This window comes from Streptomyces hyaluromycini, assembly GCF_002217755.1.
GTDB classification, from domain to species: domain Bacteria; phylum Actinomycetota; class Actinomycetes; order Streptomycetales; family Streptomycetaceae; genus Streptomyces; species Streptomyces hyaluromycini.
The window spans coordinates 285,247-342,182 of the sequence record NZ_BCFL01000023.1 but is presented as its reverse complement, the minus strand read 5'-3'; the positions used below and the strand labels follow the sequence as shown (position 1 = coordinate 342,182).

The following is a 56,936-nucleotide window of genomic DNA, read 5'->3' as shown; positions in this document are numbered from 1 at the left end:
GTGCGGACCACCATCCCGGGCTCGGCCTTCCGGGAGCAGGCGGGCACGAGGGTCCGGGCCCCCTCCACCTCCACCACGCACACCCGGCAGGCGTTCTTCGGGCGCAGGGTGTCGCCCTCGCACAGGGTCGGCACGTCCTTCCCGGCCGCCCGGCAGGAGTCCAGGATCGTCGAGCCCTCCGGGACCCGGGCCTCCTGGCCGTCGATCGTGAACTCCAGCAGCCGGCGCGGGATCCCCAGCGGTGTCACGGTCATTCGTACGCCCCCAGACGGTCGATGGCGGACTCCACGGCGTTCCACGCGGTCTGGCCGAGACCGCAGATCGAGGCGTCCCGCATCGCCCGCCCGACCTCGCGCAGCAGCGCGACGTCCCCGGCCGCGTCGGCGCCGGTGCGCGCGACGATCCGGTGCAGCGCCTCCTCCTGCCGGACCGTCCCGACCCGGCAGGGCACGCACTGCCCGCAGGACTCGTCCCTGAAGAACTGAGCGATCCGGAGCAGGAGTCGCGGGAGCGGCACGGTGTCGTCGAAGGCCATCACCACACCCGAGCCGAGCGTGGTGCCCGCCTCCCGGGTGCCCTCGAAGGTGAGCGGGATACCGAGTTCGTCCGGCCGTACGAAGCCGCCCGCGGCGCCGCCGAGCAGGACCGCCCGCAAGTTCTCGCGCACTCCGGCCAGTTGGAGCAGCTCGCCGAGCGTGGCGCCGAAGGGGAGTTCGTAGACGCCGGGGCGGGCCACGCTCCCCGACACACAGAACAGCTTCGGGCCGGTGGACCTCTCCGTCCCGGTCGCCGCGTACGCCGGGGCGCCCATGGTCAGGATCGGCAGGACGTTGACCAGAGTCTCCACGTTGTTCTCGACCGTCGGCTTCCCGAACAGCCCCTCTTCCACAGGGAACGGCGGCTTCGAGCGCGGTTCGCCCCGGTACCCCTCGATGGAGTTGAACAGGGCGGTCTCCTCGCCGCAGATGTACGCCCCGGCGCCGCGCCGGATCTCGACGTCGAAGGCGAAGCCCTGCCCGAGGACGTCGTCGCCGAGGAAGCCCCGGGCACGGGCCTGGTCGACCGCGTGCTGCAGACGGCGGGCCGCCCGCGGATACTCGCCGCGGAGGTAGACGAAACCCCGGTGCGCGCCGATCGCGTACGCCGCGATCGTCATCGCCTCCACGAGGGAGTACGGATCGCCCTCCATGAGCACGCGGTCCTTGAAAGTGTCCGGCTCCGACTCGTCGGCGTTGCAGACCAGGTAGTGCGGGCGGTCCGGCTGGGACGCCGTGGCCTGCCACTTGCGGCCGGTGGGGAAGGCGGCGCCACCGCGCCCGACCAGGCCCGAGTCGGTGACCTCGCGGATGACCCCGGCGGGACCGAGCCCGAAGGCGTGCCGCAGGGCGGTGTAGCCGCCGTGCGCCCGGTAGTCGTCGAGCGAGGACGGGTCGACCACGCCGATGCGCTTGAGGAGGACGAGGCCGTCCTGCCCGGCCTGGGGCACGGCCATGGCGGCCGGGGGCTCTTCGGGCGCCGAGTCGGGTGAGGTGGCCGCGAGGACGGCCGTCCGGGCTGTCGCCGGGGCCGCCACCGCCGTACGCACCGGATCCCCGGCCCGGATCGCGAGGGCGGCCGGGGCCCGCTCGCACAGGCCCAGACAGGGGCTGCGCTCGACGTGCGCCCCGGGACCGAGGCCCGTCTCCACCCCGGCGCACAGTGCGGACGCTCCGGCCGCCGTGCACGCCAGGTCCGTGCAGACGTGCAGGACGGTCGCCGGGCGGGGCTCGACGGAGAACATCGCGTAGAAGGTGGCGACCCCGTAGGCCTCGGCAGGGGGGACGGTCAGGCGTCGGCAGAGGTAGCCCAGGGCGCCCTCGCTGATCCAGCCGATCCGGTCGTTGATCGCGTGCAGCCCCGGCAGCAGCAGGTCGCGGCGGTCCCGGGCCTCCCGGCCGCCGCGCGCCCACCGCAGATCCGCGTCGGAACGGTCGGCGCCCTCCCAGGAGGACTCCGGAGGGCCCAACAGGGCGTCCACGGCGGCCCGTTCCTCGTCCGTCGGCTTGCTGTCGCCGAAGTGCAGGTCCACTTGCGTCACCTCACGATGGTCGCGACCGGGAGCTTCTCGATACGGATCGCCGACGCCTTGAACTCCGCCGTCCCCGCGATCGGGCAGTTGGCCTCGATCGTCAGCTGGTTGGTGTCCACCTCGTCGGGAAAGTGCATGGTCATGAAGGCGAGACCGGGGCGCAGCGCCGTGTCGACCCAGACCGGCGCCACCACCGCGCCCCGCCGCGAGGACACCCGGACCTCCTCGCCGACCACCACCCCGTACCGTTCGGCGTCCTCCGGGCACAGCTCGATGTACTCGCCGCGCCGCAGCGGGGAGGCGTAACCGCCGCTCTGCACCCCGGTGTTGTAGGAGTCCAGCCGTCGCCCGGTGGTGAGCCGGATCGGGTACTCCTCGTCGGTGAGGTCGACCGGCGGATCGTGCCGGACCAGCCCGAAGGGCGCCGGCGTTCCGCGCTTCGCCGGGTCCGTCTCCCACAACCGGCCGTGCAGGTACGTCGGTTCGAGACGCTCGGTGCTCGGGCAGGGCCACTGGATGCCCTGGTGCTCGACGAGACGGTCGTACGTCATCCCGTAGTGGTCGGGGGAGACGGAGCGGAGCTCGTTCCAGACGGCCTCCGCGTCCTGGTACTTCCAGTCGTGGCCGAGCCGCGCGGCGAGCGCGCAGAGGATGTCGATGTCCTCGCGGGCCTCGCCGGGCGGGGTGACCGCACGGCGGACCCGCTGCACCCGCCGCTCGCTGTTGGTGGTCGTGCCCTCGGTCTCCGCCCAGCCGGCGGTCGCGGGCAGCACCACGTCGGCCAGCTCCGCCGTCTTCGTGAGGAAGATGTCCTGGACGACGAGGAAGTCGAGGGCGCTCAGCCGTCGTACCGCCTGCTCGCTGTCGGCCTCGGACTGGGCCGGGTTCTCGCCGATGCAGTAGACGGCCTTGAGCGTGCCCTCCTCCATCGCCTCGAACATCTCGGTGAGGTTCAGCCCGTAGTGCGGCTGGATCACCGTGTCCCAGACCGACTCGAACTTCAGCCGGGCGTCCGGGTCGAGGATGTCCTGGAAGCCGGGCAGGCGGTTGGGGATGGCGCCCATGTCGCCGCCGCCCTGCACGTTGTTCTGGCCGCGCAGCGGCTGCAACCCGGCGCCCCAGCGGCCCACCTGACCGGTGAGGAGGGAAAGGTTGATCAGGGCGCGGACGTTGTCGGTGCCGTTGTGGTGCTCGGTGATGCCGAGGGTCCAGCACAGCTGGGCGCGCTCGGCGCGGGCGTAGGCGTGCGCCAGCTCCCGTATCGCCCGCGCCGGTACGCCCGTCACCTTCTCGGCGAGGGACAGCGTCCAGGGCTCCACGAGCGCCTTGTACTCCGCGAAGCCGGTCGTCGCCCGCCCGACGAACGCCTCGTTGGCCAGCCCCGCGTGGATGATCTCCCGGCCGATCGCGTGCGCCATCGGGATGTCCGTGCCGACGTTCAGCCCGAGCCAGCTCTCCGCCCACTCGGCGGTCGACGTACGGCGCGGGTCGACGGCGTACATCCGGGCGCCGTTCCTGATCCCCTTCAGCACGTGCTGGAAGAAGATGGGGTGCGCGAAGCGGGCGTTGGAGCCCCACATCACGATGACGTCGGTGTGCTCGATCTCCTCGTACGAGGAGGTGCCGCCGCCGGAGCCGAAGGCGGCCGTCAGACCGGCGACGCTCGGCGCGTGACACGTCCGGTTGCAGGAGTCGACGTTGTTGGTGCCCATCACCACCCGGGCGAACTTCTGGGCCACGTAGTTCATCTCGTTGGTGGCGCGGGCGCAGGAGAACATCCCGAACGCGTCCCGGTTGCGCTCCAGGCCGCGGGCCGCGCGGTCCAGGGCCTCCTCCCAACCCGCCTGCCGGAACGGCTCGTTGCGCGAGTCCCTGACCAGCGGACGGGTGAGCCGGGTGTAGGTCTTCGGTTCGCGCTTCCTCATGCGGCGCTCCTCAGCGCGAGCAGGTCCGAGATGGCGTGCACGGTGCGCAGGGTGGGCACCTCCACACCGGTGATCCCCGCCAGTTCGACGACGGCCGCGAGGAGCACGTCGAGTTCCAGCGGCTTGCCGCGTTCCAGGTCCTGGAGCGTGGAGGTGCGGTGGTCGCCGACCTTCTCGGCGCCCGCAAGGCGGCGTTCGATGGAGACCCCGACCTCGCAGCCGAGCGCCTCGGCGACGTCGAGCGTCTCGCGCATCATGATCTCGATGACCCGGCGGGTACCGCCGTGCAGGCACATCTGCCGCATGGTGGCGCGGGCCAGCGCGCTGATCGGGTTGAAGGAGATGTTGCCGAGCAGCTTGAGCCAGATGTCGTTGCGCAGGTCCTGCTCCACCGGGCACTTCAGCCCGCCGGTCTGCATGGCCTCGCTGAACCGCAGGCAGCGCTTGGACATGCTGCGGTCGGGCTCGCCGACGGAGAACCTGGTGCCCTCCAAGTGCCGTACCACGCCCGGGGCTTCGAGTTCGGTGGCCGCGTAGACCACGCAGCCGAGGGCGCGTGCGGGGGCGAGCACGGCGCTGACGGCACCGCCCGGGTCGACGCTCTCGACGCGGTGGCCGTCGTAGGGGCCGCCGTGCCGGTGGAAGTACCACCAGGGGATGCCGTTCTGGGCGGCGACCACCGCCGTCCGCTCGTGCAGCAGCGGCTCGATCAGCGGCCCGCACGCCGCGTACGAGTTGGCCTTCAGGCCCAGGAAGACGTAGTCGACCGGGCCGGCCTCGGCCGGGTCGTCGGTGGCGTGGGCGTGCGCGGTGAAGTCGCCGCGCGGGCTCAGCACCCGTACTCCGTACTGCCTCATGGCCGCCAGATGGGGTCCACGGGCGATGAGGTGCACATCGGCGCCCGCGCGGTGGAGCGCGGCACCGACGTAGGCGCCGATCGCACCGGCGCCGAGGACTGCGACTTTCACGGAACACTCCGTTCGGTTTGAGGGATACCGCGGAGGTGGCCTGTCGTGGGCCGAATCATGTCGACGAAATATTGTCTACAGTATGGAGTCGGGGGCGACAAGGGTTCGGGCAGCGACCGTTCGGCGCATTCTGGATACCGCTCAACGCACACGATCGAGTCGTCGGGTTCTCAACCACCCTGATGCGGCCCTACCGTTCGGGACTCATGAGCAGCCCCCCTGTAGCACCGCCGGGCTGGAGCCGCTGGCTCGTCCCGCCCGCCGCCCTCTCCGTCCATCTCTCCATCGGCCAGGCCTATGCCTGGAGCGTGTTCAAGCCGCCGCTCGAATCCGCGCTGAACCTGAGCGGCACCCAGAGCGCGCTGCCCTTCCAGCTCGCGATCGTGATGCTCGGTCTGTCGGCCGCGTTCGGCGGCACCCTCGTCGAGCGCAACGGTCCGCGCTGGGCCATGACCGTCGCCCTGGTCTGCTTCTCCACCGGCTTCCTGATCTCCGCACTCGGCGCCGAGACCAAGCAGTTCTGGCTGATCGTCCTCGGCTACGGCTTCGTCGGCGGCATCGGCCTCGGCATCGGCTACATCTCGCCGGTCTCCACGCTGATCAAGTGGTTCCCGGACCGGCCCGGCATGGCCACCGGCATCGCCATCATGGGCTTCGGCGGCGGCGCGCTGATCGCCTCGCCCTGGTCCGCGCAGATGCTCTCGTCCTTCGGCAGTGACAACGATGGCATCGCGCTCGCCTTCCTGGTGCACGGGCTGTCGTACGCCGTCTTCATGACCCTCGGCGTGCTGCTGATCCGCGTCCCGCGCACGGAGAAGCCGGTCGTGGACGCGCCGAGCGCCTTCGAGGGCGTGCAGGTCTCCGCGAACAGCGCGATCCGCACCCCGCAGTTCTGGTGCCTGTGGGTCGTGCTCTGCATGAACGTGACCGCGGGCATCGGCATCCTGGAGAAGGCCGCCCCGATGATCACGGACTTCTTCGCCGACAGCTCCACGCCGGTGACGGTGTCCGCGGCGGCCGGGTTCGTCGCCCTGCTGTCCGCCGCCAACATGGCGGGCCGCATCGGCTGGTCGTCCACCTCCGACCTGATCGGCCGCAAGAACATCTACCGCGTCTACCTCGGCGTCGGCGCCCTGATGTACCTGCTCATCGCCCTCTTCGGCGACTCCTCCAAGCCGCTGTTCATCCTCTGCGCACTGGTGATCCTCTCCTTCTACGGCGGCGGTTTCGCGACCGTGCCCGCCTACCTGAAGGACCTCTTCGGCACCTACCAGGTCGGCGCCATCCACGGCCGGCTGCTCACCGCCTGGTCCCTCGCCGGGGTGCTCGGGCCGCTGATCGTCAACTGGATCGCCGACCACCAGAAGGGCGCGGGCAAGCACGGCTCCGACCTGTACACCCTGTCCTTCGGCATCATGATCGGCCTGCTCGTCGTCGGGTTCATCGCCAACGAGCTGGTCCGGCCCGTCCACACCCGCTACCACATCCCCGCCCCGAGGGAGGCCGTCGATGTCGAACGAGAGCAGCCGGCCTGAGCCGGACCGCCGCTGGCTGATCGCCGTCGCCTGGGTCTGGGTCGGCGCGCCGTTCGCCTACGGCGTGTACGAACTCGTACAGAAGGCGACACAACTGTTCAACGGGTGACCGCCGGGAATGCTCGGGCGTCCGAGGGTCTGCAAGAAGCCGACAACTCGGGCGCCCGTTTCCTGTGGCCTTACGTGCCGTCGTACCCGTGAGTCACTGAACAGACTGGAGGGCCCAGACCCAGGCAACGAGGGGGATCCACCACCCATGAACGGCTCGCGCATCGCCGCCGTCGGCCACTACCAGCCCGCGAAGGTGCTCACCAACGAGGACCTGGCGGGCATGGTCGACACCAGTGACGAGTGGATCCGCAGCCGGGTGGGCATCAACACCCGGCACATCGCCGGACCCGACGAACCCGTCGACGAGCTGGCCGCGCACGCCGCCGCCAAGGCCCTCGCCACGGCCGGTCTCACCCCCGTGGACATCGACCTGGTCCTGGTCGCGACCTCCACCGCGATCGACCGCTCCCCGAACACCGCCGCCCGCGTCGCCGCCCGGCTCGGCATTCCGCAGCCCGCCGCGATAGACGTCAACGTCGTGTGCGCCGGCTTCACCCACGCGCTCGCCACCGCCGACCACACTGTCCGGGCTGGGGCCGCCACCCGGGCCCTGGTCATCGGCGCCGACAAGATGTCCGAGGTCACGGACTGGACCGACCGTACGACGTGCGTCCTGGTCGGCGACGGGGCGGGCGCGGCCGTGGTGGAGGCCTGCGGACCGGGTGAGGAACCCGGGATCGGACCGGTCCTCTGGGGTTCCGTCCCCGAGATGAGCCACGCCGTACGGATCGAGGGCACCCCGCCCCGGTTCGCGCAGGAGGGGCAGAGCGTCTACCGCTGGGCCACCACCCAGCTGCCGCCCATCGCGCGGCGCGCCTGCGAGAAGGCCGGGGTGGACCCCGTGGACCTCGCGGCGGTCGTGCTGCACCAGGCGAACCTGCGGATCATCGAACCCCTCGCCGCGAAGATCGGCGCGGTCAACGCGGTCGTCGCCCGCGACGTCACCGAATCGGGCAACACCTCCGCCGCCAGCATCCCCCTGGCCCTCTCCAAGCTGGTCGAACAGGGGCGCGTCTCCGGCGGCGACCCGGTCCTGCTGTTCGGCTTCGGCGGCAACCTGTCGTACGCGGGCCAGGTCGTGCGCTGTCCGTGAGAGCGCGTTCTGCGGTGTGACGTGCTCAACTCCCGCTTCCCCTGCCAGTTGTGCGCCGTAGACTGTAGACGAAAGACAATCGATACTGAGTGTTCGCTCGTCACGGGTGTCTGCCGAAGGGGGACCCGATGTTGTCAGCCGGACTGCCGCAGGGCGCGGTGCCCAAGCTCGAACGCCCCGGACCGCTGCGCGACCGCGTCTACGAGGCGCTGCTGGAACTCATCACCACCCGCTCCCTCCGGCCCGGCCAGCACCTGGTCGAGAGCGAACTCGCCGGCCACCTCGGTGTCTCCCGGCAGCCGGTGCGCGAGGCGCTCCAGCGACTGAACACCGAGGGCTGGGTCGACCTGCGGCCCGCCCAGGGTGCGTTCGTCCACGAGCCCACGGAAGACGAGGCCGACCAACTCCTCACGGTCCGTACCCTGTTGGAGGCGGAGGCGGCCCGGCTGGCGGCGGCCAACGCGGGCAGTGCGGGAGTGGCCGCCCTCGAATCCCTCTGCGCCGAGGGCGAGAAGGCGGTCGCCGCGGACGACGTGGACGGGGCCGTCGCACTGAACGCCGCGTTCCACACCAAGATCATGGACCTGGCCGGCAACACGGTCCTCGCCGAACTCGCCGCCCAGGTCGACCGCCGGGTCCGCTGGTACTACACCCCGGTGGCCCGCCAGCGCGGCCACCAGTCCTGGATCGAACACCGCGGACTCATCGCCGCGATCACGGCCCGGGACGAGCAGCTGGCGACCCGCCTGATGCGCGAACACACCGAGCACACCCGGCGGTCGTACCACGAGCGGGCCACGTCCTGACCCTGGTCCGGGCTCAGGGCAGCGTGATGAGGGCGACGCGGTCCGCCTGAGCAACGGCCAGCCGGGTGCCGTCGGGTTGGAGGGCGGCGACGGGGGTCGGGACGTGGCGGCCGAAGCACGCGGATTTCGCGGGTACGCCGACCTCGGGCCACTCCGCGACGACCCGCCCGGTGGCCGTGTCGAGCAGCCGCGGGTGGCCGGTGAACGAGATCACCTGGTCGCCACGGGGCAGGAGCACAACACCCGGCTCAGCATCGCCGACGGGGCTGCGGTGGAGCCAGCGTCCCTCGGACACCGACCACACGCCGAGGTGGCGCGAGGGCAGCCCGGCCGTCTCCTCCTCGTCCCACTCCTCCGCCCCGGTCGCCAGGACCAGCCGGTCGGCGTCGAGCCAGCAGCCCGCCGTCACCTCGCCGTTCATGACCGCCGCTGTCGGCAGCAGCCCGTCGCCGTCCAGGGTGCCGGGGTCGGAGAGCGCGAGCGCGGTGTCGTAGACCAGAGCCGTCCCGAAGGGCTGCCAGAGCCAGCCGACGGAGAGCAGGTACCGGCCGTCCGGGCTCAGGCTCAGCCTGGAGTGGAAGACGTCCTCCGGCTCCCGCCCGCCGGCGGTCAGCCGCTCGCCGCTCGCCGCGTCCTCGATCTGGAGCACGTTGCATTCGTCGGGGCAGTGCACGACGACCTCACGCCCGTCGCCCAACGCGCCCAGGGCCAGCGGGTAGTCGTAGGACGACGCGTGGTAGTAGCTGCGGTTCAGCTCCCGCGCGACCCGTTCGCCTCCGAGCAACACCGCCTTGGTACCGCGCTCCTGGTACACCGCGGAGTAGTGCCCCGAGGCCGAGGCGGTCCCGGCGTCGAACGGAAAGCTCCACGCGAAGGGCGCCCTGTGCTCCACCCCGTCGCGGTCCCAGCGCCGACCGCCCCCGACCACCGAGACCAGTTCGTCGCCCTGCCACACCAGTGACTTCGGCGGCGACTTCACCGGTATCGACTCCACGGTCATCGATGACCACCCCCGTCCGGAGAACCTCGGGCAGGCCTCCCGCCGGGAATCTACGGGACCCTGCGCAGTCAGCGCGTACGAATTTCGTGGGTCCTGTTCCTGCTCCTACCCGTCGTCCCGGCACAGGCAGAAGGGATGACCGGCGGGATCGAACAGCACCCGTACGTGGTCCTGCGGCTGGTCCGGCGCGAGTGCCGCTCCCATGGCGACGGCCTCGGCCACCGCCCCGTCCAGGTCGGCCACCTGGAAGTCGAGGTGCATCATCGTGCGCGGCTCCCCGTCGACCGGCGGCCAGGCGGGCGGCCGACAGCCGGCGGCCTCCTGGAAGACGATGTAGACGGCTCCCTGAGGCGGGGCGACGACGGCCGTCCCGGGTTCCTCGTGCAGGATCGGCCACTCCAGCAGTTCCGCGTAGAAGCGGGCCAGGAGCGCGGGGTCCGGTGCCTCGACGGCTGTTCCCCACCACATGCCGCTTGTTCGAGATCGCATGGTTGAACCTATCGCGGTGCCGGGAGCACTGCGTTGGACAGACCGGCCAGCCCCAGGTCATGGGTGTCCCCGGTCCTATGAGGAGTGACCGTCTCTGCCGCTTTCGTCGGAGGGCCGGTCTCGGTTGCTCCAGGCTGTCAGCCGAGGTCCGCAGCCCTCCGGGACCGCGCACAGCGTTGCCTGGGAAGGCGGCGAAGGCCGTGTTCCGGAGGTGGCTGAGTCCCGGACACGGGTCCGGGACTCAGCATCGGGGAGGCCGCGACCCGAGGTTCGGCGGAAACCGTCAGGTCGCCGTCTGCGGCTGGATCGCCCCCACCTTCGCCGTCGTCCCCCGGCCCGGCTGCCGCAGCAGGAGCGCCACCCCCGCCGCCAGCATCGAGATGCCCCCGGCCAGGGCGTACGCGCCGTTGTAGCCCCACGCGCCGACCACCATGGAGCCGAGGCCGCCGCCGAAGAGGCCGCTGATGAGTTTGCCGCTGTAGACCAGGCCGTAGTTGGTGGCGTTGTAGTTCTCGCCGAAGTAGTCCGGGGTGAGGGCGGCGAAGAGCGGGTAGAAGGCGCCGCCGCCGAAGCCGGAGAGGAAGGCGAAGAACAGGAACAGCCACTCGCTCTTGACGTCACCGGCCCAGATCACGCCGAACTGAGCGAGGCCGAGGACGACGATGACGAAGACGAGGGTCGGCTTGCGGCCCAGGCGGTCGGAGAGCCAGCCGACCACGCCGCGGCCGACGCCGTTGATGACCGCCATCACGCCCATGGAGGAGGCCGCGACCAGGGGGCCGAAACCGACGTCCTTCGCGAAGTCCACCTGGAAGGAGATACCGAAGATCGACACGCCCGCCGTCATGACGATGGAGATCCACATCAGCGGGAGCATGCCGGTGCGGATCGCCTCCTTGGGGGTGAACTGGCGCACCGCGGGCGGGTTCTTGGCGAGGGTTGCGCCGTTCCTGGTGTCGCTCGCGTGCGTGAGCGGATCGACGTCGGCCGGCCACCAGTTCTTCGGCGGGTCCTTGAAGAAGAACGCCGAGACCAGGACCACGACCATCACGTAGACGCCGATCAGGTCCAGGACGCGGTGGTAGTTGGCCGTGTCGAAGGCGTAGTTGAAGATGAAGATGAAGGGGAGCGAGCCGTAGGCGAAGCCGCCGTTCACGAACCCCGTGCGGGCGCCCCGGCGTTCGGGGAACCACTTGCCGACCATGTTGATGCAGGTCGCGTAGACCAGGCCGGAGCCGAGCCCGCCGATCACGCCGAAGCCGATGATCGCCAGCCATATCTCGCTGATGTGGGAGAGGGCCAGGAAGCCGATCAGGCACATCACGGAGCCGGTGTACATGGCCCGGCGCGCGGTCAGGATGCCCTTCTCGCGCAGCCAGCCCGCCGGGAACGCGATGCCGGCCTGGAAGAACACCCAGACGCTCAGGATCCAGAAGGTGTTGGACTGCGTCCAGCCGTGCGCGTGGGACAGGGTGTCCTCCGCGGAGCCGTACGCGTACTCGAAGACGCTGATGGCCATCATGGCGATCCACGGCAGGTACACCATGATGTTGCGGGAGTGGCCGAGAATGTCCCGGTCGGTCTCGCCGATCCGGTAGACGCGGCCGCGGGCGTCCGTGACCTCGCGGTACGGGCGTCGTCCGGTGTCGGTGCTGTTCGTGGCTACAGGGTCTGCCGTCATGTCACGCCATCTCCTCGCCGAGCGGCTGCGGGTTGGGGACGATGCGCCGGGCGCTGGGCCTGCCCGGTGCCTTGAGGAAGAGGGCCAGTACTGCGGAGGCCAGGCCGACGGAGCCCGCGAGCACGAACGCGCCGTGGTAGTCCCACTCACCGACGACGACCGCGCCCAGACCGGAGCCCACCAGGCCGGAGATCAGCTTGGAGCTGTAGACCATCCCGTAGTTGGTGGCGTTGTTGTTCTCACCGAAGTAGTCCGCCGTCATGGCCGCGAAGAGCGGGAAGATCGCCCCGCCGCCGAACCCGGAGACCATGGAGCAGAAGAGGAAGAACGGCATGCTGTGCATCTGGCCGGAGACGAGTACGCCGAACTGCGCCGTGCCGAGCACGATGCACACGATGATGAGCGTGTGGCGGCGGCCGTAGCGGTCGGAGATCCAGCCGATGACGCCGCGTCCGGTGCCGTTGACGATGGCCTTCAGGGACATGGCCGTGGCCACGATGCCGCCCGCGAAACCCATGTCCTTGCCGAACGGCACCTGGAAGGCGATGCCGAAGATATTGATCCCGGCCGTGCAGAGCAGACAGAACCACATCATCCACAGGACGGGCGTACGGGCGGCCTCCTTGGGGGTGTACTGCTTGACGGCGGGCGGGTTCTTCGCCAACGCCCTTCGTATTCTGGGATCCTGAGTGGCCTTCAGCGGATCCACGTGCGGCGGCCACCAGTTCTTCGGCGGGTCCTTGAAGAACCAGCCGGCCGACGCCACCACCAGACACAGTCCGATACCGACCGAGGACAGCAGGACCTTGTAGTTGCCCAGGTCGAGGACCGAGGTGAACAGGAACACGAACGGCACCGACCCGTAGGCGAAACCGCCGTTCACGAAGCCCGTCTTGCCGCCCTTGCGCTCCGGATACCACTTGCCGACCATGTTCACGCAGGTCGCGTAGACGAGACCGGCGCCGATACCGCTGCACATGCCGAAGCCGAGATAGGCGACGACCACGTTCGGCGCGAACGCCAGCGCCAGATAGCCCAGCAGGGTGCCGGCCGCGCCGATCAGCATGGCCGTACGCGCGGGGAGCCGTCCGCTCTCCCGCAGCTGCCCGGCCGGGAAGGCCACGGCCGCCTGGAAGAACACCCAGACGCCCATCAGCCAGAAGATGTGCCCGCTGCTCCACAGATGCGCTTCGTGCAGCGTGTCCTCCGCCGACGTGAACGCGTACTCGGCGGAGCTGATGCCCATCATGCCCACCCAGGGCAGGATGACCATCCACTTGCGTGTGCGGCCCATCAGATCGACATCGCGTTCGCCGATCCGGTACCTGCGGCCGTGGCGGTCCGTCACCTCCCTGAAGGGGACGGACGCCGATAGATCGATGGATGACATGTTCGCTCAGCACCCCTTGCGTCGAAAGCTCTGGCCAGCGCCCCCTGTCCAATGCCTTTCGTGCGCGCACGGGTCCCGGGGCCGGCCGAGGACGCGCTCCGCCGGCCGGCCCCTTCCTCGGCTACGTCATGACCCGCCCCCCAACCGTCCGCTCCCCGACCCGTCGCTCCCCAACAGCCCGGCCGCCCGCGCCCAGCGGTACTTGGCGCCGAGCACGGCCACCGGCCGTTCGGTCGTGTACGGGTACGCCACGACCCCCCGCTCGTACAGGTACTGGCAGGCCTCCTCGACCTCGACGTCCCCCGCGAGCGAGGCGACGACCGGCTTCTCGACGCCCCGCTCCCGGAACTCCGCGACCACCCGCGCGGTCAGCTCCGCGAACACCATCGGCGGGGTGACGATGGTGTGCCAGTAGCCGAGGACCAGGGCGTGGATGCGCGGGTCCTCAAGACCGAGCCGGATCGTCGCCTCGTAGGTCGACGGCGGCTCGCCGCCCGTGATGTCCACCGGGTTGCCGGCGGCGCCGAACGGCGGGATGAAGCGGCGGAACGCCTCGTCCAGGTCCGGCGGTATCTCCATCAGGGACAGCCCGTTGTCGGTGATCGCGTCGGACAGCAGCACACCGCTGCCGCCCGCGCCGGTGATGATCACGACGTTGTCGCCCCGCGGGGCCGGCAGCACCGGCAGGCCGCGCGCGTACTCCAGCATGTCGTTCAGGCCGGGCGCCCGGATGACGCCCGCCTGCCGCAGGATGTCGTCGTACACCGCGTCGTCGCCCGCGAGCGCGCCCGTGTGCGAACCGGCCGCCTTGGCCCCGGCCGCCGTGCGGCCCGCCTTGAGGACCACAACAGGCTTCTTGGGTACGGTGTTTCGTGCCGCCTCGACGAAGGCGCGGCCGTCCTTGAGGTCCTCCAGGTGCATGGCGATGCACTCGGTGTGCGGGTCCTCGCCGAACCAGGTCAGCAGGTCGTCCTCGTCCAGGTCCGACTTGTTGCCGAGGCCGACGATCGCCGACACACCCGTCTTGGTGGTGCGCGCGAAGCCCAGGATCGCCATGCCGATCCCGCCGGACTGGGACGTCAGCGCGACCCCGCCCTTCACGTCGTACGGCGTGCAGAACGTGGCGCACAGGTCCTGCCAGGTGGAGTAGTAGCCGTAGATGTTCGGGCCGAGCAGCCGGATGCCGTACCGCTCGCCGATCGCGACGATCTCGGCCTGGAGTTCGTGCTCGCCGGTCTCCGCGAAGCCGGAGGGGATCAGGACGGCGTTGGGGATCCGCTTCCGGCCCACCTCCTCCAGCGCCGCTGCCACGAACTTGGCGGGAATGGCGAAGACTGCCACGTCCACCTCACCGGGAACGTCCGTGACACTCTTGTACGCCTTGCGGCCCAGAATGTCATCGGCCTTGGGGTTCACCGGATGGATCTCCCCGGCGAAGCCGCCGTCCACGAGGTTGCGCATCACCGAATTGCCGATCTTGCCCTGCTCGTTGGAGGCGCCGATCACGGCGACGGAGCGGGGCTGCATCAGCCGGCGCATGGAGGTGAGGATTTCGTCGCGGGTGTACTTCTTGCGCGGCGCAGGCTGGTGCTCGGCCAAGATGATCCGGATGTCGGCCGCGACCGCGCCGTCCGCCGTGGCGATCACCGGGTTGAGGTCCACCTCGGCTATCTCCGGGAAGTCCGCGACCAGTTGGGAGACCCGGCGGATCTGCTCGGCGACCGCCCACCGGTCCACCCCGGCCTGCCCGCGCACCCCGCGCAGCACCTCGGCCGCCTTGATGGAGTCGAGCATCGACAGCGCCTCGTCCGCGGTGACCGGCGCCAGCCGGAAGGTCACGTCCTTCAGGACCTCGACCAGCACCCCGCCGAGCCCGAAGGCGACGACCTTCCCGAAGGTGGGGTCGGTGACCGCGCCGACGATGACCTCCGTGCCCTTCGGCAGCAGCTCCTGGACCTGGACGCCCTCGATCTTCGCCTCGGCGTCGTAGGCCTTCGCGTTCTCGACGATCCGGTGGAAGGCCGCGCGCACGTCCGCCGCGCCCTCCACTCCGACGACGACCCCGCCCGCGTCGGTCTTGTGCAGGATGTCCGGCGAGACGATCTTCATGACGACCGGTCCGCCGAAGCGTGCCGCGTACGCCACCGCCTCGTCGACGTCGGTGGCCAGTTCCTCGCCGGGTACGGCGATCCCGTACGCGTCGGCGACCACCTTGCCCTCCGGCGCGGTGAGGGCGGTACGGCCCTCCGCCCGCACCGAGTCGAGGAGCTCGCGGACCCGCAGCTCCCGGTCCTCTGCCATCACGTCAGATCACTCCGTTCGACTTGAGCAGGCGCAACTCTTCGTCGCCGAGGCCGAGTTCGCCGATGTAGACCGCTTCGTTGTGCTCGCCGAGCAGTGGCGAACTGGTGACGTCGACCGGGGAGTCGGAGAGCTTGAGCGGGCTGCCGACGGTGACGAACTCGCCGCGCTCGGGGTGCGGGACGGTGACCACCATCTCGTTGGCGACCAGCGACTCGTCCTCGATGATCTCCTTGGTGGACAGGATCGGCCCGCACGGGATGTTGTGGGCGTTGAGCCTCTCCAGCACCTCCCACTTGGGGAGCGTCGAGGACCACTCCTCGATCAGCTGGAACATCTTGTTGAGCTTGGGCAGGCGGGACTCCGGGGTCGCCCACTCGGGGTCGTCCGCGAGCTCCGGCCGGCCGATCAGCTGGGTGATCGGCTGCCAGCCGACGGGCTGCACGATGACGTACACGTAGTCGTTCGGGCCGCCAGGCGCGCACTTGACCGCCCAGCCGGGCTGGCCGCCGCCGGAGGCGTTGCCGGAGCGCGGCACCTCGTCGCCGAAGTCGTCGTTCGGGTACTCGGCGAGCCGGCCGTGGGCCAGTCGCTGCTGGTCGCGGAGCTTGACCCGGCAGAGGTTCAGTACGGCGTGCTGCATGGCGACGTTGACGCGTTGGCCGCGGCCGGTGTGCTCCCGCTGGAAGAGTGCCGCCAGTATTCCGGCTACTGTATGCACTCCGGTGCCCGAGTCACCGATCTGCGCGCCCGTGGCCAGCGGTGGCCCGTCCTCGAAGCCGGTGGTCGCCATCGAGCCGCCCATCGCCTGGGCGACGACCTCGTACGCCTTGAAGTCGGTGTACGGGCCGTCCCCGAACCCCTTGATGGAGGCGTAGACGATCCGGGGGTTGATCTCCTTGATGCGGTCCCAGGTGAACCCCATCCGGTCGACCGCGCCGGGACCGAAGTTCTCCACCATCACGTCCGAGCGGCGGATCAGCTCGGTCAGGAGCTCCTTGCCGCGCTCGGTCTTGGTGTTGAGGGTGATGCTCCGCTTGTTGCAGTTGAGCATCGTGAAGTAGAGGGAGTCGACGTCCGGGAGGTCGCGCAGCTGCTTGCGGGTGATGTCACCGGTCGGCGCCTCCAGCTTGACCACGTCCGCGCCGAGCCAGGCGAGCAGCTGGGTGGCGGAGGGGCCTGACTGGACGTGGGTCATGTCGAGGACGCGTATGCCCTCAAGTGCCTTGGTGGTCATGGGCGTTCCACCTCACTTGTACATGGTCTGGTTCATGGTTCCGGGGGCGTACGCGTCCGGGTCGACCCAGACGTTGATCAGCGACGGCTTGCCGGACTCGCGGGCCCGGCGCAGGGCGGGGCCGATGTCGGCGGGGTCGCGGACCTCCTCGCCGTAACCGCCCAGCATCTGGGCGAACTTGTCGTAGTGGACGTCCCCGAGGGTGTTGCCGACCCGCTCGCGCTCCTTGCCGTACTTGGCGGCCTGGCCGTAACGGATCTGGTTCATCGAGGAGTTGTTGCCGACGATCCCGACGAAGGGGAGGTCGTAGCGGACGAGGGTCTCGAAGTCCCAGCCGGTGAGCGAGAAGGCGCCGTCGCCGAAGAGGGCGACCACCTCCTTGTCGGGGCGGGCCTGCTTGGCGGCGAGCACGAAGGGGACGCCGACGCCGAGGGTGCCGAGCGGGCCGGGGTCCATCCAGTGGCCAGGGGACTTGGGCTGCACGACCTGGCCGGAGAAGGTGACGATGTCGCCGCCGTCGCCGATGTAGATCGAGTCCTCGGTGAGGAAGTCGTTGATCTCGCTGACCAGGCGGTACGGGTGGATGGGGGAGGCGTCCGACCGCAGCTGCGGCAACCGCTTCTCGATCGCCGTCTGTTCGGCGGCGCGCAGCTCGTCGAGCCACTCCTTGCGCCTGGAAGCACCACCGTTGACGCGGCCGGAGGCGGCCTCGGTCACCGACTTCAGGACCAGCCCCGCGTCCCCGACGATCCCGAGGTCGATGTCGCGGTTCTTGCCGACCGTGCGGTAGTCGAGGTCGATCTGCACGACGGTGGCGGCGGGGGAGAGGCGCTTGCCGTAGCCCATGCGGAAGTCGAAGGGGGTGCCGACGATCACGATGACGTCGGCGTTGGAGAAGGCGTACCGGCGGGAGAGCTGGAAGTGGTGCGGGTCGCCGGGCGGCAGGGTGCCGCGCCCTGCGCCGTTCATGTACGCCGGGATGTTGAGGGTCCGTACCAGCTCTATGGCGTCTGCGGTGCCGCGGGTCGTCCAGACCTGGCTGCCGAGCAGGATGGCCGGTTTCTCGGCGTGCACGAGGAGGTCGGCGAGCTTCTCGATCGCCTCGGGGTCGCCGGCCGAGCGGGTCGAGGCGCGGTAGGCGCCCGCCTTGGGGATGCGGGCCTTCGCGGCCGGGACCTTGGCGTCGAGGACGTCGCGGGGTATCTCCAGGAAGGAGGGGCCGGGCGCGCCGTGATAGCACTCGCGGAACGCCATGGAGACCATGTCGGCGGCGCGGGCGGTGTCCGGGACGGTCGCCGCGAACTTGGTGATCGGCGTCATCATGTCGACGTGGGGCAGGTCCTGCAGGGACCCCATCTTGTGCTGGGAGAGTGCCCCCTGGCCGCCGATCAGCAGCATCGGGGACTCCGCGCGGAAGGCGTTGGCGACCCCGGTGACGGCGTCGGTCGTACCCGGACCGGCCGTGACGACGGCGCAGCCGGGCCTGCCGGTGATGCGCGCGTAACCGTCGGCGGCGTGGGCGGCCACCTGCTCGTGGCGGACGTCGACGACTTCTATGCCCTCGTCGACGCAGCCGTCGTAGATGTCGATGATGTGGCCGCCGCACAGGGTGTAGATGCGGTCGACCCCCTCGGCCTTCAGCGCCTTGGCAACGAGATGACCACCGGAAATCACGTCCTGGGTGTCGTCGGGCATGGCGAAGTCCTGTCCCTTCGTAGGGGGTTGGATGCCGTCTGCGTATATTGCATACAGTCGACGAATACTGTATGAACCTTGTTATCCCGCATCCGGTGGGTGGTGTCCAGGGGGCGTGCGGCACTTTCAAGACAGGAGCCGAAATGGACCTGTACGAACACCAGGCAAGGGAACTCTTCGAGGAACACGGCATCGTGGTACCGAGGGCCGAGGTCACCGACTCGCCCAAGGAGGCCCGGGAGATCGCCCGCCGGCTCGGCGGCAGGGTCGTCGTGAAGGCGCAGGTCAAGACCGGCGGCCGGGGCAAGGCGGGCGGCGTGAAGCTCGCCGCCGACCCGGCCGCGGCAGAACTCACGGCGCGTCAGATTCTCGGCATGGACATCAAGGGGCACGCAGTCGGCAAGGTGATGCTGGCCCAACCCGTCGACATCGAGAGCGAGTTCTACGTCTCCTACGTCCTCGACCGGGCGGCCGGCGGCTTCCTGGCCATCGCCTCCGCCGAGGGCGGCATGGAGATCGAGGAGGTGGCCGCGACCCGGCCGGAGGCGGTGGCACGGGTCCGCATCGACCCCGCGGTGGGCGTCACCTCCGCCAAGGCCCAGGAGATCGCCGCGGCCGCCGGACTGCCGCCGCAGACCGTCGACGTCCTCGTACGGCTCTGGCAGGTCCTCGTCCGCGAGGACGCGCTGCTCGTCGAGGTGAACCCGCTCGTGCGCACCGAAGAGGGCCGGATCCTGGCCCTCGATGGCAAGGTCACGCTTGACGACAACGCCCGCTTCCGGCAAGCCCGTTGGGGCGCCGACGAGGCAGGGCACTCCGACCCGCTGGAGGCGGCGGCCGCCGCGAAGGGGCTCAACTACGTCAGGCTCGACGGCGAGGTCGGCATCATCGGCAACGGCGCGGGCCTGGTGATGTCCACCCTGGACGTGGTGGCCGGCTGCGGCGCACGGCCCGCCAACTTCCTGGACATCGGCGGCGGCGCGTCCGCCCAGATCATGGCCGACGGACTCTCGGTGATCCTGTCCGACCCGTCGGTGAAGTCGGTCTTCGTCAACGTCTTCGGCGGGATCACGGCGTGCGACACGGTCGCCGACGGCATCGTCCGCGCCCTGGAGACCGTCCGGCTGACCAGGCCGCTGGTGGTCCGCCTCGACGGCAACAACGCGGCCCGCGGCCGGGCGATCCTCGACGGCCGCGCGCACCCCCTGGTCGAACAGGCCGCCACCATGGACGGCGCCGCCCGCCGCGCCGCCGAACTCGCCCACACCGCCTGAGGAGTTCTGTCATGGCGATCTACCTCACCAAGGAGAGCAAGGTCCTCGTCCAGGGCATGACCGGCGGCGAGGGCATGAAGCACACGCGGCGGATGCTCGCCGCCGGAACCGATGTCGTCGGCGGGGTCAACCCCCGCAAGGCCGGCCAGACCGTCGACTTCGACGTCCCCCAGTGCCTTAAGGGCCTGGGAGGTGACCCCAGTGCCGTCCCGGTCTTCGGCACCGTCGCCGAGGGCATGGCGGCGACCGGCGCCGACGTCAGCGTCGTCTTCGTGCCGCCCGCCTTCGCCAAGGCGGCGGTGCTGGAGGCGGCCGACGCCGGCATCGGCCTTGCGGTGGTGATCACCGAGGGCATACCGGTCCACGACTCGGTGGCCTTCGCCGCGTATGCCCGGGCCAGGGGCACCCGGATCATCGGCCCCAACTGCCCCGGCCTGATCACCCCCGGCCAGTCCAACGCGGGCATCATCCCTGCCGACATCACCAAGCCCGGCCGGATCGGTCTCGTCTCCAAGTCGGGCACACTGACCTACCAACTCATGTACGAGTTGCGGGACATCGGCTTCTCCACCTGCGTGGGCATCGGCGGCGACCCGGTCGTCGGGACGAGCCACATCGACTGCCTGGGCGCCTTCCAGGACGACCCGGACACCGAACTCGTCGTCCTCATCGGGGAGATCGGCGGCGACGCGGAGGAACGGGCCGCCGCCTACATCCGGGAGCACGTCACCAAGCCGGTCGTCGGCTACATCGCCGGGTTCACCGCACCCGAGGGCCGCACCATGGGCCACGCGGGCGCCATCGTCTCCGGTTCGGCCGGCACCGCGCGGGCCAAGCAGGAGGCGCTGGAGGCGGCCGGGGTACGGGTGGGGAGCACGCCGACCGAGACCGCCCGGCTGGTGCTCGAACTCCTGGAAGCCGGGGGTTGATCATGGTTCTTGCCTGCAAGCCCGGCACCGGCTGGGACGACGCCTGGGCGCGCTGTCTCGCCCTCGCCCCCGAGGCCTTCCGCGACGACCGCGTCCTCAACCTCTGGGCCGCCGCCTGGCGGCCCGACGGCCGCCCGCTGCCCGCGACCAGCCCCGTCGACGGCAGCCCGATCGCCGGCGCCCCACGCCTGGACCGGGACACCGCCCGCCGGGCCGTCCGCGCCTGCCTCGACCAGCACCGCGCCTGGCGGCACGTCCCCCTGGCGGAGCGCCGGGCCAGGGTGGCCGCCACCCTGGACGCCCTGACCGAACACCGCGAACTCCTCGCCCTCCTCCTCGTCCGCGAGATCGGCAAGCCCTGGCGGCTCGCCCAGGCGGACGTCGACCGGGCGATCGACGGGGTGCGCTGGTACGTCGACGGCATCGAGCCGATGCTCACCGGGCGAGCCCCGCTGGACGGGCCGGTGTCCAACATCGCCAGCTGGAACTACCCGATGAGCGTGCTCGTTCACGCGGTACTGGTCCAGGCTCTGGCGGGCAACGCGGTGGTGGCGAAGACCCCGACCGACGGCGGGGTCGCCTGCCTCACCCTGGCCTGCGCGCTGGCCGCCCGGGAGGGCCTGCCGGTGACGCTGCTCAGCGGCAGCGGGGGCGAGCTGTCGCAGGCGCTGGTGCGGGCGCCGGAGATCGGCTGCGTCTCCTTCGTCGGCGGCCGGGACACGGGGGCGGCGGTGGCCACGGCCGTCACCGACCTCGGCAAACGGCACGTACTCGAACAGGAGGGACTCAACACCTGGGGCATCTGGAACCTCACCGACTGGACCGCGTTCACCGCCGTCGTCCCCAAGCTCTTCGACTACGGCAAACAGCGCTGCACCGCCTACCCGCGCTTCGTCGTCCAGCGCGAGCTGTTCGACGAGTTCCTCGCCGCCTACCTCCCGGCGGTCCGCGGACTGCGGATCGGCCACCCGCTCGCAGTCTCCGACCCCGCCGACCCGCTCCCCGAACTGGACTTCGGGCCGGTGATCAACGCGGCCAAGGCCAAGGACCTGACCGACCAGGTGGCCGAGGCCGTCGACCGCGGCGCCGTCCCGCTGCACCGCGGCAGCCCGGCCGACGCCCGCTTCCTGCCCGGCCAGGACACGTCGTCGTACGTCCACCCGGTCACTCTCCTCAACCCACCCCCCTCCTCACCCCTCCACCACGCGGAACCCTTCGGCCCGGTCGACACGATCGTCCTGGTCGACACCGAGGCCGAACTGCTGGCCGCCATGAACGCCTCCAACGGCGCGCTGGTCGCCACGCTGTCCACCGACGACGAGGCCACCTTCGTGCGCCTGGCCCCGCAGATCCGCGCCTTCAAGGTCGGCCACGGCAAGCCGCGCTCCCGCGGCGACCGCGACGAGCTCTTCGGCGGCTTCGGGGCGTCCTGGCGGGGGGCCTTCGTCGGCGGGGAGCTGCTGGTGCGGGCGGTGACGCAGGGACCGGCGGGGGAGCGGCTGCCGGGCAACTTCCCGGAGTACCAGCTCATGCCGTGACGGCGAGCACCGGGGCGATGACCTCCTCGGCGAGCCGGCGGGCCACCCCCTGCGGATAGGGGCGCGGCAGGCTCAGCACGATGTGGTTCATCCCGGCACGCACCAGGGCGGTGACCGTGGCACGGGTCGCCGCCGGGTTGTCGTACGACACCAGGACCTGGACCGAGCGGACGATCTCCGCCGGATCCCGGCCCAGTTCGGCGCAGTGCGCGTCCAGCACCCCGGCCCGCTCGGCGACGAACTCCACGGTGTTGTGCGGCGGCCCGGGCACGTTCCAGACGTCCGCGTGCTCGGCGGCAAGCCGCAGCAGCCGGGTGCCCCAGCCGCCGATCAGCAGCGGGGGCCCCGGGTGCTGCACGGGCTTGGGCTGGTTGCGCGTTCCCCTGAGCCGGTAGTGCTCGCCCTCGAAGTCGAAGACCTCCCGGGTCCACATCAGCTTCAGGATCCGTACGGTCTCGTCGAGCCGGGCGATGCCCTCGGCGGGCGGCACGAGCGTGAGGCCGTACGCCTCGTACTCCGCGACCGCCGGATTCGCACCGGCGATCCCGCCCGCCCCCGGCGGCTGGTGCGTCCCGCCGACACCCAGCCCCAGGACCAGCCGCCCACCGGAGATCACGTCCACGGTGGAGGCCATCTTCCCGAGCAGGGCGGGCGGCCGGATCCGGTTGCTCGTCACCAGCAGACCGAGCCGCAGCCGCCCGGTCTGCGCGGCCAGCGCGGCGAGCAGCGTCCAGCCCTCGTGGACGGCGCCGCTCTTCGGCCCGGCCACGGGCAGCAGATGGTCCCAGAGCCAGGCGTCCGCGATCTCCGGTAACGCGTCGGCCTCCTGCCAGACGCGGCGGATGTCGTCGTAGGGGACGTGCATGGGTGTCGTCTTGATGCCGAAGCGCACGGTCGTCGTCATGACCGTCAGCATATGAGATCATCAGTCACCATGACGATCAGTTTTAGATATCGTCTACGACGTGGTCAGTGATCCCCTTGAAGCCCGGCTGGGCTACCTGCTCAAGCACGTCCAGGCCGAGCTGGCGCGGACGTCGGCCGAGGCGCTCGCGCCCTTCGGCATGGACGGGCACGAACTGGCGGTGCTGGTGGTGCTCGCCGGGCCCGAGCAGCTGTCGCAGATCGAGGCGGCGGGGCGGCTGGGAGTGGACCGGACGACGATGGTGGCGCTCCTCGACGGGCTGGAGCAGCGCGGGCTGGTCGAGCGCCGGCGCAGCCCGCAGGACCGGCGCCGCAACATCGTCGAGCTGACCGATGCCGGGCGTGAACGGATGGGGCGGGCCGAGGAGGCGCGGCTGGCGGCCGAGCGGCGGTTTCTGGCCCCGCTGGACGATCCGACGGCCGCGACGCTGGTCCGGGCCCTGCGTGCGCTGCTGCCCGGGCGGTAGCACGTCGGACACGCACGGTGAGGCGCCGCCGACCTGCGGGTATAGCGACGGAAACGCAGGTGAAAGGCACTCCGAAAGCTTGGTATTGTTGTCCATGTCGCCGCGGGGAACACCCCCGGCCAGGCGGCAGACACCTAGTCCGGGTGGCGGAATGGCAGACGCGCTAGCTTGAGGTGCTAGTGCCCTTTATCGGGCGTGGGGGTTCAAGTCCCCCCTCGGACACTCGCTATAGCGATACGCGGACGAGGGCCTCGGCCTAACGGTCGCGGCCCTACCTGCATGTTTGTAACTGATCGTGATCCCGAGGGCTTCGTAGAGCGGGCTCTTCTTCTCTGCGTCAACGGCCTGCACGCGTTGTGCGATGTCTTGTGCCGCTCGAAAAGTCGTCGCCGCACGTCACGCCGTATATCGGTACTCGTTGATCAGGCCACCGAGGATCCGGGTGCGTAGCACCATGCGGATGTCGAGGTCATGCACGGTGGCGGGCTGTTCGTGAGCCTCGGGCGGTAGCTGGTGTCGGGCCTGGTGGGGTCGGTGCTCGTTGTGGTGCCGCTCGTAGGCGGCAAGGACCTTGCGAGCGTGGGCCTCGTTCGCGATGAGGACGTGGTCGAGGACCTCACGCCGGATGCTGCCGATGATCCGTTCGCAGTGGGCGTTCATCCGAGGAGCTCGTGGCGCGCTCTTGAGGATCTCCATGTCCTCGGCCTGGAAGACGCCGTCGAACGCCTCGCCGTACTTGCCATCACGATCACGCAGCAAAAAGCGCGGGGGCTCCATGCGTATGTCCATGTCGACGGCGAGATTCCTCGCCTGCCGCACCGTCCAATAGCGCGTCGGATGGGCGGTGACCCCGGAGATGTGCAGGCGCCGGGTACCGTGCTCGAGGAACGCCAGCGCGTACAACCGCCCACCCAGCGCAGGGTCGATGTGGAAGAAGTCTGCCGCGATGATGCTCTCGGCTTGGACGGTGAGGAACTCACGCCAAGTCGGGCCGGTACGACGCGGCGCCGGGTCGACGCCCGCGGCGTTCAGTATCTCCCAGACCGTGGAGGCGACGATCTGATGCCCGATTCGGGCCAACTCCGCCTGGATCCGCCTGTGTCCCCACCTCGGATTCTCCTGGGCCAGCCGCAGGACGAGCGTCTTCACCGCCGCCCGGGTGGGTGGGCGTCCAGTGCGCCGGCGCGCGCTGTAGTCCCACTTCGCGGCAGTGAACCTGCGGTGCCAGGCGAGTAAGGTGCCGGGGGTGACCGGGAAGACCTCGCGCCAGCGCCGTCGGGGTACCAGTGTGGACAGCACGGCGAACCAGAACCGGTCGGCGGGCTCGTAGCGGACCGGACCGGCCAACTGCCGGCGCAGCACCGTATTCTCGTGCCGCAACACCAGCAGTTCCGCGTCCTTCGCCTCCTCTCTGCGGAGCAGTACCGACGGTACGCACAGCAACTTCCGGGCCACCTTGTATAGCAAGGACACGATCACGCGGACATGGTCCCAGTGGACCCACCGCACCCCGCTCACCTGCGGCGACGACCTTTCGAGCGGCACACGGTGCGGATGAGGTACTTGGCAGGCGTAAAGTCAGGACTTCCATCGGACCGGCAGCTGACGTGGGCCGCGGATGAGCATGCCGTGGCGCCACGTCAGGGCGGCCGGGTGGGCGTCGAGGGCGAGGTCGGGGCAGCGCTCCAGCAGGGCTCGGATCGCGATCCGAGCCTCCATGCGGGCGAGCGGTGCTCCGAGGCAGTAGTGGATGCCGTGGCCGAAGGCGACGTGACCGCCTGCGGGCCGCCGGACGTCGAAGCGGCCCGGGTCGGGGAAGCGGGCCGGGTCGTGGTTTGCGTCCGCCAGAGCCACGAGGACCAGTTCACCGCCGCCGGGGATGTCCGTAGTGCCGATCTCGACCGGCTCGGTGGTGAACCTGAACGTCGGCGTCTCCACCGGCCCGTCGTAGCGCAGCATCTCCTCCACTGCGTTGTCCATCAGCGTCATGTCCTCGCGAAGTGCGGCGAGTTGGTCGGGATGGGTCAGCAGCGCCAACACGCCGTTGGAGATCAGATTGACGGTGGTCTCATGCCCCGCGACCAGCAGCAGCCAGGCGGTACCCCGCAGTTCGTCCGGAGAGAGCCGGTCGCCGTCCTCGTCGGTGGTCCGGATCAGGGCGCTCATCAGGTCCTGCCCCGGCGCCAGGCGCTTGCGCTCCAGTAACTCGGCGAGATAGGTGGCCACCTCACCCGTCGCCGCCAGCCGCGCGTCCGGGTCCGGGTCGGTGAGTATCGTGCCGGTCCAGGCGCGGAACGCGGCCCTGTCCAGCATCGGGACGCCGAGCAGCTCGCAGATCACCGAGATGGGCAGCGGGAACGAGAGTGCCTCGACCAGATCGGCCCGCCCTTCCGGAAGCGCCGTCATCACGTCGAGCAACTCGTCGGTGATCTGCCGCACGCGTGGGGCGAGCTGCTCGATCCGGCGCGGAGTGAACTCGCGGACGACCAGCTTGCGCAGCCGCTCATGGTCCGGTGGGTCGGAGTTGAGCATGTGTGGCCCCGCAGATGGACTGGGGAGCGGAAAGGAAGGCGAGGCGTTCTTCCATTGCTTGGACAACCGCGGATCCACGAGCGCGGCCCGGCCGGCCTCGTACCCGACGACAAGCCAGGCCTCCGCACCCTCCGGGATCCGCACCTTGTGCACGGGGCCGCGCTCACGCAGCGCCGCGTAAACCGGATACGGATCGCGGACGAAGTCCTCGCCCATCGCCACCAGATCGATCACGTCGGCTGACATCGCCCACCCCGTCCCCCGGTTCGCTTTGACGCTAGCAGTGGGCGACGCTTCGGCGTAGCACGCATCCAGCCGTACCGGGCGGGAAACAATTCACCGCAAAGCCCGGCGAACGGGTCATCGCGACCGTCACCAACGCCAAGAAGACCAGCGACGCGACTCCGGCCCCGGCATCCTCCACGAAGCCGTCTGACGAGCCGACCATCGTCCCGGCGAGAGCTGCCGGCTCACTGTCGATCCCCCTCGGGCCTCGCGACTTCCGTACTGGCCCATACGAATGATTCACCGGCGCCGCAGGGTGAACGATGGCACCGTATGCCCCGAGTCGGCGGCCGGGCAGCCGCTCGCGACCATACGTTGACCCGTGTGCCGCTGAGCTACGCCTTTGTGAACCTGAAGCCCGGGGTGGGAAAGACGACCAGCGCAGTCTGGTTGGCCCACGCACTTCACGAGTCGGGTATCCCACCGCTGCTGGTCGACAGCGACCCCGCTTCCTCCGCGCTGCGCTGGAGCGAATTGGCAGGTGGCTTCCCGTTTCCTGTGGTCGCCCTTCCGGTGGGCGATGTGCACCGGCGCGTGAACGACTTCCTGGGCGACCGGCAGGCCGTCGTATTCGACGCTCCGCAGATGGAGGACCACGCGCACATCGCCCGCAGCATCATGAGGTACGCAAGCGAATGGATCGTGCCGGTGACGCCGGCTCCCATCGAGCTGGATCGCATGGCGCCCATCGGTGGCGAGATGGGCGACGTGCAGTCCTTGCGCGTCCAGCCGGCCCACGCCGCCGTTCTGCTGAACCGAACGAATCGTGCCGAGGCCACGCGTACCGGTCCCGACGCTGACGCCCGCGAAGCTCTCACCGAGCGGGGATTCGACGTGTTGTCCACGCACATTCCGCGGCTCGACTTGTACGCCCAGTCATTCGGAAGTCCGGTGGAAGTCAAAGCCTCGGCGTACATGGACCTCGCAGACGAACTCATCAAGCGACAGGACAAGGCATGAATCAGCGGAAGGACACCTACCGGGCCGCATTGCAGCGCGGCCCGGACGCTGTCGTACCACGTTCCGTCAAAGTCACTCAGCTGCACACCCGATACGTGCGGGTGACCATCGAGCTCGACACCGGCTTGCCGCGTGACCTCGTGCAGTGGGCAGGGGCACCGGTGTCCGCGATGGTGCGGGCCGGCGCCGCTGCGCTGCGACCCCTGAGGAGCGCCTCGCAGGCCGAGTGACGCAGTCGTGCGTGAGCCGGCCTTCGCCCGTCCGCTGGCTTGGCTACGCCGGGTGATCTCGTTGAATGGCGGAGGCCCGGAAACATGCGCCCGCTGGATGCCGGTTCTCGTGGGGAGACAGTGGGGGCACCCGGCGGATCTTGGAGCTTGAGCCGCCCCTGCGCCAGCACGGCCGTATCGCCGGCGGTTGACTCGTCCCTCGGACACAGAGTCGCCCCACGGCGCCCGGTTTCAGGGCGGGGGACATCGGCACCCGCTTGCGGCCTCCAGCTCGGGCGGGTGGCGCTGGTGTGGCCGTGGCGGCACCGGTGGCCGGGACGGCGGTGACTCCGGTGGGATTCCATGCGGCGGCCGCACACACCGCAGCACAGCAGGCCGGCCAGGAGATGGGCGTGGCCTGGTTCGGACTCCGGCCGGGCGCGGAGGTTCTGGACGGTGATGAGGTCGGCCTCGCTGACCAGCGCGGGATGAGCGGGTCGGGCGGAGATGATCCAGTCGGTGGGGGTGTTCCAGCGCATGACGTTGCGGTGGCCGGGGGTGGTGTGCGCGGGTCGACGAGGTCGTGGTCGGTGCGCTGGCGGTTCCGGACCTGGCGGCCGGTGCAGCGGGGATTGGTGGGGATGGACTGCACCGTGTTCAGCACCCAGCGCCGGCCTTCCCGGTGCGGGTTTCGGGTGGTGTCGGCGCCGGACGGGCAGGGGTTGCCGGTGTCGTTGAGGGCGCGGGTGATGCGGGCGATGCTGTGCCCGGCCGGCCGCTGGGCGAAGAGCGGAGCCATGGCCGCGAACTGGTTGCCGTAGACGGCGCGTTCACGCAAGCCGGTGGCGACCGCGTCGAAGGCCCGGCCGGGGTTCACTCCCGCCGTTAGTGCCAGTCGCTGATACGGACGTCGTCGGGCGCCGGCCTGCCGTGTCCGGTCTCCGCGAACTGCTTGAGACTCATCAGGAAGGTCGCCCACTTCGTGCTGCAGTGGTGCATGAACTCGACCGGCTCGCGCCAGCCCTCGTGTTTGAACAGGACGATCGTGTACTCGTCGCGCCGGCTGAGGCTCCAGTCGATCTCAGTACCGATCCACTCCGCGGGTCCGTCCGTGACGCGCCATCGCACCCGGCCGGCGGGGTCGAGCTCCAGGATCTCCATGTCGAAGCCGCCGACGTCGCCGAATCGGAACGCCAGCCGGCCGCCGACCTCGCTCTTGCCGGTGGTGTCGGTCGTCCACCAGCCGGCGATGCCCTCGGGGGTTGCGATGGCCCGATAGACGTCCTCCAGCGACGCGACGGCGCCGATTCGATGCAGGATGTCGACCATGTTCATTCTCCTTCGGTGTTGTTGCGGCTGCGTTCGATCGCCTCCGCGATGCGTTTGATCCGGCGGAGTCGGGCGTCCCAGGTGGCGCCGACCGAGGCCAGTTGCGCGGCCGCGCGGGCGAGCTGCGCCTCGTCGACGTGGTAGCGCCGCTCGCGACCGGACGGCTCGGCGTGGACCAGCCCGGCCCGGTCGAGGACGGCGAGGTGTTTCGACACGGCCTGCCGCGTGAGGGGGAGGCCCGTGCTGAGTGAGGTGGCCGTGCCGGGCCCGTACGCGAGGAGCAGGTCGATCAGGGTGCGCCGGGTCGGGTCGCCGATCGCCGACCACAGCTCGTCGTCGACCGGCGCGCTCATGGGGTCGACACCAGCCGCGCGATGTAGGTGCCCAGCTGGGGGATGTAGTGGTCCCAGCCGCTCGCGTGCTCGCGGTACTGCTCCTCGAGGACGGCGATCTCCCAGCCCATCTCGCGGAACCCGGTCTCCGTCATCCGCACCCGGGTCCCTCGCTCTGTCGGCTCCAGGTCGAAGGTGACCAGCAGCGAGTCCCCGCCGCGATCGGTTTCCGAATAGCACCACCGGAACGAGAACCGCGACGGCGGGTCGACCTCGACGACGGTGAGCGCGACGGTCATCGTCTCCCCGGTCGCCTCGTCACGCCAGAAGAGCTCACCGGGTGCCCCTTCGACGGGCTTGAACCGGGCCTCGTCCGGCCACCACTCCCGCATGTGCTCCGGTCGGCTGATGACCTCGAAGACCATCTCGGGTGACGCATCGATGTGGATGTCGCGCTCGATACTGCCGTACTCCATGCCCGAACCCTTTCGCAACCTTTGGTTGCATGTCAGCTTACGTCGTGAGGCGCTTACGCGCAACTATTAGTTGCGTATTGATGGGGGGTGCCGAGTCCGTTCGGTTGCGCCGATGACGTCGTCGCGCCGACGACTGCCGACCTTCCCACCCTGTCCTGTGACGGCCCGCAGCGCCGCGGACCCAGCCCCGTCTTCGCGTGGCACACGGACGACCTAGAGTTGGCGTCATGAGCCGTTGGCAGGAGTTGACAGGGGGGACATCCGGACAGGACTACGCTGCCCGGTTCGCGGCTCTGGCCCGTGGCGGACAGGATGTGCACGGTGAGGCGCGGTTCTGCGCAGCGCTCATGCCTGCCGGAGCGCGGGTGCTGGACGCCGGGTGCGGTACCGGACGGGTCATGATCCGGCTTGCAGAGCTCGGGTACGACTGTGTCGGGGTGGATCTTGATGCGTCGATGCTGGCAGTGGCGCAGCAGCGGGCGCCGGAACTGCCCTGGTTCCAGGTCGATCTGGCTGAGTTCGAGTCGGACCTGCTCGGCATCGCAGCGGACTTCGATCTCGTGGTCGCTGCGGGCAACGTTTTCCCGTTGCTCACGGCCGGCACCGAGGCCACGGTGGTCGAGCGCCTGGCCGCAGTCCTGCGCCCGGGTGGTCTGATGGTCGCCGGCTTCGGCCTGGACGAAGCCCATCTGCCGGTGCCGCCAGGCATCACCCTGGCGGAGTATGACGACTGTTGCGCCGCGGCCGGCCTCAGCCGCGTGAACCGCTTCGCCACCTGGGACGCTGTCCCCTACGACGGCGGCGGCTATGCCGTCAACGTCCACCGTCGGTGAGGCCTTGCCCGACATCTTGATCACCGTGCCGGCCAAGCGGCCAGGGGCTTCTCCGAGCAGTTGGCGAGTAGTTCTTGTGGGTAGCGGTTCTCACGAGAAGACGCTGGGAGCACACCGCGGACCTTGTACCACGAGGTGTCCTTGCGCGACCACGACCGCCCTTCCATCGGCGTTTTCGGAGGGTCCGGTCAGCTGATGGCGATCCTGGCGAGGCGGAGGCGCAGGGCCGGTAGATGTGGCAGGACCTGGTCTTCGCGCAGGTAGTCGCGCCGGCCGTACCGGCAGCGTGCTGCGCCGGGGTCGCGGGCTACGCCCGTGATGTCACGCGAAGTCGACCATCCCGGACGCCCAGTCGTCCAGGATCCTGGACGGGTCCAGGACGACGGGCAGTTCGGTCAGGCCCCGGAAGGCGGGGAAGGGCACGGTGAGCCACTTGGCCTCGTCCGCCGGCAGGGCCAGGGAGAGTTTCGGGAAGCGGCGGAAGAGCGAGGCCAGGGCGATCTGCATCTCCATCCTCGCCAGCGGTGCGCCGAGGCAGAAGTGCGGGCCCGTACCGAAGGACAGGTGCTTGCTCTGTACGCCCGGCCGGGCGATGTCGAAGGTGTCGGGGTCCTCGAACGCCGCGGGGTCCCGGTTGGCCGAGGTGACCGCGATCTGTACCAGCGAGCCCTTGGGAATGAGCGTCCCCGCGATGGTGATGTCCTCCAGGGCATGCCGGAAGGTCGCGTTCTCGACCGAGCCCTCGAAGCGGATGATCTCCTCGATCGCGTTCGGGAGGAGGTCGGGCGAGTCGATCACCTGCCTGAGCTGCTCGGGATGGGTGAGCAGGGTGTAGACGGCGTTGCCGATGAGGTAGGCGGTCGTCTTGTGGCCCGCGAACAGCAGCACCCACAGCGTGGACAGCAACTCACCGTCCGTCAGCGACTCCTGCTCGTCGCTCGTCTGGATGAGGACGCTGAGCAGGTCGTCCTCGGGGGCCTTGCGCTTACGGGCGATCAGGACCTCGAAGTACTCCCGGAGAGTGTTCTCCGCCTCGGCCAGGCGATCCTTGTCCTTCTTGCTGAAACCGGTCCGCGCGACGACGCCGCACCACTGCTGGACCTCCTGCCGCTCCTCCTCGGGGACGCCGATGAGCTCGCAGATCACCTGCAGGGGCAGCGGGAAGGCGAAGGCCGACAGCAGATCGACGGGCTGCAGAGTGGAGCAGTCGTCGAGCAGCGTGTCGGTGAGCTCCTGGATCCGTGGGCGCAGCGCCTCGATACGGCGGGGCACGAAGGCACGACTGACGATCCGGCGCAGCCGCGTGTGCTTCGGCGGGTCGGCGAACAGCATGTTGTCGTCCAGGGCGATGGAGGAGTCGCCGAAGATGGACCGGTAGGCGTCGATGGCGGCGTACATGTCCTTGCTGATCCTCGGGTCGGCAAGGGCGGCCTTCGCGTCCTCGAACCGGGTGATCAGGTACGAGTGCACACCGTGGGGCGGGGTGATGCGGGAGACCGGCGCGTTCTCCCGCAGGTGCCGGTAGAGGGGGTGCGGGTTGGCCCGGTACTCCGGGCAGCCACGGGATGCCGCGTCCACCGCCCGGGCTGTCTCGTCCGCGATCTCCTGCTCCTGCATCTGAGTCATCGACGGTCCTTCTTCCCTTCCCACGGTGGCACAGGTCGGCTGCAAGCGTGGAATGCATTGACGCCGCTCGGAAAGGGGAAACGCGATTCACCCTGACGCGGACCCGAGTCGTCTGCACGGTACGGAAGTGGAAAAGCAGAGTGTGCCGTCCGGGGGAAGGCTCGATTGCCGACCCCGGGGGCCTGTGACAGGTTCGGATTCAGGGCCGCCGTAATTGCGAATCGCTGCCCGAACTACCGCTGGGTATCTGGAGGAGGACGGGCTGTGGACACACGCGACAGAGAAATGGTGCCGGTACTGATCGTGGGCGGTTCGCTCGTCGGACTGTCCGCATCGGTGTTTCTGGGAAGACTGGGCGTCACCCATATGGTCGCCGAGCGTCGGGCCGCCACTTCCGAACATCCCCGGGGCCGGGGGAACAACATGCGGACGATGGAGTTGTTCCGCACCGCCGGGCTGGAACCGGACATCAGAAAGGCCGCGGCCGTCCTGTCCGGCAATCACGGCATCATGCAGACGGACAAGCTGTCGGGCGGTGAGAGCAGATGGCTCTCGGCCCGTCTCACCGGCGCAGCCCCCGAGACGAACGTGTGCTCCACCCGGCGGTGCGCGTGCAGCCAGAACGACCTGGAGCCGGTCCTGCTGGCACACGCCCGTGCACTGGGCGGGGACGTGCGCTTCAGTACGGAGCTGACCTCCTTCACCGAGGACCGGGACGGCGTGACGTGTGAACTGCGCGAGCGGGAGAGCGGCCGGACGTACTCGATGCGCACCGCCTACCTGCTGGCGGCCGACGGGCCGCGCAGCCCCGTGCGCGAGCGGCTGGGCATCGGGCAGAGCGGCGGGGGCGACCTGTTCCACAACGTGAGCGTCACCTTCCGCAGCAAGCTCCTCCGTCAGGTGGTCGGGGACAAGCGGTTCCTCGTGTGCTACCTGAACGGAACCGAGGGCGAAGGGGTCCTGTTGCCCGTCGACAACGAGGAGAAGTGGGTCTTCCACGTCCCGTGGTTCCCCGAGCGCGGCCAGACGCTCGAGTCCTTCACCGACACGCGCATCGCCGACCACATCAGGGCCGCCGCCGGCGTACGGGACCTGGACGTCGAGGTCACGGGACGCGCCCCGTGGCACGCGGCGGACCGGGTCGCCGACCGCTATCGGCAGGGACGCGTCTTCCTCATCGGTGACTCGGCCCACGAGATGCCCCCCACCGGCGCCTTCGGATCCAACACGGGCATCCAGGACGCGCACAACCTCGCCTGGAAGCTCACGGCCGTACTGAGCGGCTGGGCGGGAGAGAGCCTGCTGGACACCTACGAGAACGAACGGCGCCCGGTCGCCCTGGCCACGAGTGCCCGGGCCATCGAGCAGGCCGCACGCGAGCAGCACCCCGGCTACACCGCCGCGCAGGGCGGGGGCCAGAGCACGGACCTGATGACCGTGTCCCTCGGCTACCGCTATGTCTCCTCGGCCGTGTCCGGCGCCGACACCGACGCGCCGACCATCCCGCAGAATCTCCGCCTGCAGGCGGACCCCGGCACCCGGGCCCCGCACATGTCCGTCGTGCACGACGGGGACACCAAGTCGACCATCGACCTGTACGAGCGGTGCTTCGTCCTCCTCTGCGGCCTTGCGGACGGGCCGTGGCCGGCGGCCGCCGAGGCCGCGGCGGCCAGGCTCGGCGTCCCCCTGGTGTCCTACCGCGCCGGCGCCGGCCCGGACTTCGACGTCGACACCTCGCCCGCCCTGGCCGCCGGTGCCGAGGACTGGGCCGCCACGCACGGTGTCACCCCGCAGGGCGCGGTGCTCGTGCGCCCCGACGGAATGGCCGCCTGGCGCTCCGGCGACCTCCCCACGAATCCCGAGGACGAGCTGACGCACGTTCTGCAAGGCCTCCTCAGCCGCTGATCCCGCTCTCCGACGCCCCCGAACCGTTCCAGCACAGGGAGCTCTTCCATGCCTCAAGCCGCCGAGACCACCGCCCAGCAGGCTCCGGGTGACATAGGCCTGCGCACCGCGCTGAGCGCCGACGACGCCCGGCACGAACGAATAGACGTCCACCACCACTACACCGCCCCCGAATGGGTGCGGTGGGCCGAGAAGAACGGGATCGCGGACCGTGACGGGCTGCCGCCGTGGACCCGGTGGGACGAGGCCGCCGCCCTGGACCTGATGGATCTGACCGGCACGCGCACCAGCATCCTCACCGTCGCCATGCTGGGACGCTTCCAGGAGGCGGCGACACGCAAGGAGAGCACGCGTGTCGCCCTTGAGGCCGCGGGCGACCTGACCGTCCGGCACTCCGGCCGCTTCGCCTTCTTCACACCCGTCTTCCTCGACGACGCCGAGCTCTCCCGCTGGTCCGTCACCCAGGGGATGGACCGGCTCGGCGCGGTGGGCGTCAGTGCGCGCACCAGCACGGGCGGCACGTATCTGGGCGACCCCGGGCTCGACCCGATCATGGCGGAACTCGACGAACGCGCCGCTGTGATCAGCACGCACCCCATGCAGGTGAACACCTCCGGCGCCCCCGAGGGTGTGCCGCCGTTCGTGTGCGACTTCCTCATGGACACGACCCGCGCCGCACTGAGCCTGATCATGAACGGCACTCTGGACCGTTTCCCGCGGCTCACGTTCATCCTGCCGCACGGCGGCGGGTACCTCCCCTACATCGCGAGTCGGATCGAGGTCTTCGGGCGCCAGCTCGTCCCCGCCGTCGATCCCGGACGCGTCCGCGACTACCTGCACCGCTTCTACTACGACACGGCCGCGCCCATGTCGCCGTCGGCCACCCCCACTCTGCTGGCCGCCGCGGGCTCCTCCCGCATCCTCTACGGAAGCGACTGGCCGCCGACCCCCGCCCGGGTGGTCGCCGATGTGACAACTCCCGCTCTGGACCGGGATCCCGCCCTCGGCGACGAGGAGCGCGGTCACATCAACCGCGGGAACGCCCTGCGTCTCCTGCCCGCCCTCGCGTCGGCCTGAGCGCGCACGGTGGGTCGTCCTCGTGCCGCGTGTGTGGGTGCCACGGAGAATCGCTGCCCGGCTCGCTCGGCGCTCGGACGGACGTTCGCCGTGCGGCTCGTCTCACCGAGCCGCACGGCCGACGCGCGGGTTCACCTCAGCGCGGTCCCGCCGGGATCGAGACTCGGCGGAAGTCGCCGCGGAAGAGATTGCTCCCCTTCGCGGCGTTCCGATCGCCCAGGCCGGCGCTCCTGCGAGATGACGCAGACGCCCTTTCCGCCCTCCACGCAGCCGATCGCTCCCTTGGTGCTCGGGGCGGACTTCTTCTCGGGAGGCACGATCACCGGGCGGGGACGCGTTCACCGCCTTCTGGAACGACTCGACCGGGTGCACCGTCAGGGTTCGCGGTGACGCGGCGTACCGAACATGCCTCCGGTCGGGCGGGCAGGTTCACATCACCGGCCGCACCGGCCGCGTACCGGCGGTGTCGAAGTAACAGCGGTGGCAGCCCGATCCGGCCGTACCTAGGCTCGCTAGCGGAAACGAGTTCGCGGGAAGGACACAGAATGCCTCAGGTAGACGAGGAAGAGATCCGCGTCAGCGCAATCGATACCGCGAATCAGCCCCGAACGCTCCGGAGTGTTCTGCGTTCCGCGGTCAAGGAAACCATGCTGCTGCCGGTGTTCCTGGTCCTCACCGCCATGATGGTGGCGCTGTGGCTCATGGGTATGCCCTTCATGCAGGCCTTGACCATTTCGACCGCGGTGAAGATTTCGATGGTCCTGCTCGAAGCGCGTCGGCGGCCTTGCACGTCGAAGGTTTGACGCTCGGCGTCCCTCTTCGTTCCGTCATCCCGCGGCCGGGGCGCTTCTTCGGGGTCGGGGTGCCTGTCCCTTGGGCGGCGCACTTCTCCGGTCCCGCCCGGTGTCAGGCCCCGCGCCCCACCATCTCGCCGGCCCCGCTCTCCCCGAGGCCCCGCGGTACCGCCGCCGTGAGGTCGTCGCGTCCGGGGTGCGCCCGGCGCTCCCGTAGGTCGGCCACCGCCAGGACCAGGGCGACGAGGATGATCGCCATGGCGGTGAGCAGCCCGAGCTGAAGGGCTGTCGTGGAGCGGCCGTGGTTGGCGACATGGGCGAAATAGACAGAACCGACCACGGCGATGCCGGTGGCCGAGCCGATGCGCTGGCCGGTCTGCAGTACCCCACCCGCCGCACCGGCACTTCGTACCGGCACGAGCGTGAGCGTGAGGGTCGTGTTGGGTGAAACCGTGAGTCCGGACCCGATTCCGCCGATGACCAGTGGCAGCGCCATGGCCCAGCCCACACCGTCCCCGGGCACCAGCTGAACGGCGACGACGACACCGAGCAGCCCGAGAGCCACCCCGCTCAGGCCGATGACGACCAGGCTGCGGCCGTAGCGCATCACCAGCCGGCCCCCTACGGCCGCGCCGACCGCCGAGGCGGCCGCGAACGGCAGGATCGTCACACCCGCGGCGAGCGCGCTGTATCCCGCGGTGTTCTGCAGGAACAGTGACAGGACGAAGAAGATGGTGGTCAGCCCGGCGAAGAACATGAGGCTGATGAGAGCGCCGAGCGTGAAGGAGCGCAGGGAGAAGAGCCCGAGGTCGACCAGCGGTGCCTTCCCGAGGCGTCCCTGGGTCCTCTCCCACACCCAGAAGGCCCCGAGCAGCAGTGCGGCCACCGGAATCAGCAGCCACTTGGCCCGGCCCTGCCACTGCTGCTCCTGCACCAGGGGCAGCAGCAGGGCGAGTACGCCCGCACCGAGCAGCAGTACGCCGAACGGGTCGAACTGCTCCCGTCCGTCATTCTGCACCGGGAGACGGGGCAGCAGCCGGTTCCCCGCGACGAGGGCCGCCACGCCGATCGGCACATTGACGAAGAACACCCAGCGCCACCCGTCGGCCGCGCCGAACGCGTGGATCAGCAGCCCGCCCGCCAGCGGGCCCACCGCGGTGGACACGGCGACGCAGCTGCCGTGGAAGCCGAACGCCCGGGCCCGCTCGGCACCCTGGAACATCTGCTGGATCAGCCCCGAGGTCTGCGGTGCGACCACACCGGCGGCCGCACCCTGGATCAGCCGGCATACCACCAGCCAGGTGGGGCCGGTGGCGAGGCCGCACGCCACCGATGCGGCCGTGAACACGGCGAGGCCGAACAACAGCGCCTGGCGGCGGCCCCGCACGTCACCCAGTCGTCCCGCCGGTGCCAGCGTGAGCCCGAAGGCGAGTGCGTACCCGGACACCACCCAGGACTGGGTGGCTGCGGAGGCACCGAGCCCGCGCTCCATGGAAGGCAGCGCCACGTTCACGATCGAGACGTCGAGCAGCGAGATGAATCCCGCGGTCAGACAGACCGCGAGCGCTTTCCACCGCCGGTCGTCGAGAGCGGGCCGGGCCGTTTCTGTGGTCATGTGATCACGCTATGCAGCCGCGACCGGTCGCACCAGCCGGGGAAAGGGCGCCGGGATGCGGGATCGGCACGAACGGCCTGACAGCCGAGCACACCGACGGCATCCGCGCCCTGATCCTGGACGAGTACGCCCACTGGTCGCCCCGCATGCGCCGGATGACCACCGAAAACGACGGCCCCTACGTCGACCGCGCCACTGTCGCCGACGCGATCCGCACCTACGAGAAGACCATGCTCCCCCGCTCCACCGAGACGGCCGAGGCCCTCGAAGGCGGCGCCGAACACCTGCTGTCCACCGACGTACCGACTTCGGCAGCAACAACGACACCCTGCGCAGCGGTGGCCTCCGAGGCCGGAGCCGTGTTCGGTGCCGCGTCGGGCGATGACCGGGGTGGTCTTGAGCCGGCGGACCTTGTCGCGGTAGACGTCGTGGTCATAGCCGCGGCCGGCGTGGACCCGGCGGAGCGGCGCAGGGGGCGGCCGCTCCTGCCGCGGACCGGCCCGGATCGGCGGGATGGGCCGGGTGACATCGGCCAGCTCCCGTCGACGCCGTTCACGGACGCGGCGGAGCTCTGGACGGCGCCGCTGAACAAGATCTGCGTCCAGCACCCCGAGCCCTCCGACGACGAGCCGGGCGAGGAAATCGTGGAGCTTCTGACGCTGGGACTGTCGAAGGCGACGGACCTGTCGCCGGCCGCGCTCTGCCTCGGCGTACCCGGCCAGTCCGCAGGACACTCGTGCACAGCCATCGGGAGTCAACGCATACCAACGGAGAAAACGCCGGTCAGGGCCCTGGCGGAGATCCGCCGCAGGTCAGGACCGGTCACGGTGTTGGCTGCGGCTCTCTTTCCGGCCGAGCAGAAGATACGGCACACCGACCGTGACCGTTCCATCCGGCGGCCGGGAAAGCTGGGAGACGAGGGCCGTGACGGCACTGTGACGGCGGGGTGACGGGGCCAGTTCACCATCGCCGTATGCGGATCCGGGGTGGAAGGTGCGGTGGGTGCCCATGACGGGGGTGACGGACGTTCCCCGGGCCCTGCGGGGCGCGCTGGTCGCGGTGGACGAGAGCAGCCCCGTGGCCTCCACGGTGGTGTTCCAGTACAACCCGGAGGAGATGACCCGTCGGCTGCGAGCGCGATCGGCCGCAGCCGGGACGGACGACGACGCGTACGGCGGGGCCCGCGACGAGGCGCTGCGGCTGGACGGCGCGCCGATCGAGACGATCTCGCTCGCCGTGGAACTGGACGCCAACGACCGGGCGGCCGCGGAGGATCCGGCGGCCGCGCTGCTCGGGGTGTATCCGCAGCTCTCGGCTCTGGAGATGATGCTGTACCCGCAGAGCGCGACCGTCCTCGCGAACGACGCGCTCGCGCTGCTCGGCACGATCGAGCTGGTGCCGCCGCGGGCGCCGCTGACGCTGTTCGTCTGGGGCCCCGGCAGGGTGCTGCCGGTGCGGCTGAGCGGCTTCTCGATCGCGGAGCAGGCCTACGACGCCGATCTGACCCCGCTGCGTGCCCGGGTGGATCTGGAGCTGCGGGTGCTGTCCTACAGCGATCTGCCGGTCACCGACCCGGGGTATCACCTGTTTCTCGTCCATCAGGTCGCGAAGGAGGCGCTGGCCGTGCTCGGCAGCGTCTCGGCGCCCCTGCGGCTGGGAGCCGTGGCGGCCGGTATCAGCGCCGGCGGAGCGGCACGGTGATCGATCCCACGAGCCGCTACGCCACCACCGAGATCGCGACGGCCCTGGTTCCCGACCCCTCCGGCGGCACCCGCGAGGTGCGCTGTCTGCGCCGCAGGTTCCTGCCGCCGCCCGGCGGCCTGCAGACGCTCGCGCTGCACACCGTGGCCCGCGGCGACCGGCCGGACCTGGTGGCGGCCGCGTACCTCGGCGACCCCACGCAGTTCTGGCGGGTGTGCGACGCCGCCCTGGTCATCCACCCGGACGAACTCACCGCCGACGACCGGATCGGTGAGACCGTCCGCGTCCCCTTTCCGCAGCCGTGATCCGCGGGCCGCGGCGGGCACGAGGGGAGGGCCGGGCATGCTGTCGGGCGGCATGAGGCTGACCGTGCTTCTCGGGCCGTCCGTGCCCGTTCCCGCTCCCGCGCAACTGGTGCGGTGCATCGAGGAGGTCCAGGTGACGTCCTGCGCCGATGCCCGGTCCGGTTTCCAGCTGGTGCTGGGCGCCGGACGGGACCGCGGCACAGGCCTGGTCGACTTCCCGCAGCTGACCGGCGACTGGCTGCGGGCGTTCCACCGCGTGATCCTGATCGTCACGACGGGCGGCCGGCCGCTTGTCCTGATGGACGGAGTGATCACGCACCGCGAGCTGACGCCGGGTACGGTCCCGGGCTCGACCCGGCTCACGGTCACCGGCGAGGACGTCAGCGTGATGATGGACCTGGAGGAGAAGTCGGCCGCCCACCCCGCCCAGGACGAGGCGGCCATCGCGACCCGGCTCATCCTCGGCTACCCCCGGTACGGACTGGTGCCCAAGGTGATCCCGCCGCCGGTGGTCGACCCGCCGCTGCCGATCGACCGGACCCCGGTGCAGCAGGGCACCGACCTGGCGTACCTGACCGCGATGGCCCGGCGGTTCGGCTACGTCTTCTACGTCACTCCGGGTCCGGCGCCGCTGGTCAACACCGCCTACTGGGGGCCTCCCAAGCGAGTCGGACCGCCGGCCCCCGCCCTGTCGGTCGGCCGCGGTCCGGCCGCCAACGTGCAGCAGATCACCTTCCGGAGCGACCCGCTGGCCCCGGTCCGGGTCTCCGGGTCGGTCCTCGACCCACTCAGCGACAGCGTGCTGCCGGTGCGCGGGACCGGCAGTCTGCGGCCGCCGCTGGCCACCGCGCCCGACTGGGCGGTGAACCAGCGGAACGTGCGCACGGTGGCCTTCCGCGAGAGCGGACCGAGCGCGGTGCAGGCGGCCGCCCGCGCCCAGGGCACGGCCGAGGCGTCCAACGACGCGCTGGTGGCCACGGGGACGCTGGACACCCTGCGCTACGGGACGCTGCTCACCGCGGGCGGCCTGGTGGGCGTACGCGGGGCGGGGTGGGAGCACGACGGGCTGTACTACGTGCGGCAGGTCACCCACGCCCTCGCCCGCGGCCGGTGCACCCAGCGGTTCACGCTGTCCCGCGAGGGCACCGGGAGCACCGTGCCGCTGCTGCCACCGCCGTCCGGGGCGGGGCGGTGAGGCGGTGACCGCGCCGATCCGGAAGCGGACCATGATCCACGGCGGCAGGGCCGCCGGCCGAACGCGGGAGGGTGCGCGATGAGCCGCTTCTACGGTAAGTACCGGGGGAAGGCGGCCGACAACGCCGACCCCAGGCAGCTCGGCCGGGTGCAGGTCAGCTGCCCGGCCGTCCTGGGGGACAGCATCAGGGTCTGGGCGATGCCCTGCGTGCCCTACGCCGGGCCCGGGGTAGGGCTGTTCGCGCTGCCCCCGGTGGGCGCCGACGTGTGGGTGGAGTTCGAGGGCGGCGATCCGGACTACCCGATATGGGCGGGCTGTTTCTGGAGCACGGGCCAGCTGCCCGTCACACCGGCGCCCGCGCAGACGAAGGTGTTCCGCACCGACGGGGTGACGGTGACCGTGGACGACCGGTCCGGCTCCGGCGGGCTGACCGTGCTGGTCTCCCCGCCGCTGGTGCCCGCGGAGCTGCGCCTGGCCCTGACCGCCGCCGGCATCGAGCTGACCAACGGCAAGTCCAGCGTGAAGCTGACCCAGGCCTCGGTGTCGGTCAACGACGGCGCCCTGGAGGTTGTCTGATGCCCGGTTACCTGCTGTCGGCCTTTGCCCTGGTGGGCTGCGCGCACGGCGGCCGGGCGGTGCCGACCCGGCCCGACACCCGCGTCCTGGTCGACGGGGTCCCGGTGACCGTCGCCGCCCCCGACGCGCCGTACACCGTCGTCGGCTGCCCGCTGCCCGTGCAGCCGGGCCCGGGGCCGTGCGTCAGCGCGCAGTGGACCGGTGGCGCGACCCGGGTACTGGCCGGCGGCGTGCCTGTGGTGCTGTCCGACAGCCCGTCGGTGTGCACGCCCACCGGCACTCCGCTGAACGTGCAGGTGGCCGTCCAGCGCCGGGTGCGGGGGGTGTGACCGGTGCACATCGGCTTTCCCTTCCGTGTCGACCACCGCGGCCGCACCGCGAGCGCCGACGACGAGGAGTACGTGCGCGGGCTGATCGAGCAGGTGCTGTTCACCGCGCCCGGTGAACGCGTCAACCGGCCGGGTTTCGGCAGCGGCCTGCGGCAGCTGCTGTTCGAACCGGCCTCCGGGGAACTGGCCACGGCCACCCGGGCGTTGGTGCAGGCGGCGCTCCAGCAGTGGCTGGGGGCCGAGATCGAGGTGCAGGCCGTCGACGTCGTCGCCGACGACGCCACCGTCCGGGTCACCGTGCAGTACCGCACCCGCAGCGCGCCCGCCCCCGTCACCGCCGTCATCACCCGGGCGGTCTGACATGGCGTCCGACATGGCCACCCCGGTGTACGGCGCCCCCGGCGGGTCCGGCGACGCGACGCGGCTGCGGCTCGCGGCGGTCCGCGCGGACGGCACGCTCAACGCGTTCGAGGGCCTGGAGGTGGACGACGGGCATCCGCCGCAGGTGCCGCCCCAGCGGACCCTGCTGGTGCGCTGCCTGCGCCCGGTGCCGGCCGGCCTCGACGCAGGCTCGCTCACCGTCGTGGGCGGCGTCCGCGGGGACCGGGCGCTCAACCCGGTGCCGGTGGTGTGGGCGCTGCCCGCGAGCGGCCTCGCCGCCGCCCAGGCCGGCGGCCCGGACGGGCCCGCGGACCCGGACCGGGTCACCGCCGGCGACGTGGCGGCCTTCGCGGCGCTGCCCGACCCCGACCGGCTGCTGGTGGTGCGCACCGGCTCCTCCGGCGACTTCTCCCCGTACACCCTGGTACTCACCGACCCGCAGCGGTACGGCTTCGACCTGCGGCATTCCCAGGTGCCGTTCACCTTCAAGGTGGACTGCCCGACCGACCTCGACCCGCGCCCGCCGCGCACCGTCCCGGCGGTGCCCGCGCCCGTGCCGGCCGCCGACTACCTCAGCCGCGACTACGCCGGGCTGCGCCGGCTGCTGCTGGACCGGCTGTCCCTGCTGCTGCCCGGCTGGAGCGACCGCAGCCCCGCCGACCTCGGCGTCACCGTCACGGAGATCCTCGCCCACCTCGGCGACCAACTCGCCTACGCCCAGGACGCGGTGGCCACCGAGGCCTACCTCGGCACCGCACGCCGCCGGGTGTCGGTGCGCCGCCACGCCCGGCTGCTGGACTACCCGATGCACGACGGGGCCGCCGCCCGGGTCTGGCTCGCCCTGGACGCCGACCCGGGCGCGGACGGCACCGCGTTCCCGGCCGGCACGGAGGCCGGCGCGGCGGACGGCGGCACCGACGCCGTCTTCCACACCCTGCACCCGCTGACCGCCCGCACCGCCCGCAACGCCGTCGACCTGTACGCCTGGGGCGAGGAGCGCGCCTGGCTGCCGGCCGGCGCCACCGGGGCGACCCTGGTCGGCACCCCTGCCGGGCTCGGCCTGGCAGCCGGTGACGTGCTGGTCCTGCAGGAGGTGCTCGGCGACGACGGGAGCGCCGGGACGGCCGACCCGATGCGGCGCCGGGCGGTGCGCCTGGACGCGGACCCGGTCGCGGACACCGACCCGCTGACCGGCACCGAGCTGGTGCGGGTGAGCTGGTTCCGGCAGGACGCGCCGCCGTTCGCGCTGCGGCTGTGGCGGTTCCCGGACGGTGACTCCGGCACCGTGGGGGCCACGGTGGCCCGGGCCAACGTCGTGCCGGCCGAGCACGGCACCCTCGTCGGCCCCGAGCCGCTGGTGCCGGCCGAGGTCCCGGTGCGCGGCCGCTACCGGCCCCGGCTCGCGCGCCCCGGGCTCGCCCACGCCGTACCGTACGACCACCGGCAGGCGCTCGGCCGGCCGGCCGCCGAGGCTCTCGCCGTGGACCCGGCCCTGGCGTTGCCCGCGCTGGCCGCGCTGCACGACGGGACGGGACCCTGGACCGCGGTGCGCGACCTGCTGGACGCGGGCCCGTACGCCGCGCAGTGCGTCGTGGAGACCGAGGACGACGGACGGGCCTACCTGCGCTTCGGCGACGGGGACGGCGGCCGCGCCCCCGTCCCGGGGACGGCCTTCACCGCCGCCTACCGGACCGGCGGCGGCACGGCGGGCAACGTGGGCCGCGACACCCTCACCCGGCTGTCCGTGCCGGTCACCGGCGTCCGCGTCGGCAACCCGCTGCCGGCCGCGGGCGGCACCGACCCGGAACCGGTCGAGCAGGTCAGGCAATGGGCGCCGCAGGCTTTCCGGGTCCGGGAGCGGGCCGTCACCGATGCCGACTACGCCGAGGTGACGGGCCGTCTGCCGCAGGTGCGGCAGGCGGTCGCCGCCCGCCTCTGGACCGGCTCCTGGTACACCGAGACGGTCACCGTGGAGCGCGCCGACGGTCTGCCTGCGGACCGCGCGTTCCGGGCCCAGGCCGCCGCGTACCTGGAGGACTACCGGATGGCCGGCGGGGACGTACGGGTGACCGCGGTCGTGCCGGTGTCGCTGGACATCGTTCTGACGGTGCACGTCGTGCCCGGGTGTCTGGGCAGCGACGTGCGACGGGACCTGCTGGAGGTGTTCACCGCCGGGTTGCGGGCCGACGGCACCCCCGGCTTCTTCCACCCCGCGAGACTCGCCTTCGGCCGGCCGGTCTATCTGAGCCACGTGGTCGCGGCCGCCTCGGCTGTTCCCGGCGTGCTCTGGGTCGACACCGACGACACCCCGCCAAGACCCAACCGCTTCCGGCGCTGGGGACGGCCGGCCGCGGGCGAGCGGGCGGCCGGGCTGATCGCCATGGGCCGCCAGGAGGTCCCCCGCTGCATGAACGACCCCAGCCGGCCGGAACACGGACGGATCGACTTCCTGACGGAGGGCGGCGCGTGAACCCCGACGACACCGCGGCGCCCGCCGCCCCCGCCCGGCCGGCCGACCCGGCAGGCCGCACCGGCCTCTCCTACCGCGCCGGCACGCACGCCGAGGTACTGGACCGGGCCCTGACCGCACTGCGCCTGCGGCTGCCCGCCCTGACCACGCAGGACGCGGCCGACCCCGCGGTCGCCCTGCTGGACGCCTGGGCCACGGTGGCCGACATCGTCACCTTCTACCAGGAGCGGATCGCCCGCGAGGGATTTCTGCACACCGCCACCGAGCGCCGGTCGGTGCTCGAACTCGCCCGGGCGATCGGCTACGAGCTCGCCCCCGGCGTCGCGGCCGCCACCTGGCTGTCCTTCACCGTCGAGGATGCCGTCGACCCCGGCGCCCGGGCCGTCGTCCCGGCCGGCACCCGGGTGCAGAGCATCCCCGGCCAGGGCCAACTGCCGCAGACCTTCGAGACGGCCGAGGAGCTGACCGCCCGCGCCGAGCGCAACGCGATGCGGCTGCGCCTGCGCCGTACGCAGCAGATCACCACCGGTGCCGCCCAGGTGCTGCTCGACGGCGTCACCACCGGCCTGCGCCCCGGCGACCCGCTGCTCATCCGCCGCCCCGACGGCCAACAACCCTGGCAACTGCGGGTGTTGACCGAGGTCGAGCCACACCCCGCCGACGCCTCCGGGAGCCCGGCGACCACCGTGGTCCGCTGGGACGAGCCGCTGGACCTGACCGACCCGGAGGCTCCGGCCGTTCCCGCGCCGGTGGAGGTGCACGCGTTCCGGCAGCGGGCGGCGCTCTTCGGCCACAACGCCCCGGACTGGCGGCTCATGCCCGACACCGTCCGGCGCAACTACGCGCCCTCCGACCAGACGACCCCACTGCCCACCCAGTGGCCGGGGTTCGCGCTCACCTACCCCGCCGACGGCGGCGACCCGGTCCTCGACCTCGACGCGCCCTACCGCGAGGTGCTGCCCGGCTCCTGGCTGGTGCTGCGCGCCCCGGGCCTGGTGGAGCTGTACGAGGTGGTGACGGCGGACCTGTCCGCCGCCGCCGACTTCGGCCTGACCGCCACCACCACCCGGCTGCGGCTGCGCGGCTCCGGCCCGATCGCCCCCTTCGACCGCCGCACCACGACCGTGGACGCCCGAAGCGAGCGCCTCCGGCTGGCCGAGGAGCCGGTCACCGCGCCGGTGACCGGGACCGACCTGCTGCTGGACCGGTCAGTGGAGCTGACCCGCGGCAGCACCGTGGTGGTGACCGGCAGCACCCCGGACGGTCGGCCCACCACCCAGCCCGTGACCGTCGCCGGCAGCGCCGCCACCGTCGACGGCACCCAGCTCACCCTCGCCGAGCCGCTGGCGCTGCCGCTCGATCCGGCCTCGGTACGGGTACTGGGCAACGTCGTCGCCGCCACCGCCGGGGAGAGCGTCATCGACGAGGTGCTCGGCAGCGGCGACGGCGCGACCGGCAACCAGAGCTTCACCCTGCTGCGCGGGGACCTCACCCACACCACCGCGCCGGTGCCCGGCGGGGTACGCGACTCGCTGAGCGTCCGGGTCGACGACGTCGAGTGGACCGAGGCCGCATCGCTGTACGAACTGGGCCCCCACGACCGCGGGTACGTGGTCAGGATCGGCGACGACGGTTCCGTCGGCGTACGGTTCGGCGACGGCGAGCGCGGCGCCCGCCTGCCGTCCGGGCAGGACAACGTCCGGGCCGACTACCGCAGCGGCACCGGCCCCGCGGGCAACGTGCCCGCCGGGGCGCTCTCCCTGCTCCCGGCCCGGCCGCTGGGCATCCGGGACGTGACCAACCCCCTGCCCGCCACCGGCGGCACCGCCCCCGAAGGACCGGCGGACGGCAGGACCGCCGCGCCGCTGTCGGTGCGCACCTTCGACCGGGTCGTCTCCCTCGACGACCACCAGGACTTCGCCCGCGCCTTCGCCGGCATCGCCAAGGCCACGGCCACCGCCCTGCCGGGCGCGCGCCACCCCTTCGTCCACCTCACCGTGGCCGGCCCCGGCGGGGCGGACGTGCCCGCGGACACCCTTGCAGCCCTGCGCGCCGCGCTGGACGCGGCCGGACGGCCCCCCGGCCGGCTCGGCCTGGACAGCTACCGGCCGCTGGCCTTCGCCGTCGCCGTCGCCGTCCTGGCCGCCCCCGACCGGGAGTGGGAGCAGGTCGCCGACGCGGTGCAGGAGGCGCTGCGCACGGCCTACTCCTTCGACCGGGGCGACTTCGCCCGGCCCGTGCCCGCCTCCGGCGTGCTCACCCTCGTCCAGCAGGTGCCCGGCGTGCTGGCCGCCACCGTACGTGCGCTGCACCTCGGCGATGCCCCCGACGGCGACGCCGTCGCCGAGGTGCTCGTCGCGCGCCCCGCCCGCCTCGGCCGGACCGGGGTGCTCCCCGCCGAACTGCTGCTGGCCGACCCCGGCCGGATCACCGTGACGGAGCTGGTGCCGTGACCCCCGCCGACCCCGACCGCCCCGTCTACCGGCTGCTGCCCGAGGTCCACCGCAGCCGCGACGCCGAACTCGGCCACCCCCTGCGGTCCCTGCTGGAGGTGGTCGAGGACGAACTGCTGCGCCTGCGCGAGGACATCGACGGGCTCTACGACAACTGGTTCGTCGAGACCTGCGCCGCATGGGTGCTGCCCTACCTCGCCGACCTGCTGGGGCCGGGAGACCTCCCCGGCGGCCCCGGCGGCGCGGTCCCGCGCCGCGCCCTGGTCGCCCACACCCTCGCCAACCGGCGGCGCAAGGGCACCCCCGGCGCGCTGGAGGAGGCCGCCCGCGACATCACCGGCCGGCCGGTCCGGGTCGTGGAGTACTTCCAACTGCTGGGCACCACCCAGAACGTCAACCATCCGCGCCCCGGCGACGTCCGCACCCCCGACCTGCGGGACACCGCCCGGCTGGCCCTCATCGGCACCCCCTTCGACCGGACCGCCCGCACCGTGGACGTCCGCCACGCCGACCGCCGGCGCGGCCGGCACAACATCGGCGTGGTCGGCCTGCACCTGTGGCGGCTCGCCGCCCATCCCTGCACCGGCGTGGACGCCCGGGCGGTGGACGCGGCGGCCGGCCGCTGGACGTTCGACCCGGCCGGGCGCGACCTGCCGCTGTTCAGCCGACCCCGTTCGGCCGCGGCCCCCGCAGCGGAGACCGACGCCCCGGCCCCGCTGCGCCGTCTGAGGCTGCATCAGGAACTGACGGCACTCCGCGCCGGATCCCCGTCCACGCTGCTCGCCGGACCCGACCCGCTGCTGACGGTGACGCTGCCCGACGGCCCGGTCGAGCCCGCCCGGCTGATCTGCGCCGACCTCACCGACTGGGCCCGCCCGCCCGCACCGTCCGACGGCGCGGCCCCGCAGGTCGCCGTCGACCCGGCACTCGGCCGGCTCACCCTGCCACCCGGCAGCGCGCCGGAGCGGGTGCGCGTCGCCTACTCCTACGGCTCCCCGGGCGACCTCGGCGCCGGGCCGTACGACCGCCGGGCCACCCTGACGACCGCGCTCGCCGCCGCCGGCACCCCCTGGCCCGACGCGCCCGACTGGCAGATCGCCGTGAGCCGCGACCTCGCCGGCTCCGGCGACCCGTCCGTGCCCACCGTCACCACCCTCGGCGCCGCCGTCACCGCCTGGAACGAGCGCCCCGACCCGCGCCCCGGACAGGTCGGCGTCATCGCCGTCCAGGACAGCGCCACCTACGACGAGGACCTCACCGGCCCCCGGCGCATCCTGATCCCGCCGGGCAACCGGCTGATCGTCCTCGCCGCCGGCGGGCGCCCCGCCGCCCTGGGCGCCGTCGGCCTGCGGCCGCACCTGACCGGCACCATCGAGGCGGCGGCCCCCGGCGGCCAGGTGGCGCAGCCGTCCCAGCTGGTCCTGGACGGCCTGTCGGTCGAAGGCCGCATCACCGTCGCGCCCGGGAACCTCGACCATCTCGTGGTGTCCGGCTGCACCCTCGTCGGCGACCGCGCCGCCACCCTCCCCGACGGCGGCCTGGTCTCGGCCGAGGCCAATCCGCGGCTGGCCGTACGGCTGCTGCGCACCGTCTGCGCCGGAGTCCGGCTGAGCGATGTCCCCACGCTGGATCTGGCCGACAGCATCGTCGGTCCCCGCGCCGGCGGCCTCGCCCTCGACGCGCAGCCGGCGGACGTCGGGATCGAGGCGAGCACCGTCCTGGGCCGCACCACCGCCCGCAGCCTGACGGTCAGCGACAGCATCCTGCGCGACCGCGCCGAGGTCGTCTGGCGCCAGCAGGGCTACCTGCGGTTCAGCTACGCGCCACCGGACTCCCGCGTCCCGCGCCGCTACCGCTGCCAGCCCGCCGACGACGCGGCGGCCGGCCGGGTCGCCCCGGCCTTCGACGCCCTCGACCCGGCCGCGCCCGGCTTCGGGCGGCTCGCCGCACGCTGCCCCGCGGAGATCGCCGAGGGCGCGGAGAACGGCGAGGAGATGGGCGCGTACCGCTACCTGCGGCAACCCAGGCGGCTGGCCGACCTGACCGGCCGCCTCGACGACCACCTGCGGTTCGGCCTGGAGGCGGGTGTCTTCCTTGCGGACTGAGCGGACTCAGCGGACTGAACGGACCACGGCGGAGGTACAGCGATGAAGGGCGACTTCACCCGGCGGACGTTCCGTCCCGGCAACCACTACCGCGGCGTGCTGCTGCAACAGGGCCGGGTCGCGCTCGACGCCGACTGGAACGAGCAGCTGGACATCCAGCTGCACCTGGACGAGACCACCGCCCGGGACACCGTCGGCGTCCACGGCGGCCCCAAGGACGCGGCCGGCTTCGCGATCACCACGCCCGACGGCGGCACCCCGGCCGCCACTCCCGGCGCGGACCTGACGCTGTCCGCCGGGCGCTACTACGTCGACGGCGTGCTCTGCGAGATCGACGCCCCGGTGCCGCTCGCCGCCCAGCCCGAGCTGCCCGGTGCCCGGCTGCCCACCGGCGACGGCCGCTACGTCGCCTACCTCGACGTGTGGCGCGAACACCTCACCGCCCTGGAGCGCCCCGACCTGCGCGAGGTCGCCCTCGGCGGCCCCGACACCGGCACCAGGAGCCGTACCGTCTGGCAGGTGCGGCTGGAGCCGGCCCCGGGCCCCGAGGCGGTGCCCGCCGACGTCGCCGCGCCCTGGGCACCGCGGAACAGCCTGCCGTCCGGGCGGCTGCGGGCCCGCGCCGAGCCCGACGCCACCGCCACCACCCCGTGCGTCATCCCGCCCTCGGCCGGCTACCGCCGCCTGGAGAACCAGCTGTACCGGGTCGAGATCCACAGAGGCGGCGAGGACGTTCCGTCGTTCGTGTGGTCGCGGGACAACGGCTCGGTGGCCGCCCTGGTGGTAGGCCTGACCACGGACGCGACCGCCACCACCCTGGCGATCGACACCCCCGCCCGCGACGAACGGCTCGGCTTCGCCAAGGGCGACTGGGTGGAGGTCTGCGACCTGGCCCGCACCCGGCGCCACGAACCCGGCTTCCTGGGCCGCCTGGACGCGGCCGACGGCACCATGCTGCGCGTGACGGAGTGGAGCGGCCCCGCCCCGGCCGACGGGGACCTCGCCGACCCGGTCGTCGTACGGCGCTGGGACTCGCCCGGCGCCGTACCCGTCGGCGGCGGCTGGGTCGACCTGGAGGACGGCGTACAGGTCGAGTTCGAGGACGGCGCGTCGCACCGCACCGGCGACTACTGGCTGATCCCGGCCAGGACCGCCGCCTGGGAGGACACCGACCTCGACCCGGATCTCGCCGGCACCGTGGAATGGCCCCGCGACCCCGACGGCACGCCGGCGTTCCGGCCCCCGGACGGCATCGAGCACCACACCGCCGCCATCGCCCTGCTCGACCTCAACGACGGCGCCTGGACCAGGACATACGACTGCCGGGCGCTGTTCACCCCGCTCGCCGAAGCACGCCCCGACCCGTCCACGCCGCCCTTCGCCCCCGGCCTGCACGTCGTGGACGTCCGGCTCACCGGCGCCGGCCGGGAGCTGCGCAACGACACCGGGATCAGCCCCGCGGACCTGCTGGGCGGCCTGGCCGTGGCGCTGGACGGCCCGCCCGTCCCGGTGGTGACCACCGGCCGTCCGGTGCTCACGGTCACCATGGACCTGCCGTTTCCGCTGTCGTCCACCGACCGCGCCGACTGGCACCTGCCTCCCGGCGCGGTCCTCGGCACCCAGCCGGTGACGCTGGCCGGCCGTACCGCCGTCGCCGGACAGCAGCTGACCTGGGAGCCGGCCGCCCCGCTCCACGACTGGCTGCAGCAGCTGACGATCCGGCTGCTCGACGGCGCACTGGCCGACCGGCTCTACTGCCGTCTCACCGTCTGCGGTCGCGCCGTGGTCCACGCGGCCGACCCCCAGCGGGTCCTCAACGGCCTCGCGCTTCCCCGTGTCCGGCCCGAGGACGGTGGCACCGACCTGCTGCTGCCGACCGTGGACGACGTGCGCGGCGCCGACTTCACCTGCTGGTTCTGGGTGCAGCTTTCCCCCGACGGCGCGGTGTTCGACAACTCGTCGTTCGACCAGGGGGTTTTCCAGTGATCTGCCGATGGCAGCGACCCTATGAGGAGACACGGCGATGACGCTCGACCAGAACCTGGCCGACAAGGCCCCCGGCGACCCGGTGCGGTCCGCCGACTGGAACGACCTCGCCGCAGCCGTACTGCGGCACGAGACCGGCAAGCTCGACCTCTCGGGCGGCACGGTGACCGGCCCGCTCACGGCGCAGGGCGGGCTGACCGCACCGGGGCTGAAGAGCCAGGCCCTCGGCGTGGAACTGCTCAAGCCGGACAACGGACAGGTGGGTTTCGACAACATCGTGTCCACGGTCACGATGATCAGCAAGCAGATCCAGTTCCAGTCGGACGCCACCCTGCTGCTCATCGGCCATGGCCACGGCACCACCTCGGACCTGAACCACGCACTGACCATGCGCGTCCTGGTCGACGGGAACTTCCCCGGCAAGGACAGCGGCGGCAAGGAGTGGGGAGTCGGCTATCTGGCCGTTCCGGGGGGCACCTGGGTACCGGTCACCGCGATGGGCACCGCCCAGGTGACCAAGGGCAGCCACACCCTGCAGCTCACGGTCACCGGCTCCACCGGAGGGCTGGTGGCTCTGCACGCGCCGACGCTGTGGGTGGTCCGACTGGGCGGCTTCGACGTCGGCTGACCCGCCGAGCGGCGTCCGCGAACGCCGGGTGACCGCGCAGCGCGGCCAGCAGCGCCGGCGCCAGGGCCTCGGCACGGCCCTCGGCGACGGCGCGCGCAGTCGCCTCGTCCACCTCCACGACCAGGGTGTCGATGGCGACGGTCACGTCCGGGGTCACGCCGTGTCCCTTCCGGCCGGGGCGGGGGCGGGGCGGCCCGCCTGAACTGGATGTCGAGTCGTGCTCGTCGTGCCTTGTCGCCGGTTACTCGTACCCCTCCTTCATGCGGTCGCTCTCCTCGTCCTCCTCCTCGTCGCCCGCGGCATCCGTGGGGGCCGGGTACCGCAGACGGATCGACGCCGGTCCCTCGGACGTGGTGAACCGCCCGCTCGCCTTGGCCTTCGAGCCGATGACGTCCGTGGCCGCGACCTGGTACCCGTCAGGCGCCAGTCCCTTGACCAGGGTGACGTACTGCCTGAACTCATGGGCGGTGAGGACGCTCTTGATCCAGCCGTTCAGCTGCGCGGCGTCGAGGCTGCCGAGTTCGCGCGCGACCTTCAGCAGCCCGAGATACGTCGTCCCGCTCCAGAACCCCCCGGCCTGCTGGTTGTACTTGAGCCGGTAGCCGTGGTCGTCGACCAGCTTGAGGGTGAGGTAGCAGCAGGCGCATGGGCGCTTCTTGCCCGCCACCTGCGCCCCGCCCCGGTACTTGGAGTACGCGAGCGCGAGCATGAGGTTCTGCTCCGCGTGGGTGCAGGCGTCTGCCTTCGCCGAGGGCGAGGCGGCAGGGCGCTGCCCCGCGTCGACGACGATGATCCGGCCTGCGTATCCGGGGTGGGTGATCAGCTTCCCCGCCGTTTCGGCCGACCCGCCGGAGAGCAACGCGAGATCCTCGGTCAGCATCCGGCGCACCGTCGTGAGCACCCCCTGCAGGTCCTCGGCCTCCTCGCGGTCGTCCAGGATCGCGTTGTCCAGCTGCGCCTGCCCCAGCATCTGGACGCCACGCCGCTGCTCGTCGGTCAGCTGCTCCCCGCCGCCGGCCGGCGTGCCCAGCACGGAGACCAGGCCGGCGAGCGCGGCCACGTTCTCGCGGGAGATCGGGCCGCTGAGCGCCGCGAACAGCGCCGCGCCATCCGCGAAGACACCGTTCAGGGTGGCGCCGACGAGCGTCTTGACCGCGGGGGCCTCGTTGGCGCTGACCAGGATGCGGCCGTTCACGAACATCGCCTCGACCTCCTGAGTGGTGAAGATCCGCGAGATCGCCGCGAAGAGCGCCGTGGAGAGCGCGACGAGCAGTTCGAGCACCCTCTCGTTCCACTTGAACACGGGGGGCGCGGCGGTGAGCTTCGCCTTCCACTTGCCCTCGAAGGTCGTGGCGATCTGCTCCAGCCCGGCCTTCTTGGCGGCCTTGTTCAGGCCCCGCTTCGTGCTCGCCTGGTTGATCTCGTCCTTGCGCTGCGCGGCCGGCCCGGACGGCGGTGCCTGGTACGTGGGGGAGCTCCGGCCGAAGACGCTCTGGTTCTCGTCGTATGCGGCGGACGTCCGGAGGGCCATGGTGGCCGCCTCGTACTCGGTGGACGAGACGAACGCCTCGTACATGGTCCGGTACGGCGCGTCCGCCTCGGTCGGCACGTTCGCCGTCGCTTGCGAGCGCAGCCGCGGGTGGTACTTCTCGATGTACGCGACCAGCCCGTCGGCGATGTACCTCGTCTGCTGGTTCACGGCCTCGGCCAAGTGCGGCGGCAGACCGGGCAGGAAGGAACGCGTCGCCTGCGGCTCCTCCTGCGGCATCGCGTCCTCGTCGTCGCCGACGTCGGCCTGGCGAGCCGCAGGCCCACGCCTGCCCCTGGCCGATCGGCTCTCTTCGGCGATGTCCTCCGCCTCCAGTGCCCGTTTGCGCGACCTCCTCACCTGCATGGAGACCGTGGAGAAAGCGAGGCCGACAGGTGGCGCGGGCGAGTTCTCGGTCCCCATGGGATCCGAGGACTCCGCCCTGCGCCGAGCTTTGAACACCCTCCGCACCGCATCCATGGCCGACGCGGATCTGTCTGGGATGTGGGGCAGATTCGAGGACATCAGCGACCCTCTCCGCTCACCGCGCCGTCCATCCGGCCACCTCCGCACCGGTCAACGGGCGTTCCAGCTTGGCGTATTCGGTGCGGGCCGCGGCCAGGAGGTGGTCCATGGCCACCGGGCGGCCCGCGTCGGCGGCGAGGAAGGCGGCGCCGAGGGCGATGTTGCGGATCGTGCCGCCGGAGACGGACAGCCGGGCCAGGGCCGCCGGATCGAGGCCCTCGGCGGGCGTCTGCTCGGGGAAGACGCGCCGCCAGATCTCCTCGCGGGCGGACGCGTCCGGAAACGGGAAGGGGACCGTGAAGCGCAGCCTGCGCAGGAACGCCGGGTCGAGGGAGTCCTTGAGGTTGGTGGTCAGCACGGCCAGCCCCCGGTAGGCCTCGATGCGCTGGAGCAGATAGCCCACCTCGATGTTGGCGTGCCGGTCGTGGCTGTCCTTGACCTCGCTGCGCTTGCCGAAGAGCGCGTCGGCCTCGTCGAAGAGCAGGACGGCGCCGCCGGCTTCGGCGGCGTCGAAGACACGGCTGAGGTTCTTCTCGGTCTCGCCGATGTACTTGTCGACCACCTGGCTCAGGTCGATGCGGTACAGGTCGAGCCGTAACGCGCCCGCGATCACCTCGGCGGCCAGCGTCTTGCCGGTGCCGCTGGGCCCGGAGAACAGCGCGGCGGTGCCCAGGCCCCGGCCGCTGCGGGCGGCGAAGCCCCAGTCCTCCCAGACGGTGAGCCGGTGCCGTACGTGGGCGGCGATCTGTCGCAGCACCCGTACCTGGGTGGCCGGCAGCACCAGGTCCTGCCAGTCGGCGCGGGGCTCGATCCGCTCGGCCAGGCCGTTCAGGGCGGGCCGGGCCTGGCGGCGGCAGGCGTCCCACAACCGCGCCCCGGTGTCGTCCGGGTCGGTCGCCGTGCCGTCGGCCGGCGGCGGATCCTGCCCGGCCACGGCGGCCACGGCGGCCACGTCGTCCGCGTCCAGGTCGAACTGACCGGCGGCCATGTCGATCCAGCGGTCCAGGCCCGCGGCGGCCGGGCCCAGAGCCTGCCGCCAGACGGTGCGCAGTTCGTCCGCCGAGGCGCGGCCGACGGCCACCCGGACGGGACGGCGCGGCCCCGGCCCGTCCAGTGGCTCGCGTGCGGTCACCACCACGGGCGCCGCCAGCCGGCCCGCCAGGTCCATCGCCGTCCGGCCGCACTCGGGCACCGCGTCGTCCACGTCGATGATCCAGCCGATCCCGGTCAGGACCGACTCCCGTTCGCACAGCCGCGCCAGCCGGTCCCGCGCCGCCGGGTCGGCCGGCAGATCCGCCGCCCGCAGGCAGACCGGCCGCAGCCCCGCCGACCGGTATGCCGCGGCCGCGGTATGCCGCAGTCCGGCCCGCTGACGACCGTGCACCAGCACCGGTGCCGCTCCTGGCCCCCCTTCGGCCGACCGGATCGCCGCCACGGCCCGCGCGGCCTCCGCAAGCGCGGGGGACAGCGCTTCGGGCTCGGCCGGCGGGGCGACGTACGGTTCGAGTTCGGGGTCGAGGTACGAGACACCGGCCAGCGCGTGCAGGATCCGCTCCTCGACGTACAGCGCGCTCGTCGTGGGGATGTCGGGATGGGCGAGCCGCAGCAGCGGTGTCCGGCGCAGCGGGCCCGCCGGACTGAGGGCGGTCCAATGCGCCCCGGGCAGCTTGGCCAGGGCCAGGGCGAAGGTCGCATAGGTGCGCGAACTGTCGCCCTGCGCCTGCGCGCAGACGTGCGCGAAGGGCGTGTCGAGCGTGGGGCCCGCGGCCATCAGCAGCACGTCCCGCTCGAACGGCGACAGGCCGAAGCCGTCTGCGATCCGGTCCAGCGCGGGCGGCTCGGTCATGGCACGCCGCGCCCGGTTGCGGGCGGCCTGGGCCTTGCGCAGCGGCGCGGGGTCGTCGGCGAGCCGGCAGCGCAGGATCTCCAGCGCCGCGACCAGATAGCGGTGGTTGGCCGACAGCCAGGCGTCCGTGGGCTCGGTGGGCTCAGTGGGCTCGGTGACCTCGGCGACCTCGGTGGGCTCGGTCATCGGCCGCTCAGCTTCCGCTGACCGCGGGAACGGCGGTCGACGGCTCCACCGTCACCACCCGGGTGAGCACCTTGGGCGCGGGTGCGGCGGGGGGCTCCAGTCCGTCCAGCAGTACCGCCGTCGCCTGGTAGGCGAGGGACAGCCGGTAGGGGTTGTGGAAGAGCATCGACCACAGTTTGCTCATCTCCTCCACGTCCAGCGGCAGCAGGCTCGTGCGGACCACGTCCGGCTGCTGGTCGAGGTCCGCGTACTGCTGCCAGCCGGCCGGATCCGTCTGCGCCGCCTGCTGGACCACGTACCGCACCAGTTCGCGGCGGAGCACCGGATGCGCGGCGAGCGTGGTGACCGCGAGCCCGAGCAGCCGCTGTGGTTCCAGCGCGGAGTCGTCGCCCGAGAAGGTCAGGAGGTAGTGCAGGTCGACCGCCTGCCTGGGGTGGTCGATCAGGGTGCCGTCGGCACGGCGGGCGGGCAGCGCGGACGCCGCCCAGGACGCGTTGGGGACGACCCGGTAGAGGTAGACGTTGATGCCGTGCGCGGTGTCGTCCGCCGCGGCCGCGAGGGTCTGCGGGCGCAGGGTGGTCACGGTGGCGTTCTGCACACCGCCGGGCCCGGCCGCCGCCAGCGCCTCGCTCAGCAGCCGGCTGATCACGGCGGTGACCATCGCGACGGCGAGGTGGTTGCTCATGCGCCACTTCCCTGGTCGCGGCCGGCGAGGTAGTCGGCGAGCGACAGCGGCCGGGCGCCGTCGGCCGGGTCCTGGCGCGGCCCGGGGCCGGCGGGACGGGGGGTGCCGGAACCGGAAGGGGTGGGCCGGGCCGTGGTCCGCAGCTCGACCCGGCCGATGTTGACGGTGATGTGGGGCGCCGCGGTGGCCCGTTCCGGGGCCCCGGCACCGCCCGCCGCAGCCCGCGGCGCGGGGAGGGCCTGTCGCAGTGCGGCGCGGACGACGGCCGGGTCCGGCGGCGGACCGGCCGACTGTCCCGAGGGGCTCATGGGTGCGGAGACCGGGCGCGTGCCCCCGGCGGGCGGGGGAGCGGCCGCGCCGCCGTCCTTCCGGCCCGCGATCAGCGGGCCGTGTTCGCCGAGGGGTACGCCGGAGGCGGTACCGGGCTCTCGTCCGGGTCCGGTGGCGGCCGGTTCCGTACGCGGGGCCGTCTCGGCCGCGGCGGAACCGTGGGCGAAGCGGTCCCGCGCGCGCCCGCCCACGGCGGCGGGCGGCTCCTCGGGGACGTCGCGGTCCACGGAGGCCCGCACCGGCGGCGATGGCCGGACCGGCTCCTTCGGGCCTGGCTGGTGGCCGGTCTGACGGGCCGTGGCC

Annotated in this window: 47 protein-coding genes, 1 tRNA gene and 3 pseudogenes (1 of these 51 running past the window's edge); 27 read left to right on the top strand and 24 right to left on the bottom strand. The window is 71.7% G+C overall.

Features of this window, described 5'->3' with window-relative positions; genetic code table 11:
• The 4 genes in view from SSP29_RS30465 to SSP29_RS30450 are tightly spaced (at most 5 nt apart) and all read right to left on the bottom strand, a layout consistent with a single transcriptional unit that may run on beyond the window.
• On the bottom strand, positions 1-254 hold the 5' portion of the coding sequence (locus SSP29_RS30465; RefSeq protein ID WP_089104047.1) for a 2Fe-2S iron-sulfur cluster-binding protein. 607 nt of this gene lie to the left of the window's left edge; 254 of the gene's 861 nt are visible here — the first part of the coding sequence; the start codon lies at positions 252-254; its stop codon lies beyond the left edge, outside the window.
• Entirely contained in the window at positions 251-2,068 is a 1,818-nt protein-coding gene (locus SSP29_RS30460) for an NADH-ubiquinone oxidoreductase-F iron-sulfur binding region domain-containing protein (protein ID WP_089104046.1), read from the bottom strand. Before SSP29_RS30460 ends, SSP29_RS30465 begins: the two co-directional genes overlap by 4 nt.
• 5 nt (positions 2,069-2,073) lie before the next feature.
• Complete coding sequence (locus tag SSP29_RS30455) at positions 2,074-3,993, bottom strand: molybdopterin oxidoreductase family protein (RefSeq protein ID WP_089104045.1); 1,920 nt, start codon at positions 3,991-3,993, stop codon at positions 2,074-2,076.
• Entirely contained in the window at positions 3,990-4,961 is a 972-nt protein-coding gene (locus tag SSP29_RS30450) for a 2-dehydropantoate 2-reductase (RefSeq protein WP_089104044.1), read from the bottom strand. Before SSP29_RS30450 ends, SSP29_RS30455 begins: the two co-directional genes overlap by 4 nt.
• Before the next feature lie 206 nt (positions 4,962-5,167).
• Between SSP29_RS30450 and SSP29_RS30445 the strand changes: the two genes are divergently transcribed.
• From SSP29_RS30445 to SSP29_RS30435, 4 genes are all read left to right on the top strand, one after another.
• Positions 5,168-6,496, top strand: coding sequence for an OFA family MFS transporter (locus SSP29_RS30445; protein WP_089104142.1), 1,329 nt, complete (start codon positions 5,168-5,170; stop codon positions 6,494-6,496).
• Positions 6,471-6,605: an MFS transporter small subunit gene (locus SSP29_RS60985; protein WP_256215692.1), complete on the top strand. Its 135-nt coding sequence runs from the start codon at positions 6,471-6,473 to the stop codon at positions 6,603-6,605. The genes SSP29_RS30445 and SSP29_RS60985 overlap by 26 nt, the downstream gene beginning before the upstream one ends.
• 147 nt (positions 6,606-6,752) lie before the next feature.
• Entirely contained in the window at positions 6,753-7,700 is a 948-nt protein-coding gene (locus SSP29_RS30440) for a beta-ketoacyl-ACP synthase III (RefSeq protein WP_089104043.1), read from the top strand.
• A 128-nt stretch (positions 7,701-7,828) separates the two neighbouring features.
• Positions 7,829-8,506: a GntR family transcriptional regulator gene (locus SSP29_RS30435; protein WP_089104042.1), complete on the top strand. Its 678-nt coding sequence runs from the start codon at positions 7,829-7,831 to the stop codon at positions 8,504-8,506.
• A gap of 13 nt (positions 8,507-8,519) precedes the next feature.
• Here SSP29_RS30435 and SSP29_RS30430 read toward each other — a convergent pair whose 3' ends face one another.
• From SSP29_RS30430 to SSP29_RS30400, 7 genes are all read right to left on the bottom strand, one after another.
• Positions 8,520-9,506, bottom strand: a complete 987-nt coding sequence (locus SSP29_RS30430) for a WD40 repeat domain-containing protein (RefSeq protein ID WP_089104041.1) — start codon at positions 9,504-9,506, stop codon at positions 8,520-8,522.
• Between the two features lie 105 nt (positions 9,507-9,611).
• Entirely contained in the window at positions 9,612-9,995 is a 384-nt protein-coding gene (locus tag SSP29_RS30425; RefSeq protein WP_150135193.1) for a VOC family protein, read from the bottom strand.
• A gap of 283 nt (positions 9,996-10,278) precedes the next feature.
• Positions 10,279-11,676, bottom strand: a complete 1,398-nt coding sequence (locus SSP29_RS30420; RefSeq protein WP_089104039.1) for an OFA family MFS transporter — start codon at positions 11,674-11,676, stop codon at positions 10,279-10,281.
• 1 nt (position 11,677) lies between these two features.
• Positions 11,678-13,066 (bottom strand): OFA family MFS transporter, encoded by a 1,389-nt coding sequence (locus tag SSP29_RS30415; RefSeq protein WP_089104038.1) that lies wholly within the window; start codon positions 13,064-13,066, stop codon positions 11,678-11,680.
• A gap of 126 nt (positions 13,067-13,192) precedes the next feature.
• A complete protein-coding gene (locus SSP29_RS30410; protein ID WP_089104141.1) occupies positions 13,193-15,367 on the bottom strand; it encodes an acetate--CoA ligase family protein in 2,175 nt (724 codons plus the stop codon).
• Positions 15,368-15,371: 4 nt separating this feature from the next.
• Complete coding sequence (gene frc / locus SSP29_RS30405) at positions 15,372-16,604, bottom strand: formyl-CoA transferase (RefSeq protein ID WP_089104037.1); 1,233 nt, start codon at positions 16,602-16,604, stop codon at positions 15,372-15,374.
• Positions 16,605-16,616: 12 nt separating this feature from the next.
• Positions 16,617-18,299, bottom strand: a complete 1,683-nt coding sequence (locus SSP29_RS30400; protein ID WP_089104036.1) for a thiamine pyrophosphate-binding protein — start codon at positions 18,297-18,299, stop codon at positions 16,617-16,619.
• Positions 18,300-18,442: 143 nt separating this feature from the next.
• Between SSP29_RS30400 and sucC the strand changes: the two genes are divergently transcribed.
• The 3 genes from sucC to SSP29_RS30385 are packed head-to-tail and all read left to right on the top strand — an operon-like array spanning position 18,443 to position 22,040.
• Entirely contained in the window at positions 18,443-19,573 is a 1,131-nt protein-coding gene (gene sucC, locus SSP29_RS30395; RefSeq protein ID WP_089104035.1) for an ADP-forming succinate--CoA ligase subunit beta, read from the top strand.
• A gap of 11 nt (positions 19,574-19,584) precedes the next feature.
• Positions 19,585-20,502, top strand: coding sequence for a succinate--CoA ligase subunit alpha (gene sucD / locus SSP29_RS30390; protein ID WP_089104034.1), 918 nt, complete (start codon positions 19,585-19,587; stop codon positions 20,500-20,502).
• Positions 20,503-20,504: 2 nt separating this feature from the next.
• Positions 20,505-22,040, top strand: a complete 1,536-nt coding sequence (locus SSP29_RS30385; protein ID WP_089104033.1) for an aldehyde dehydrogenase family protein — start codon at positions 20,505-20,507, stop codon at positions 22,038-22,040.
• Here the strand turns inward: SSP29_RS30385 and SSP29_RS30380 are convergent.
• Positions 22,030-22,944 (bottom strand): LLM class flavin-dependent oxidoreductase, encoded by a 915-nt coding sequence (locus tag SSP29_RS30380; protein WP_089104140.1) that lies wholly within the window; start codon positions 22,942-22,944, stop codon positions 22,030-22,032. The genes SSP29_RS30385 and SSP29_RS30380 overlap by 11 nt on opposite strands.
• A gap of 61 nt (positions 22,945-23,005) precedes the next feature.
• Here SSP29_RS30380 and SSP29_RS30375 point away from each other — a divergent pair, with 61 nt between their 5' ends.
• Together SSP29_RS30375 and SSP29_RS30370 are read left to right on the top strand one after the other, a co-directional pair.
• A complete protein-coding gene (locus SSP29_RS30375) occupies positions 23,006-23,431 on the top strand; it encodes a MarR family winged helix-turn-helix transcriptional regulator (protein ID WP_150135190.1) in 426 nt (141 codons plus the stop codon).
• A gap of 137 nt (positions 23,432-23,568) precedes the next feature.
• Positions 23,569-23,653, top strand: a tRNA-Leu gene (locus SSP29_RS30370).
• 174 nt (positions 23,654-23,827) lie between these two features.
• On the opposite strand, the gene SSP29_RS30365 is transcribed toward SSP29_RS30370, so the two are convergent.
• On the bottom strand, positions 23,828-24,910 hold the full coding sequence (locus tag SSP29_RS30365) for an integrase core domain-containing protein (RefSeq protein ID WP_089104138.1): 1,083 nt from the start codon (positions 24,908-24,910) through the stop codon (positions 23,828-23,830).
• 99 nt (positions 24,911-25,009) lie between these two features.
• On the bottom strand, positions 25,010-26,209 hold the full coding sequence (locus SSP29_RS30360) for a cytochrome P450 family protein (RefSeq protein ID WP_089104032.1): 1,200 nt from the start codon (positions 26,207-26,209) through the stop codon (positions 25,010-25,012).
• Positions 26,210-26,572: 363 nt separating this feature from the next.
• Between SSP29_RS30360 and SSP29_RS30355 the strand changes: the two genes are divergently transcribed.
• Positions 26,573-27,208, top strand: a complete 636-nt coding sequence (locus SSP29_RS30355) for a nucleotide-binding protein (protein WP_245883288.1) — start codon at positions 26,573-26,575, stop codon at positions 27,206-27,208.
• Positions 27,205-27,438, top strand: a complete 234-nt coding sequence (locus SSP29_RS30350) for a hypothetical protein (protein WP_089104031.1) — start codon at positions 27,205-27,207, stop codon at positions 27,436-27,438. The genes SSP29_RS30355 and SSP29_RS30350 overlap by 4 nt, the downstream gene beginning before the upstream one ends.
• An 864-nt stretch (positions 27,439-28,302) precedes the next feature.
• On the opposite strand, the gene SSP29_RS30340 is transcribed toward SSP29_RS30350, so the two are convergent.
• From SSP29_RS30340 to SSP29_RS30330, 3 genes are read right to left on the bottom strand one after another with little or no spacing between them, the layout of a single operon-like run.
• Complete coding sequence (locus tag SSP29_RS30340; protein ID WP_089104029.1) at positions 28,303-28,746, bottom strand: SRPBCC family protein; 444 nt, start codon at positions 28,744-28,746, stop codon at positions 28,303-28,305.
• Positions 28,747-28,748: 2 nt separating this feature from the next.
• Positions 28,749-29,099, bottom strand: a complete 351-nt coding sequence (locus SSP29_RS30335) for an ArsR/SmtB family transcription factor (protein WP_089104028.1) — start codon at positions 29,097-29,099, stop codon at positions 28,749-28,751.
• The gene (locus tag SSP29_RS30330) at positions 29,096-29,554 is read right to left on the bottom strand and encodes an SRPBCC domain-containing protein (RefSeq protein WP_089104027.1); all 459 of its coding nucleotides are present in this window, start codon (positions 29,552-29,554) and stop codon (positions 29,096-29,098) included. The genes SSP29_RS30335 and SSP29_RS30330 overlap by 4 nt, the downstream gene beginning before the upstream one ends.
• 227 nt (positions 29,555-29,781) lie before the next feature.
• On the opposite strand from SSP29_RS30330, the gene SSP29_RS30325 reads away from it, so the two are divergent.
• On the top strand, positions 29,782-30,387 hold the full coding sequence (locus SSP29_RS30325; protein WP_089104026.1) for a class I SAM-dependent methyltransferase: 606 nt from the start codon (positions 29,782-29,784) through the stop codon (positions 30,385-30,387).
• A gap of 321 nt (positions 30,388-30,708) precedes the next feature.
• Here SSP29_RS30325 and SSP29_RS30320 read toward each other — a convergent pair whose 3' ends face one another.
• Complete coding sequence (locus tag SSP29_RS30320; protein ID WP_089104025.1) at positions 30,709-32,013, bottom strand: cytochrome P450 family protein; 1,305 nt, start codon at positions 32,011-32,013, stop codon at positions 30,709-30,711.
• Between the two features lie 285 nt (positions 32,014-32,298).
• Between SSP29_RS30320 and SSP29_RS30315 the strand changes: the two genes are divergently transcribed.
• The 3 genes from SSP29_RS30315 to SSP29_RS30305 all read left to right on the top strand — a co-directional run bounded on the left by SSP29_RS30315 (position 32,299) and on the right by SSP29_RS30305 (position 35,798).
• A complete protein-coding gene (locus tag SSP29_RS30315; RefSeq protein ID WP_167450037.1) occupies positions 32,299-33,918 on the top strand; it encodes an FAD-dependent oxidoreductase in 1,620 nt (539 codons plus the stop codon).
• A 48-nt stretch (positions 33,919-33,966) separates the two neighbouring features.
• Entirely contained in the window at positions 33,967-34,995 is a 1,029-nt protein-coding gene (locus tag SSP29_RS30310; protein WP_089104023.1) for an amidohydrolase family protein, read from the top strand.
• A gap of 545 nt (positions 34,996-35,540) precedes the next feature.
• Positions 35,541-35,798, top strand: a complete 258-nt coding sequence (locus tag SSP29_RS30305; protein ID WP_089104022.1) for a hypothetical protein — start codon at positions 35,541-35,543, stop codon at positions 35,796-35,798.
• Positions 35,799-35,901: 103 nt separating this feature from the next.
• Here SSP29_RS30305 and SSP29_RS30300 read toward each other — a convergent pair whose 3' ends face one another.
• Complete coding sequence (locus SSP29_RS30300) at positions 35,902-37,404, bottom strand: MFS transporter (protein ID WP_089104021.1); 1,503 nt, start codon at positions 37,402-37,404, stop codon at positions 35,902-35,904.
• Positions 37,405-37,739: 335 nt separating this feature from the next.
• Positions 37,740-37,903, bottom strand: a pseudogene (locus tag SSP29_RS60115) (IS5/IS1182 family transposase); the annotation flags it as partial.
• A 16-nt stretch (positions 37,904-37,919) separates the two neighbouring features.
• Here SSP29_RS60115 and SSP29_RS60110 point away from each other — a divergent pair.
• The 12 genes and pseudogenes from SSP29_RS60110 to SSP29_RS30235 form a co-directional block, all read left to right on the top strand.
• Positions 37,920-38,354, top strand: a pseudogene (locus tag SSP29_RS60110) (hypothetical protein); the annotation flags it as partial.
• A gap of 58 nt (positions 38,355-38,412) precedes the next feature.
• Positions 38,413-39,105, top strand: a complete 693-nt coding sequence (locus tag SSP29_RS30285) for a hypothetical protein (protein ID WP_089104020.1) — start codon at positions 38,413-38,415, stop codon at positions 39,103-39,105.
• Positions 39,102-39,410, top strand: a complete 309-nt coding sequence (locus tag SSP29_RS30280; protein WP_089104019.1) for a hypothetical protein — start codon at positions 39,102-39,104, stop codon at positions 39,408-39,410. Before SSP29_RS30285 ends, SSP29_RS30280 begins: the two co-directional genes overlap by 4 nt.
• Before the next feature lie 52 nt (positions 39,411-39,462).
• Positions 39,463-40,605, top strand: a complete 1,143-nt coding sequence (locus tag SSP29_RS30275; RefSeq protein WP_150135187.1) for a hypothetical protein — start codon at positions 39,463-39,465, stop codon at positions 40,603-40,605.
• Between the two features lie 78 nt (positions 40,606-40,683).
• Positions 40,684-41,181, top strand: a complete 498-nt coding sequence (locus SSP29_RS30270; RefSeq protein WP_089104017.1) for a phage baseplate assembly protein V — start codon at positions 40,684-40,686, stop codon at positions 41,179-41,181.
• Positions 41,181-41,510 (top strand): hypothetical protein, encoded by a 330-nt coding sequence (locus SSP29_RS30265; RefSeq protein WP_089104016.1) that lies wholly within the window; start codon positions 41,181-41,183, stop codon positions 41,508-41,510. Before SSP29_RS30270 ends, SSP29_RS30265 begins: the two co-directional genes overlap by 1 nt.
• 3 nt (positions 41,511-41,513) lie before the next feature.
• A complete protein-coding gene (locus tag SSP29_RS30260) occupies positions 41,514-41,870 on the top strand; it encodes a GPW/gp25 family protein (protein WP_089104015.1) in 357 nt (118 codons plus the stop codon).
• Position 41,871: 1 nt separating this feature from the next.
• The gene (locus SSP29_RS30255; RefSeq protein WP_089104014.1) at positions 41,872-44,361 is read left to right on the top strand and encodes a putative baseplate assembly protein; all 2,490 of its coding nucleotides are present in this window, start codon (positions 41,872-41,874) and stop codon (positions 44,359-44,361) included.
• On the top strand, positions 44,358-46,814 hold the full coding sequence (locus SSP29_RS30250; protein WP_167450035.1) for a putative baseplate assembly protein: 2,457 nt from the start codon (positions 44,358-44,360) through the stop codon (positions 46,812-46,814). Before SSP29_RS30255 ends, SSP29_RS30250 begins: the two co-directional genes overlap by 4 nt.
• Positions 46,811-48,919, top strand: coding sequence for a phage tail protein (locus SSP29_RS30245; protein WP_089104012.1), 2,109 nt, complete (start codon positions 46,811-46,813; stop codon positions 48,917-48,919). The genes SSP29_RS30250 and SSP29_RS30245 overlap by 4 nt, the downstream gene beginning before the upstream one ends.
• A 42-nt stretch (positions 48,920-48,961) precedes the next feature.
• Entirely contained in the window at positions 48,962-50,905 is a 1,944-nt protein-coding gene (locus SSP29_RS30240) for a DUF6519 domain-containing protein (RefSeq protein WP_089104011.1), read from the top strand.
• Between the two features lie 37 nt (positions 50,906-50,942).
• Entirely contained in the window at positions 50,943-51,533 is a 591-nt protein-coding gene (locus SSP29_RS30235; protein ID WP_089104010.1) for a hypothetical protein, read from the top strand.
• A gap of 241 nt (positions 51,534-51,774) precedes the next feature.
• Here the strand turns inward: SSP29_RS30235 and SSP29_RS30230 are convergent, their stop codons facing one another.
• The 4 genes and pseudogenes from SSP29_RS30230 to SSP29_RS30215 form a co-directional block, all read right to left on the bottom strand.
• Entirely contained in the window at positions 51,775-53,484 is a 1,710-nt protein-coding gene (locus tag SSP29_RS30230; protein WP_089104009.1) for a hypothetical protein, read from the bottom strand.
• A 118-nt stretch (positions 53,485-53,602) separates the two neighbouring features.
• Complete coding sequence (locus SSP29_RS30225; protein WP_089104008.1) at positions 53,603-55,618, bottom strand: ATP-binding protein; 2,016 nt, start codon at positions 55,616-55,618, stop codon at positions 53,603-53,605.
• Positions 55,619-55,625: 7 nt separating this feature from the next.
• Positions 55,626-56,303, bottom strand: coding sequence for a Pvc16 family protein (locus tag SSP29_RS30220; protein ID WP_089104007.1), 678 nt, complete (start codon positions 56,301-56,303; stop codon positions 55,626-55,628).
• A pseudogene (locus SSP29_RS30215) lies at positions 56,300-56,936 on the bottom strand (hypothetical protein); the annotation flags it as partial. The gene SSP29_RS30220 and the pseudogene SSP29_RS30215, both read right to left, overlap by 4 nt.

What these genes read in the sequence shown, in the direction of transcription:
- SSP29_RS30455 (WP_089104045.1), bottom strand. Translation starts at nt 3,993, where the DNA reads ATGAGGAAGCGCGAACCGAAGACCTACACCCGGCTCACCCGTCCGCTG.
- SSP29_RS30445 (WP_089104142.1), top strand. Translation starts at nt 5,168, where the DNA reads ATGAGCAGCCCCCCTGTAGCACCGCCGGGCTGGAGCCGCTGGCTCGTC.
- SSP29_RS60985 (WP_256215692.1), top strand. Translation starts at nt 6,471, where the DNA reads ATGTCGAACGAGAGCAGCCGGCCTGAGCCGGACCGCCGCTGGCTGATC.
- SSP29_RS30440 (WP_089104043.1), top strand. Translation starts at nt 6,753, where the DNA reads ATGAACGGCTCGCGCATCGCCGCCGTCGGCCACTACCAGCCCGCGAAG.
- SSP29_RS30435 (WP_089104042.1), top strand. Translation starts at nt 7,829, where the DNA reads ATGTTGTCAGCCGGACTGCCGCAGGGCGCGGTGCCCAAGCTCGAACGC.
- SSP29_RS30430 (WP_089104041.1), bottom strand. Translation starts at nt 9,506, where the DNA reads ATGACCGTGGAGTCGATACCGGTGAAGTCGCCGCCGAAGTCACTGGTG.
- SSP29_RS30425 (WP_150135193.1), bottom strand. Translation starts at nt 9,995, where the DNA reads ATGCGATCTCGAACAAGCGGCATGTGGTGGGGAACAGCCGTCGAGGCA.
- SSP29_RS30420 (WP_089104039.1), bottom strand. Translation starts at nt 11,676, where the DNA reads ATGACGGCAGACCCTGTAGCCACGAACAGCACCGACACCGGACGACGC.
- SSP29_RS30415 (WP_089104038.1), bottom strand. Translation starts at nt 13,066, where the DNA reads ATGTCATCCATCGATCTATCGGCGTCCGTCCCCTTCAGGGAGGTGACG.
- SSP29_RS30410 (WP_089104141.1), bottom strand. Translation starts at nt 15,367, where the DNA reads ATGGCAGAGGACCGGGAGCTGCGGGTCCGCGAGCTCCTCGACTCGGTG.
- frc (WP_089104037.1), bottom strand. Translation starts at nt 16,604, where the DNA reads ATGACCACCAAGGCACTTGAGGGCATACGCGTCCTCGACATGACCCAC.
- SSP29_RS30400 (WP_089104036.1), bottom strand. Translation starts at nt 18,299, where the DNA reads ATGCCCGACGACACCCAGGACGTGATTTCCGGTGGTCATCTCGTTGCC.
- sucC (WP_089104035.1), top strand. Translation starts at nt 18,443, where the DNA reads ATGGACCTGTACGAACACCAGGCAAGGGAACTCTTCGAGGAACACGGC.
- sucD (WP_089104034.1), top strand. Translation starts at nt 19,585, where the DNA reads ATGGCGATCTACCTCACCAAGGAGAGCAAGGTCCTCGTCCAGGGCATG.
- SSP29_RS30385 (WP_089104033.1), top strand. Translation starts at nt 20,505, where the DNA reads ATGGTTCTTGCCTGCAAGCCCGGCACCGGCTGGGACGACGCCTGGGCG.
- SSP29_RS30380 (WP_089104140.1), bottom strand. Translation starts at nt 22,944, where the DNA reads ATGACGACGACCGTGCGCTTCGGCATCAAGACGACACCCATGCACGTC.
- SSP29_RS30360 (WP_089104032.1), bottom strand. Translation starts at nt 26,209, where the DNA reads ATGTCAGCCGACGTGATCGATCTGGTGGCGATGGGCGAGGACTTCGTC.
- SSP29_RS30350 (WP_089104031.1), top strand. Translation starts at nt 27,205, where the DNA reads ATGAATCAGCGGAAGGACACCTACCGGGCCGCATTGCAGCGCGGCCCG.
- SSP29_RS30340 (WP_089104029.1), bottom strand. Translation starts at nt 28,746, where the DNA reads ATGGTCGACATCCTGCATCGAATCGGCGCCGTCGCGTCGCTGGAGGAC.
- SSP29_RS30335 (WP_089104028.1), bottom strand. Translation starts at nt 29,099, where the DNA reads ATGAGCGCGCCGGTCGACGACGAGCTGTGGTCGGCGATCGGCGACCCG.
- SSP29_RS30330 (WP_089104027.1), bottom strand. Translation starts at nt 29,554, where the DNA reads ATGGAGTACGGCAGTATCGAGCGCGACATCCACATCGATGCGTCACCC.
- SSP29_RS30325 (WP_089104026.1), top strand. Translation starts at nt 29,782, where the DNA reads ATGAGCCGTTGGCAGGAGTTGACAGGGGGGACATCCGGACAGGACTAC.
- SSP29_RS30320 (WP_089104025.1), bottom strand. Translation starts at nt 32,013, where the DNA reads ATGACTCAGATGCAGGAGCAGGAGATCGCGGACGAGACAGCCCGGGCG.
- SSP29_RS30315 (WP_167450037.1), top strand. Translation starts at nt 32,299, where the DNA reads ATGGTGCCGGTACTGATCGTGGGCGGTTCGCTCGTCGGACTGTCCGCA.
- SSP29_RS30310 (WP_089104023.1), top strand. Translation starts at nt 33,967, where the DNA reads ATGCCTCAAGCCGCCGAGACCACCGCCCAGCAGGCTCCGGGTGACATA.
- SSP29_RS30305 (WP_089104022.1), top strand. Translation starts at nt 35,541, where the DNA reads ATGCCTCAGGTAGACGAGGAAGAGATCCGCGTCAGCGCAATCGATACC.
- SSP29_RS30300 (WP_089104021.1), bottom strand. Translation starts at nt 37,404, where the DNA reads ATGACCACAGAAACGGCCCGGCCCGCTCTCGACGACCGGCGGTGGAAA.
- SSP29_RS30285 (WP_089104020.1), top strand. Translation starts at nt 38,413, where the DNA reads ATGACGGGGGTGACGGACGTTCCCCGGGCCCTGCGGGGCGCGCTGGTC.
- SSP29_RS30275 (WP_150135187.1), top strand. Translation starts at nt 39,463, where the DNA reads ATGAGGCTGACCGTGCTTCTCGGGCCGTCCGTGCCCGTTCCCGCTCCC.
- SSP29_RS30270 (WP_089104017.1), top strand. Translation starts at nt 40,684, where the DNA reads ATGAGCCGCTTCTACGGTAAGTACCGGGGGAAGGCGGCCGACAACGCC.
- SSP29_RS30265 (WP_089104016.1), top strand. Translation starts at nt 41,181, where the DNA reads ATGCCCGGTTACCTGCTGTCGGCCTTTGCCCTGGTGGGCTGCGCGCAC.
- SSP29_RS30255 (WP_089104014.1), top strand. Translation starts at nt 41,872, where the DNA reads ATGGCGTCCGACATGGCCACCCCGGTGTACGGCGCCCCCGGCGGGTCC.
- SSP29_RS30240 (WP_089104011.1), top strand. Translation starts at nt 48,962, where the DNA reads ATGAAGGGCGACTTCACCCGGCGGACGTTCCGTCCCGGCAACCACTAC.
- SSP29_RS30235 (WP_089104010.1), top strand. Translation starts at nt 50,943, where the DNA reads ATGACGCTCGACCAGAACCTGGCCGACAAGGCCCCCGGCGACCCGGTG.
- SSP29_RS30230 (WP_089104009.1), bottom strand. Translation starts at nt 53,484, where the DNA reads ATGGGGACCGAGAACTCGCCCGCGCCACCTGTCGGCCTCGCTTTCTCC.
- SSP29_RS30225 (WP_089104008.1), bottom strand. Translation starts at nt 55,618, where the DNA reads ATGACCGAGCCCACCGAGGTCGCCGAGGTCACCGAGCCCACTGAGCCC.
- SSP29_RS30220 (WP_089104007.1), bottom strand. Translation starts at nt 56,303, where the DNA reads ATGAGCAACCACCTCGCCGTCGCGATGGTCACCGCCGTGATCAGCCGG.